Consider the following 57,671-nt stretch of genomic DNA (forward strand, 5'->3'; position numbering starts at 1 on the left):
CGGCATGGCACAGTGTCTGCCGGGCATGCTCGCGCTGCTGTACTGGCCCGGCGCCAACCGCAACGGCCTGGTCGCCGGGCTGTTGGCCGGCGTTGCCGTCTGGCTCTGGGGGCTGTGGCTACCGCTGTTCGTATCGCTGCCCGAGATGTGGCTGCCGCTGCCCGGCGAGCCGCTCTGGTATCAGGTCACGCTGTTGTCACTTTCCGCCAACATTCTCACGCTGATCGTCGTGTCGCTGTTTACCCGCACCTCGGAAGGCGAGCGCTCGGCCGCAGAGGCCTGCTCGGTGGACGCGGTCATCCGCTCCAAACGCCTGCCACTTGAAGCCGCCACGGTGGCCGACTTCAGCGCCCAGCTGGCCGAAGCGCTGGGCGACGAAGCCGCCGGCCGCGAGGTCAACCGTGCCCTGCAAGCCCTCAATCTGAACCGCGAGGAGCATCGCCCTTACGCGCTGCGCCGCCTGCGCGATCGCATTCAGGCCAACCTTTCCGGGCTGATGGGGCCGTCGGTCGCCCGCGACATTGTTGACCGCTACCTGCCCTACCGCAACGACGATGTGCCGGTCACCGACGACATCCACTTTGTCGAAAGCCGTCTGGAAGCCTACCGTTCGCGGCTCACAGGATTGGCACGGGAGCTCGACGGCCTGCGCCGCCACCACCGCCAGACGCTGGCCAACCTGCCGGTCGGGCTGTGCGTCTTCGGCAACGACGACGAGCTGGTGATGTGGAACCGGGCACTGGCCGAGCTTTCCGGCATCAGCGGTGAAAGCGTGGTTGGCGCCCACCGCGACAGCCTTCCCGAACCCTGGCCGACGCTGCTGCAAAGCGCGCTTTCAAGCGTAAGCGTCACGCTTTACAAACAGGCCGCTCACCTGCACAACCGCGATCACTTTTTGACGCTGCACACCGCGGATTTGAGCGGCGACGACAGCCGCGGCGGCCGCGTGGTCATGATTGAAGATCACACCGAGATGAAATGGCTCGAAGACGAACTCGTGCACGCCGCCCGGCTGGCGTCCATCGGCCAGCTGGCCGCCGGCGTGGCCCACGAGATCGGCAACCCGATTACCGGGATTTCGTCGCTGGCGCAAAACCTGCGCTACGACACCGACGATCCGGTGCTGCTGGAAACCGCCGACCAGATTCAAACGCTGACCGAACGGGTGACTCGCATCGTCAGCTCGCTGGTGGAGTTTACCCACGGCGGGCGAAACGCCGTGGCGCTGCCACGCTCACCGATAGGACTGGGCCGCATCAGCGAGGAAGCCCTGCATTTGTTACACTTGGCCCGCACCAGCGAGGCGGTCACGTTTCACAACATCTGCCCGTCAGACGTGGTGGTACGCGGCGATGCCCAGCGGCTTATTCAAGTCATGCTCAACCTGCTGGGCAACGCCCGCGACGCCTGCGCGCCCCACGGCACGGTCACGATCAGCGCCGGCATCCACGGCAAAGACGCCTGGTGGCGCGTGACCGACGACGGTCAGGGCATTGCCCCCGAAGTGCGCGACCGCCTGTTCGAGCCGTTCGCCACCACCAAACCGGCCGGCGAAGGCACCGGGCTCGGGCTGTCGCTGGCCTACCAGATTGTGAGCGAGCATCAGGGCAGCATCGCCGTCGCCTCGCCACCCCCCGGCCACTCCCGCGGCACCGCCATGACGCTATGGCTACCGCTCTATCACCCAGACAAGCAACAGGACGATCCGCCGCCCCATGCAGAAGATTCTGATTGTTGAAGATGAAGCGATTATCCGCAGCGCCCTCAAGCGGCTGCTGGAGCGCCACGACTACGCGGTGAGCGAAGCCGGAAGCGTCGAAGACGCCGCCGTGCTCGACCCCCAGCGTTTTGATCTGGTGATCAGCGACTTGCGTCTGCCCGGAGAAGCAGGCACGGCGCTGATCGAGCGTGCCGCGCCGGTGCCGGTACTGATCATGACCAGCTACGCCAGCATGCGTTCGGCCATCGAGTCGCTCAAACAGGGCGCGGTTGACTACATTGCCAAACCGTTTGACCACGCCGAGCTGGTGGAAACCGTGGCGCGCCTGCTGCACCAGCAATCCATGCGTCAGGGCGAGCCCCCCGACATCACCGACGCAGGCGGCAGCAGCCAGCCCATGATCGGCGACTGCGATGCCATGCAGCAGGTGTATACCCGCATCCGCAAAACCGCCCCGGCCGACGTTACCGTGCTGATCCAGGGCGAGTCCGGCACCGGCAAGGAGCTGGTCGCCCGTGCCCTGCACCAGCAGAGCAAACGCGCCGGTGCTCCGCTGATCTCGGTCAACTGCGCGGCGATCCCCGAAACACTGATCGAATCGGAGCTTTTCGGCCACGAAAAAGGCGCCTTTACCGGCGCCAGCGCCTCGCGCACGGGGCTGGTCGAAGCCGCCGACGGTGGCACGCTGTTTCTCGACGAAATCGGCGAGCTGCCGCTCGATGCCCAGGCGCGGCTGCTGCGCGTGCTGCAGGAAGGTGAAATTCGCAAAATCGGCTCGGTCGAAACCCGCCATGTCGATGTCCGCCTGATCGCCGCCACCCACCGCGATCTGGGTGCGCTGTCCAAAAGCGGCGAGTTCCGGCTGGACCTGTACTATCGCCTGAACGTCATGCAGATCGATCTGCCGGCCCTGCGCGAACGGGAAGACGACGTGCTGGCGATTGCCGACATTCTTCTCGACAAGGCCTGCAAACGCCATAAACGCGAAGGCCTGCGGCTGTCGCGCGCGGCGCGCCAGGATCTGCATGACTACCCCTGGCCGGGCAACGTGCGCGAGCTGGAAAACGCGCTGGAGCGCAGCGTGATTCTGGCCGAAGGCCACCTGATTCACCCGGATGATCTCGGCCTCGCCCCGGCAGCCACGCGCCCGCAGCCCGTGCCCGCCACCCCGGCACAGGCCCCCGATGATGCCCTCGCGGAAGACACTCATGCCGATGAAACGGCGGAAGGCGTGTCGCTGGAAGACTATTTCCAGCATTTTGTCCTTGAGCACCAGGACCACATGAGCGAAACCGAGCTGGCGCAAAAGCTCGGTATCAGCCGTAAAAACCTCTGGGAGCGCCGCCAGCGGCTGGGCATCCCGCGCAAGAAAAACGCCCGGCGCACGCCCTGAAAGCGCGAGCTCTGCTACGCCTCTCCGCCAAGCCTCATGCCCATGGCGCCGCCCCAGGCGCCTCTTAGACCAACGTCTAATGCCTTGTTTTTAAAGCGATTACGTCTTTCCTGCGCACGTGAAAAAACGTTACCCGGCACTGTTACCGTCCCACACAATCCCGGCGTTTTTCGTGGCAAAAAGCGGTAACACTCGGTCGGCCATCTTTTCTACACACTGCTTACACATTATGTAATTATCTGAAAATTAAAGGATTGCTAAAAACTGGCACGTCGAATGCAATGTATAGGGTAAGAAAAACAAACAACTTTAACCTACTGGGCCAGGCGGCGATCAATCCTGACGGAGCTCCAACAATAACAATCCAGACGCTGCCTTCGTTCTTGCCTTCAACAATAACAACACGGCAAGACAGCCAAAAATAAAGAGACGAGCCTGCACAATAACAACAACGGGCACTCTCTCGACTTGCACCATGGCTCCCCCAACAATAACAACCGGGGCCAGATGACAAGCCGCCCAGTAGACAACGCGATGCACGCAAAAACGGCCACGAACAACAATAACGGTCATCCGCGTGCCCCCGGCAACAATAATAATAGCCGGGAGGAGAAGCTCGCGATTGGATTATTGTTTTGAATACGAGGCGGTCGGAATCATCCGTGAACCTCACGACTACTACTGACTGCGGTGCGTATTCAGGGCGATGTGCCAACATGAAAAAAACAACAGCAAGGACGCTGACTTATCCGCTTGCAAGGGGAGCCCCATCGGGCTCCCCTTTCTATTTGCGCCCGTCTTTCACGTCCGCTGAGCGGACCTTATTGCGCTTCTGCCGACGCTTGTGCTTTGCAAGGCCAGGGGGGTCGGCTACACTCGATCATTTCTCACGTCATTTTTAACATCCGGCGAGGCAAAATTGCCGCATGTTCAAAGGACTTATCCGCTGTTTAAATCCCGGAGAGCATTTGAAATCCCTCCACCATGAAAACGGCCAGACCGGCCTGACCACACCCCGCATTATTCCCCGCGCCGAGCACCCCATCTCGCGCCAGCACATCAGCGACGCTGCGCTGAAAGTGCTGTACCGCCTTGATGGCGCAGGCTTTGGTGCGTTTCTCGTCGGCGGCTCCATTCGCGATGCGCTGCTGGGTAAAATGCCCAAGGACTTCGACGTGGCCACCAACGCCACGCCGGAGCAGGTGCGCGAGCTGTTTCGTAACTCGCGCCTGATCGGGCGGCGCTTTCGTATCGTTCACGTGCGCTTTGGCCGCGAAATCATCGAAGTCACTACCTTTCGCGGCAAGCCCCAGGATGAGCACGCCGACCACATTTCCCGTCAGTCCGATGCCGGGCTGCTGTTGCGCGATAACGTCTGGGGCAGCATCGAAGAGGATGCCCTGCGCCGTGATTTCACCATCAACGCGCTGTATTACAGCATTGCCGACTTCAGCCTGCACGATTTTGCCGATGGCATTCACGACATCGAAACGCGCACGCTACGCCTGATCGGCGACCCGGCAACCCGCTACCGCGAAGACCCGGTGCGGATGCTGCGCGCGGTGCGCTTTGCCTCCAAGCTGGACTTCACGCTTGACGAAGCCGCCGAAGCGCCCATTTACGAGATGGCGCCGCTGCTGCTGCAGATTCCGCCGGCGCGGCTGTTTGATGAAGTGCTCAAGCTGTTCATGGCCGGTTACGGGCTGATGACGTTTCGGATGCTCAGCCACTACGGGCTGTTCGGCATGCTCTTCCCCGAGGCCGAAGAAGCCATGGCCGATGACTCCCGGGCCGAAGATCTGGTGGAAGCCGCACTGACCAATACCGACCGCCGCATTGCCGACGGCCGCCCGGTCACGCCAGCCTTTTTGCTCGCCGCGTTCTTGTGGGCGCCGGTTGTGACCCGCAAGGCCGCACTGGAAAATAGCGGCATGCCCAGCGTCCCGGCGATGCAGAATGCCGCGCAGCAGGTTATCTCGCGCCAGCTGCACCACACCTCGATTCCCAAGCGCTTTGGCCTGCCCATGCGCGATATCTGGGAACTGCAGGAACGGCTGGCCAAACGCCAGGGCAAGCGCGCCTTTCAGACGCGGGAACATCCGCGCTTTCGCGCCGCCTACGATCTGCTGCTGCTGCGCGAACAGGCCGGTGAAATACCCCAGGGGCTGGGCGAATGGTGGACCGCCTTTCAAGCCGGCGACGAACACGAACAGCGCCGGTTACTCAACAAGGCGGGCAGCGACCCGGCAAGCCAGGGTAAGCGCCGTAAACGCCGCCAGCGCAAGCCGCGCAACGCGGAGTAGGCACGCGCCATGTTATCCACGCCCCCCCGTCAAACGTCGCTGGCCTACATCGGCCTGGGCAGCAATCTTGACCAGCCCCGCCAGCAGGTGGCCACGGCCCTTGGCGAGCTTGACGCGCTGCCGCTGAGCCGGGTGGCGAGCGCCTCACGGCTTTACGCCAGCCGCCCGGTGGGCCCCCAGGATCAGCCCGACTTCGTCAATGCTGTCGCCGCGCTGGAAACGTACCTTTCGCCGCTTGCCCTGCTCGACCAGCTGCAGGCGCTGGAACAGCGTCATCGGCGCCGGCGGGAGCGCCATTGGGGGCCGCGCACGCTGGATCTCGACGTGTTACTTTTCAACACCACGCCCATTGAACATCCCCGGCTTCAGGTACCGCACCCGCACATGCACGCGCGCGCGTTTGTGCTACGCCCGCTGTGTGAAATCGCATCGCACCTGCGCCTGCACGGCCGGCCGCTTGAACAATGGCTGGCAGGCCTCAGCGGCGACGTCACGCCGCTGGCCTGACACCTTGCGCCCTTTTCGCCTACGAACACGGCGTTTGCTACCGTTCGACACACCTCTCGACACCAGCGGCGTATTCGGGTAACAATTAGCGTCCGAATCAAGTAGGCGGCGTTTACCCCACTCGGCGTAGCGCTAACCATCCTCCTGCCAACAGCGAGAGCACGCCATGAAAACCGTCACCCTGAACACTCTGCGCGCGTTCAAACGCAGCGGGGAAACGTTCAGCTGCCTGACCGCTTACGACGCTTCTTTTGCCCAGGTCGCAAGCCAGGCCGGTATAGAAGTGCTGCTGGTCGGCGACTCGCTGGGGATGGTGCTGCAAGGGCATTCCAGCACGCTGCCGGTAACGCTTGACGATATGTGCTATCACACCCGCGCCGCCGCTGCGGGCAAAGGTACGAGCCTGCTGATGGCCGACCTGCCTTTCATGAGCAACGCCACCGTCGAGCGCACGCTCAACGACGCCGCCGCGCTGATGCGTGCTGGAGCCGAGATGATCAAGGTAGAAGGCGAAGCGTGGATGGCCGACGGCGTGCGCGAGCTGACGCGCCGCGGCGTGCCGGTGTGCGCGCATCTGGGGTTGACCCCACAAACCGTCTATCAGCTGGGCGGCTATAAGGTACAGGGGCGCGACGCGGCACACGCCGAGCAGATCATTGCCGATGCCCAAGCGCTGGTTGAAGCCGGCGCTTCAATTATTTTGCTTGAATGCGTGCCGGCAAGCCTTGGCCGCGCGGTCACCGAAGCGCTGGACGTACCGGTGATCGGCATTGGCGCAGGGCCGAATACTAACGGCCAGATACTGGTGATGCACGACGTGCTGGGCGTTAGCCCGGGGCGCGCACCGCGCTTTGTCAAAAACTACATGGCCGAGACGGCAAGCGTGCAGGACGCCTTTGCGCGCTACCACAGCGACGTCAAGCAGCGCGCCTTTCCGGCGTCCGAGCATTGTTTTTAAAACACGGAACACGGGTTTAGTGGTAAACACAATATGCATACCCTGAAAGCCATCCAGGCACTGCGCGACACCCTCGCCGAGCCCCGCCAGCGCGGGCAGCGCATTGCGCTGGTACCGACCATGGGCAATTTACATGCCGGGCATCTGGCGCTGGTAGCCCACGCGCGCAAGCGTGCCGACGTGGTCGTCGCCAGCCTGTTCGTCAATCCGCTGCAGTTCAGCCCCGATGAAGACCTCGACGCCTACCCGCGCACCTTTGCCGCCGATCAGGCCGCACTGGAAAACGCCGGCTGCGACGTGCTGTTTGCGCCCCAGGCTCACACGCTTTATCCCAATGGTCTGGGCACGTCCACCCAGGTTCACGTGCCGGACGTCAGCGAAGGGCTGTGCGGCGGTTCGCGCCCCGGCCACTTCGACGGCGTCGCCACGGTGGTCAGCATGCTGTTTCATCTGGTGGCGCCGCAGTTGGCCTGCTTTGGCGAAAAGGACTACCAGCAGCTGGCGGTGATTCGCAAAATGGTGGCCGACCTGCACCTGCCCATCGAGATTGACGGCGTGCCCATTGTGCGCGCCGACGACGGGCTGGCGCTGTCATCGCGCAACGGCTATTTAAGCGCTGAAGCGCGCACCACCGCGCCGGCGCTGTACCGCACGCTGCGTGCCATGCGCGAACAGCTCGCGCGCGGTGATAACCACGCGGCCGTGCTCGAACAGGGGCACCAGGCGCTGCAAGGCGCGGGCTTTACGCCGGACTATCTGGCCCTGCGTGATACCCGGCTCGATCCGGTCACGGCGCACACCCGCGAGGCTGTGCTGCTGGCTGCGGCCTATCTGGGTTCTACTCGCCTGATTGACAACCTGACGCTCGACCTTCCAGCCTCTTAAGGCACGGGCAGACGGCTTTGCCGCTAGCCCCTACGCTTCTCACGCTTCTCACGCTTCAAAGGATTTTTTCATGCATACCGTCATGCTCAAAGCCAAACTCCACATGGCTCGCGTTACCCACGCCGTGCTCCACTATGAAGGCTCCTGCGCCATCGACGGCGAGCTGCTGGACATGGCCGGCATTCGCGAAAACGAACAGATTCAGATCTACAACGTGGCCAACGGCGCGCGCTTTACCACCTACGCCATTCGCGGCGAGGAAGGCTCAAAGATCATTTCCATCAACGGCGCCGCCGCGCATCACGGCAGCCCCGGCCACCGCATCATCATTTGCAGCTACGCGCATTACGCTGAAAGCGAGCTGGACGCGCACCAGCCGTCGCTGGTGTATCTCAAGGAAGGCAACGACGTCAGCCACACCAGCAACGCCATTCCGGTGCAGCTGGCTTAAGCGCTTTTAACGGGTCACGTGGGGCGTAGCAGAACTCAATTCGGGAGGTTTGCATGCAAGATGTTGTGATAGTGGCTGCCAAGCGCAGCGCCATTGGCACCTTTGGCGGCTCACTGGCCGACGTGCCGGCCAGCGAGCTGGGCGCTCAGGTCATTCAGGACCTGATGCAATCCACCGGCGTGGACCCCGGCCAGATCGACGAAGTGCTGCTCGGCCAGGTGCTGACCGCGGGCACCGGGCAGAACCCCGCACGGCAGGCGGCGATTGGCGGCGGCCTGCCCCACGCCGTGCCGGCGATGACCATCAACAAGGTCTGCGGCTCGGGCCTAAAGGCGCTGCATCTGGCCACCCAGGCCATTCGCTGCGGCGATGCCGAGATCGTGCTGGCCGGCGGCCAGGAGAACATGTCCGCCGCGCCGCACCTGCTGCCCCACTCACGCCACGGCCAGCGTATGGGCAACTGGACAGCGGTGGACTCGATGGTCCAGGACGGCCTGTGGGACGCCTTTAACGACTATCACATGGGCATTACCGCGGAAAATATCGCCGAGCAGTACGCCATCAGCCGCGAAGCCATGGACGCCTTCGCCGCGGCGTCCCAGCACAAGGCCCATGAGGCGATCGAAAACGGCCGCTTTGACAGTCAGATCACGCCGATTGCCGTGCCCGGGCGCAAAGGCCACGTCACGCAGTTTGAGTCCGATGAAGGCCCCCGCCAGCTGACCGCCGAGAAGCTCGCCGGCCTGCGTCCGGCCTTCAGGAAGGATGGACGCGTCACCGCCGGCAACGCCTCGGGCATTAACGACGGCGCGGCAGTGGTCATGCTGTGTTCGGCGGCCAAAGCCAGGGCGCTGGGGCTTGAGCCGCTGGCGCGTATTGCCGGCTACGCCAACGCCGGCGTTGACCCGGCGATCATGGGAATGGGCCCGGCGCCCGCGACGCGGCGTTGCCTGGCCAAGGCCGGCTGGAGCGTTGATGAGCTCGACCTGATCGAAGCCAACGAAGCGTTCGCCGCCCAGGCGATTGCGGTCAACCAGGAGCTCGGCTGGGACACCTCGCGCATCAACGTCAACGGCGGCGCCATTGCCCTTGGCCACCCGATTGGCGCGTCGGGCTGCCGCATACTCGTCACGCTGGTGCATGAAATGCTGGCCCGCGATGCCCACAAAGGCCTGGCCACGCTGTGCATCGGCGGCGGCCAGGGGGTGGCGCTGGCGATAGAACGGCCATAGAACACACCTTAGCGAGCGTGGGTGACCAGCCGCGACGGCGTGCTCAACACCAGCAGTGCGCCGCCCAGAAACAGCGCTGAGGACGCCCACAGGGCGCCGGAAAGTCCGGCGCCATCCACCAGCCGGCCGCCCAGCATCGAGCCAATCCCAATCGACAGGTTGAATACGAACGCCATCAGCGCGGTGGCCGCCTCGGTATTGGGAGCGGTACGCAGTATCCACGTCTGAATGCTGACCGAAACGCTGCCGAACACCCCGCCCCACAGCATCAACAGCACCACGCCGCTGACCGGTGCCACGCCGAGCAGCGGAAAGCTGCCCACCACCGCCAGCAGCACACACGGGATCACCAGCACCGCGGTGTACGGGTGGCGTCCGGCAAACAGGCCCGCCGCCACGTTACCGATAATGCCCGCCGCGCCGTAAAGCAACAGCAGGCTGCCGATGTGGCTGAGCGACACCCCGCTGATGTTTTGCAGCACCGGGCTGATAAAGGTATAGGCGGCAAAGTGGCCAACTACCACCAGCCCGGTGGTGATGACGGCAACCCGCACGCCACGGTTGGTCAGTTGCTGGCCCAGTACGGCAAGGCGCACCGGCTCGCGCGGGGTCAGACGCGGCAGCCAGCGCCACAGCGCGGCAGCCGTCAGCAGGCTCAACCCGCCCAGCGCGACAAACGCTACCCGCCAGTGGCTGAACTCGCCCAGCAGCGTACCCAGCGGCACCCCCAGTACCGAGGCCGCCGCCACGCCGCCAAAGATGATCGTCATGGCGCGGGGCACCTGCTCTGACGCCACCAGCCGTGGCGCAATGCCGCCGGCAATCGCCCAGAAGCCGCCGATACTGACGCCCACCACCGCGCGGGCGGCCAGCAGCAGCCCAAAGCTTTCGGCAAAGGCCGACAGCACGCTGGCAGCCACCATCAGCAGCATTAACAGCGTCAGCATCACCCGCCGGTCGAGCCGGCCAACCGCCACGGGCAGCAGCGGCGCGGAAAACGCCGCCACCACGCCGGGAACGGTAACCATCAGCCCGGCCATACCGGGCGTTACCTCAAGCGAACCCGCCACCTGGGACAGCAGCCCGATGGGCAGCTGCTCGGCGGTTACCAGCAAAAATATCCCGAACATGACGGCCACCACGGCCCACCAGGCATCGGGTGGCGTATCACTGCCGGTCGTTGGTTGTTGTTTCATCACGGCGCTTCCATTACGGGGCTTTCATTACGGGACTTTCATCGCGCGTCTTTTTTCAGGCCCTCTACATTGTTCAGGCCAAACAAAATGCCCCCGCCGCCAGGGGCGACGGGGGCAGGGGCAACACGGCTTCAGCGGTTAGCTGGCGGTTTCAGCTTCGGCTTCGGCTGCGCTTTCTGCCTCGGCTTCAGCGGCGGCAAACGCGGCCTTGTCTTCTTCGGTGATTTCCTTGATCGACAGCTTGACTCGGTTACGGTTGTCAATATCGAGCACTTTCACCACCACCTCGTCGTCTTCATTGAGGTAATCGCGCACGTTTTCGACCCGCTCGGGGACGATTTGTGAAATATGCACCAGTCCGTCGGTCCCCGGCATGATGTTCACAAAAGCGCCAAAGTCGGCAATGCGTGCCACCTTGCCGCGATACAGCTTGCCTATTTCTGCCTCGGCGGTAATCTCGAGCACGGTGTCCACGGCCGCTTTGGCAGCTTTCTTGTCCTCGGCGTAAATGCGCACGGTGCCGTCGTCGTCCAGATCGATGGAGGCGCCGGTGTCGTCGCAGATCTTGCGGATCATTGAACCGCCCTTGCCGATCACGTCACGAATCTTGCCCGAGTCAATCTTGAGGGTAACCATGGACGGCGCGTTATCAGACACCTCGGTGCGGCCGGTACCAATCACCGCGTTCATCTGCTCGAGGATCTCAAGGCGCGCCTTGTGCGCCTGCTGCAGCGCCGTTTCCATGATTTCTTCGTTGATGCCCTCGATCTTGATATCCATCTGCAGGGCGGTCACACCGTCTGCGGAGCCGGCGACCTTGAAGTCCATGTCGCCGAGGTGATCTTCATCACCCAGAATATCGGTAAGCACGGCGAAGCTATCGGCATCCTTGACCAGCCCCATGGCGATACCTGCCACCGGTGCCTTGAGCGGTACGCCGGCATCCATCAGCGCGAGCGACGAGCCGCATACCGAGGCCATGGAGCTTGAGCCGTTGGACTCGGTGATTTCCGAGACCACGCGAATGGTGTAGGGAAACGCCTCTGCCGACGGCAGCATGGCTTCAACGCCGCGGCGCGCCAGACGGCCGTGGCCGATTTCACGGCGTTTGGGGCCGCCCATGAAGCCCGCTTCGCCCACGCAGTATGGCGGGAAGTTGTAGTGCAGCATAAAGCGGTCTTTGCGATCGCCTTCCAGCGACTCGATCAGCTGGGAGTCGCGCAGGGTGCCAAGAGTGGCCACCGCAATCGCCTGGGTCTCGCCGCGGGTAAAGACCGCCGAGCCGTGGGTTTTGGGCAGCGCGCCGACGTCGATATCCAGCGGGCGCACGGTCTGGTTGTCGCGCCCGTCGATGCGTGGCTCACCGCCGATGATCCGCGAACGTACGACGCGCTTTTCCAATGCCGCAAAAGCGATCTTGACGTCGGCCTCGGGGAAACGACTGCCAGCCGGCGCGCCGTCAATCTCGCCCAGCGCCTCCTGAGCCTGGCGCTTCAGCGCAGACAGCGCATCCTGACGCGCCATCTTGTCGGTAATGCGGTAGGCCTCACCGATTTTTGGCTCAAACGCTTCGGCAACGGCGGCGGCCAGCGTCGGGTTGGCGGCCACGGGTTGCCACTCCCAGCGCGGCTTGCCGGCCTCAGCTACCAGCTCGCTGATCGCGCTGATGGCCACCTGCATTTCCTGATGACCGTAAAGCACCGCGCCGAGCATCTCGTCTTCCAGCAGCTCCCGGGCTTCGGACTCAACCATCAGCACGGCGTTTTGGGTGCCGGCGACGACCATGTTCAGCTCGGAGGTGGCGAGTTCTTCAACGGTGGGGTTGAGGAAATAGCCCTGCTCTTCATTAAAGGCCACGCGCGCCGCGCCGATGGGACCGCTGAACGGCACGCCCGAGAGACTCAGCGCCGCCGAAGTGCCGAGCAGTGCGGCGATATCCGGGTCGTGGTTGCGGTCGGTGGACAGCACCGTACACACCACCTGAACTTCGTTCATGAAGCCCTTGGGAAACAGCGGACGAATGGGCCGGTCGATCAGCCGTGAGGTCAGAGTTTCTTTCTCGGTAGGACGCCCCTCACGCTTGAAAAAACCGCCGGGAATCTTGCCCACGGCGTAGGTCTTTTCCTGGTAGTGAACCGACAGCGGGAAAAACGGCTGGCCGGGTTTGGCGTCTTTTTTGGCGACTACGGTACACAGCACGACGGTGTCGTCCATGGTAACCATAACGGCGCCGGACGCCTGGCGGGCAATACGCCCGGTTTCGAGCGTGACGGTGCTACGACCGTACTGGAACGTCTTTTTAACCGGATTCACGGCAACTTCCTTTCGCGTTGAGAGCAACTTGTCTATACGTTTTCGTCGTTTTATAACTCACGGCCATTCTAGGCGCTGCACCGCGCTGCGACCAGCCGTTACCCGGCATAGAGCGCATGGTCGACAAATTAAACGCCAGACACACAAAAACGGGCAGCCCGAAGGCCACCCGTTTGCGCTACGATTTTCGCTACTACGCCCACCACCCACAGGAACTCAGGATAAAGCCCTCGAGGGTACCCGACGCAAAGTACCGGCAGGTACCCGGTTTAGCGACGCAGGCTCAGACGCTGGATGATCGTCTGGTAGCGGCCGTAATCCTTGCGCTTCAGGTAATCCAGCAGCTTGCGGCGCTGGTTTACCATGCGGATCAGACCACGACGCGAGTGGTGGTCCTGCTTGTTGGTCTTGAAGTGATCCTGCAGACCGTTGATGTTGGCGCTCAGCAGTGCTACCTGAACCTCGGGGGATCCAGTATCGCCATCACCACGTGCGTATTCGGTAACAATCTCGGCTTTCTGTTCAGCTGTTAGTGCCATCTTTCTCTCCAGTAAGCAATATGCCTGAAAAATGAATGAGGATGAGACCACGCATACTTGCAGTCTCGGGTAACGTCCGCAGAGCGAGCCGGTAACGGATCGCCCTACGCGTCAGCGGCGCTACTTAACAGCCGCTTCGGCGCCACCGTGGTAACGCCGTCTGCCTTGCCCGCGATGCGCCCCAGACCCACAAAGGCGGTATCGCGGTAAAGCCTGACCGTCGCCTCGTCGGCAAGCTCGCTTGCCGACAAAGCGTTGTCCAGGAAGGCCTTTTGGCCATGAATCAGCCGCTGATAAGCCTCATCATCCAGCGCCAGTGCCGGCAGGTGATCTACCAGCACGTCGGGCGCCATCAATTCGGCTTCTCTTGCGGTTTGATCTGCCAATGCTTCAAGGGCCTCAAGCGTCCATATGCCAGAGGCGTCGAACGGCCCGGTTTCAAGCCGCCTGAGCGCTGAAATATGGGCACCGCAACCAAGGGCGAGGCCGATATCTTCTGCCAACGTACGAATGTAGGTGCCCTTGCTGCAGCGAACCTCAAGTTCGAAGGCGCTGTTCTTCAAAACATCGTTGTCAATAACGGCATCAAACGCCGTGAGGCGCGCATCATACACCGTTATGCGCCGAGCTGCACGCTCAACGTGCTGCCCCTCGCGCGCCAGTTCATAAAGCTTGCGCCCCTGATGCTTGAGCGCCGAGTACATTGGAGGGATCTGCTCGATCTCACCGTGAAAACGCGCTATCGCTTCTGTGACGGTGGCTTCGTCAAGGGCCGGCACCTCGCGACGCTCGATGACGGCGCCCTCGGCATCGCCGGTATCGGTCATCACGCCAAGCTCCACCCGAGTGCGGTAGACCTTGTCGGCCTCCAGCAGGTGGGCGGAGAACTTGGTCGCCTCGCCCAGACAAATCGGCAGCAGGCCGGTTGCCATCGGATCAAGGGTGCCGGTATGCCCCGCTTTTTGCGCCTGAAACAAGCGCCGTACGCGTTGCAGCGCGTGGTTGCTGGAAAGCCCCTGGGGCTTGTCCAGCAACAGCACGCCGTTCACCGGCAACCCGCGACGACGGCGCGCCATCAGCTGCGCTCCTCGCCGTCGCCACCGCCGCTTTCGCCCTCGTTATCGCCGTCAGGATTACGTGCGCGGTCGCTTGCCACGGCGTCTTCAATCAGCGACGACAGCACCTGACCGCGGACCACGCTTTCATCAAAGTGAAAGCGCAGCTCGGGCACGTGGCGCAGCTTCACCCGGCGGGCAATCTGGCTGCGCAGAAAACCGCCGGCGCGCTTGAGCACCTGCAGATTTTCCTTCACCCGTTCGGGCGCCTGCTCGCCCAGCAGCGTGACGTAGACATCCGCATAGCCAAGGTCACGGCTCACGGTCACGCCGCTTACCGTTACCATGCCCAGACGCGGGTCCTTGACTTCCCGCTGGATCAGTACCGCCAGCTCTTTTTGCAGCTGATCGGCAACCCGGTCAGTACGCTTGAATTCCCGCATGTTGACTCCTGGCGACCTTAAAGGGTGCGCTCGACCTTCACCTGGTCAAAGACTTCGATCTTGTCGCCGACCTGAACATCGTCGTAGTTCTTCACGCCGATGCCGCACTCAGTGCCGTTACGGACTTCCTGAACGTCATCCTTGAAGCGACGCAGCGACTCAAGCTCACGTTCGTAAATCACCACGTTGTCACGCAGCACGCGGATCTTCTTGTGACGGTGTACGGTACCTTCGACCACCATACAGCCGGCCACAGCGCCGATCTTCGGCGCACGGAACACGTCGCGCACTTCGGCCACGCCGACGATTTCTTCTTTCCAATCCGGTGCAAGCATACCGCTCATGGCCTGCTTGACTTCGTCGATCAGCTGGTAAATAACGCTGTAGTAGCGCAGGTCCAGCCCTTCGCGTTCGATAATCTCACGCGCGGCGACGTCGGCACGCACGTTAAAGCCGACCACAATCGCTTCACTGGCCAGCGCCAGGTTGGCATCGGTGCCGGTAATACCGCCGACGCCCGAGGACACGACCGCGACCTCCACTTCATCGGTGGAGAGCTCTTCCAGAGCGCCACGGATGGCCTCCAGCGAGCCTTGCACGTCAGCCTTGAGAACCACGTTGACCTTGGCGGTCTCGTTTTTCTCCATCTGGCTGAACATGTTCTCAAGCTTGGATTTCTGCTGGCGGGCCAGGCGAACTTCACGGTATTTGCCCTGACGGAAGTTGGCCACTTCGCGGGCCTTCTTGTCGTCAGCCACGACCATGAAATCATCACCGGCATTCGGCGTGCCGCCAAGCCCCTGGATTTCCACGGGCATGGCCGGGCCAACTTCGTTGACCTGCTTGCCCAGCTCGTTGGTCAGGGCGCGCACGCGGCCGTAATGCAGACCGGCGAGAACGATGTCGCCTTTCTTCAGCGTGCCGTTTTGTACCAGCACGGTGGCCACCGGGCCGCGGCCCTTGTCCAGCCGCGACTCCACGACCACGCCTTTACCCGGCGCTTCGGGAACCGCTGTCAGCTCGAGCACTTCGGACGCCAGCTGGATGGCTTCGATCAGCGCGTCGATGCCTTCGCCGTTTTTTGCCGAGACGTGGACGAACTGGGTGTCGCCGCCCCACTCTTCGGAGATGACGCCGTACTGGGAGAGTTCGTTCTTCACCCGGTCCGGATCCGCGCCGGGCTTATCGATCTTGTTGACCGCGACCACCATCGGTACTTCGGCGGCTTTGGAGTGCTCAATCGCCTCGATGGTCTGCGGCATCACGCCGTCATCGGCAGCCACCACCAGGATAACCACGTCAGTGGCCTTGGCACCGCGAGCACGCATGGCGGTAAACGCCGCGTGGCCGGGGGTATCCAGGAAGGTGGCACCGCCGTTATTACCTTCAACGTGATAGGCGCCGATGTGCTGAGTAATGCCGCCGGCTTCGCCGGTCGCCACTTTCGCCTTACGGATGTAGTCGAGCAGCGAGGTTTTACCGTGGTCGACGTGACCCATGACGGTCACGACCGGCGCACGGGTGATTTCTTCGCCTTCGTAGGACACGCTGTCGAGAATTTCCATCTCCAGCGCGTCGTCCTTGACCAGCTTGGGCTTGTGACCCATTTCCTCGACCACAATCACCGCCGTTTCCTGGTCGATGGTCTGGTTGATGGTGACCGCCGCGCCCATGTTGAACATGGACTTGATCACTTCGTTGGCCTTGATCGACATCTTGTCGGCCAGCTCAGCGACGCTGATCGACTCAGGGATAGAGACTTCGCGCACGATCGGCTGCGTCGGTTTCTGGAAACCGTGCTTGCCGCCGCCTTGGCTGCCACCGCGACGGCTACCGCCACGACGCTCGGCGCGCTTGGCCTTCTTGCCGCCGCGGCGACGCTCTTCGCGATCGTTGCGCGAATCGCTCTCGTCGCGACGGCCTTTTTTCTTGGCCGCGGTCTTTTTCGGCGGCGCGCTGCGGCGATCGGTACGGCCTTCCTTGGGCGGTGCCGGCGGCATGTCGTCGCCTGAGGCGCTGCTGTTGTCAAAGTCGGGCACCGGCACCTGAAGCTCGGTGGGAATATCCGCGCCCTTGGCCTTTTCCGCGGCGAGCGTGCGCTCGGCTTCATCGGCGGCGCGCTGGGCGGCAGCGGCTTTCTGCTCTTCGGCGTCGCGCACTTTGCGTTCGGCTTCGGCGACGGCCATGTCGCCTACCAGCTGGCGCGGACCGCTGTGCTTGGGCTCCGGCGCCTTGGGCTTGTCCTCTTCGGCACCCTTGACGTAGGTCTTTTTCTTGCGCACCTGAACGTCAATGGTTTTGCCGCGCTCGCCGGTCTTGATGCGGCTGCGGGTCCTGCGCGTCAGCGTGATGCGACCTTTATTGGCCTCATCGCCGCCGTGGCTTTTCTTCAGCGAGTTAAGCAGGGTTTGCTTGTCGTCTTCCGACACCGCATCGCTTTCCGCCGTATGCTTGAGACCGGCTTCGTTCATCTGTTCGAGTAGACGGGACGCATCGCGGCCCACCTTCGCTGCAAAATCTTTTACTGTCATGTCTGACATTCTTGACCCTCCTCAGCCCGTGACCTGTTTACTGTGTGTTCGAATCGGATTCGGTTTCGTCTTCGAACCAGGGCGCACGGGCAGTCATGATCAATGCCGCTGCGCGCGCTTCGTCCAACTCTTCGATATCGACCAGATCGTCGACAGACTGCTCGGCCAGGTCTTCCATGGTAACAATGCCGCGGCTGGCCAACGTAAAGGCCAGGTGGCGTTCCATGCCATCCATCGTGAGCAAGTCTTCGGCAGGCTGGGCGCCGTCCAGCGCTTCTTCCGAGGCAATCGCCATCGTCAGCAGCTCGTCTTTTGCTCGTGCGCGTAGCGCGTCGATGAGTTCTTCGTCGAACTCTTCAATTTCCAGCATCTCTTCAAGCGGCACGTAGGCCACTTCTTCCAGCGTGGTAAAGCCCTCATCGACCAGCAGACGAGCAACGTCGTCGTCGATATCAAGGTGCTGGATAAAGGAATCAACCAGGCTATCGACTTCCTCTTCCTGCTTGGAGTCGGCCTCGTCTTCGGTCATCACGTTGATGTGCCAGCCGGTCAGCTCTGATGCCAGACGCACGTTCTGCCCGCTGCGGCCAATGGCCTGGGCGAGGTTGTCTTCGGCGACGGCCACGTCCATGGCTACCGCGTCTTCGTCCACCAGAATGGAGGCGACGTCGGCCGGTGCCATGGCGTTGATGACCAGCTGCGCGGGATTGTCGTCCCACAGCACGATGTCCACGCGCTCGTTTTCAAGCTCGCTGGACACCGCCTGCACGCGCGAGCCGCGCATGCCGACACAGGCGCCGACCGGATCAATGCGCCGATCGTTGGTTTTCACCGCGATCTTCGCCCGCGAACCGGGGTCGCGCGCGGCACCCTTGATTTCGATCAGCTGCTCGGCGATTTCCGGCACTTCGATCTTGAACAGCTCAATGATCAGTTCCGGGCAGGTCCGTGACAGCTGCAGCTGGGCGCCCCGGGCTTCCGGGTCGACCTTGACCAGCAGCGCACGCACCCGCTCGTTCATGCGGTAGCGCTCGCCGTGGATCATTTCACTGCGCGGCAAAAACGCCTCGGCGTTGTCGCCCAGATCAATGATCAGCCCTTCACGGGTGGTGCGTTTGACGATACCCGCAACCAGCTCGCCTTCGCGGTCGGCATACTGACGCACGACTTCGGCACGCTCGGCTTCGCGCACTTTCTGCACGATGACCTGCTTGGCCGTTTGCGCGGCAATGCGACCAAACTCGGCGTTTTCAATCTGGTGTTCAACGATATCACCCAGCGCCAGCGGCGGATCACGCTGCTCGGCGATGGTTTCCTTGATTTCGTAATCGGGGGTTTCAAACTCGTCGTCTTCAACAACCGTCCAGAAGCGGAAGGTGTCGTATTCCCCGCTGCTGCGGTCGATGTGCACCCGCACGCTTGCCTCTTCACGATCAAAGCGCTTGCGCGAGGCGCTGGCCAGCGCCGCTTCGACCGCCTCGAAGATTACATCGCGGGGGACGCCTTTTTCATTTGCGATCGCGTCAACGACCATTAGAATTTCTTTACTCATGCGTTTGCCTCGCCAAAACCTGTCCTTGTGTGCTCAAGCCGGCCAAGCGCCGGTTGCGTCCGCCCGGTCAGTTATCGAACTGCGGCACGATGTTCGCCTGATCAATGCTTTCGATGGGAAAGCAGTATTCTTCACCGTCAAGCTGCAGCAACACTTCGTCGCCGTCGACACCGGCGAGCAGGCCGCTGAACTTGCGTCGTCCGTCGAACGGCGTACGCAGCTTGAGCGCGACCTGATGGCCTTGAAAACGGCTGAAGTGATCGAGGGTATAAAGAGGGCGCGCCATGCCCGGCGAGGAAACCTCCAGACGATACGCCTCGGCAATCGGGTCTTCCACATCCAGAACGGCGCTGACCTGACGGCTGATGTCGGCGCAATCACCCACGCTGACGCCACTGTCACGCTCAATATAAATGATCAGACGTGAATGCTTACCGTGGGAAAGATAGTCAATACCCCATAGCTCAAAGCCCATGGCGGCAGCAACAGGTTCAATCAATGCGTGAAGTGCGGCGTGTTTCGTGGCCACAGACAAAGCTCCTATAGCCGTTGCATCAGGCACCTGGCCAGGAGTTCATGAGAAAAAGCCAGGGGGCTGATTGGCGTTAACCGGAAATGTGCCTCCGGCAACCCGGGAGACATCCGCTAGTGAGATCGTTCTTTTACTGGCCTTGCCCACATGGACGGGTGATACACGCAGCGACAGCGTGGTGTATTACGTTCGCTGGCACAGCGGGCAACCAGGCAGCCAGTGCAACAAAGCCGCTAATAAAAAGGCTGCTAACAAAAAGCCCCTTCACAGGAAGGGGCTTTTTGCGAGAAACCTGTAATACCATTGCCTTGGCTTGTCTATCAAAGCGCCTTGATGGCCTGCTCTGTAGAACTTGCCTGAAGCATCCTGCGCAAATACTTTTCTGACGAATCGTCTGAAAAACTGTACTTGGTTGATGTCTTCAACAAATGGTAGCGGGGACCGGATTTGAACCGATGACCTTCGGGTTATGAGCCCGACGAGCTACCAGACTGCTCCACCCCGCATCAATCTAGGTGGACTATACTAGTCGCTTGCTAATGATTCGTCAAGCTGACTTTTCGCCTCACCTCATTTTATCTACTACTGATCTTACCGTACTGCTGATCTTGCGATGGTGCCGAAGGCGGGACTTGAACCCGCACGACCGTAAGGTCACTACCCCCTCAAGGTAGCGTGTCTACCAATTCCACCACTTCGGCAACAAATCAGGCTATAAAAAAGCCGGCAAACTACTCGCCGCCCTCCTCTAGCACTGGCGCCGTATTATCCACATCCTTCTGGGTACCGTCAAGCGATTTCGCGCCATCAGCCGGCGTATTTTGCTGCTCGACCAACCTGGAGTCGGGAATACCGGCTTCGGGTGCCTGGCCGGCTTGGCTGGCAAAGTAAGCCAGCGCCAGCGAGGTGACAAAAAAGCAGGCCGCGAGCAAGCCGGTAAAGCGCGAGAGGAAATTGCCACTTCCTTTCGAACCAAACACCGTTTGCGAGGCACCGCCGCCAAATGAGGCACCGGCATCAGCGCCCTTGCCCTGCTGGAGCAGGATCAGCGCGACCAAGGCGATCGCCACCACCACGTGAATCATGAGAATTGCAACTTGCATGGAATTATCCTGCTGACTGACAAATAGCGAAAAAATCATCGATCTGGAGCGAAGCACCGCCGACCAGACCACCGTCGATATCCGGCTGAGCCAAAAGCTCCGCCGCGTTACTGGCTTTCATGCTGCCGCCGTAAAGGAGCCTTAGCGTCTCGGCCAGGGCGTTATCCAGTGTCACCAGATAAGCGCGTATCTCGCCCATCGTCGCCTGCGCTTCTTCAGGCGTTGCGGTAAGCCCCGTGCCTATTGCCCACACTGGTTCGTAGGCGATAACCAACCGCTCGCGCTGGTCGGCATTCAACCGCTGCATTACCGCTGCCACCTGCCCCAGCACGACGTCCCGCGTGGCACCGGCGTTGCGCTCAGCGAGCGTTTCGCCAACGCACAGCACCGGCACCAGGCCGGCATCCAGCGCGGCACGTACACGCTGGTAGGCATCCTCGTTGGTTTCGCCATAGCACTGGCGGCGCTCGGAGTGGCCCACCAGCACATAGGTAACGCCAAACTCGGCCAGCATAGCAGCGTTAACTTCGCCGGTATGCGCACCTGCCGGCTGCGGGTTAAGCGTTTGCGCCCCCAGCGTTAACGGCGTGCCTGAAAACGCGTGGCGCGCCGCCTCCAGATAAGGAAACGGGGGGATTACGGCAATATCCAGCGCGGCGGCAAATTCCGCCTTGGCGAAGGCCTCGCCAAACGCGCGAATCCGCTCGACAGAGCCGTTCATCTTCCAGTTACCAGCGATTAGTGGCGTACGCATCAAGGCTCCTTCTCAAGGTTGCGCAAAATGGTATAGGAGCGGCCATGGCAAGACAACCGCTGCAGCCGCAGGTGCTAGCCCAAAAGCGCCTGGACTTGCCCGGCAAGCGTGTTGGCCAGCCCGTCAACGTCCAAATGCGCGCGACCTTCAACCATCACGCGAATTAACGGCTCGGTGCCGGAGGGACGCAGCAATACGCGCCCTTCTTCACCCAGCCGGGCCTCAATCTTAGCCACCTCTCGGGCAAGCTCGGGCGATGCCATCACGGCCTGCGCCGACGTACCGGGCGGCAGGCGTACGTTCACCAGCGCCTGGGGGACTTTTTCCAGCTCGTCAAGCAGCGCCGGAAGCGTCGCGCCTTTGCGTATCATAATGGCCACCACCTGCAGCGCCGAGACGATGCCATCGCCGGTGGTTTGCGTATGCGCGCAAATGACGTGGCCGGAAGGCTCGCCGCCGAGCTCCCAGCCGTTAACGGCCATGCGCTCCATGACAAAACGGTCGCCCACTTTAGCGCGCTCAAACGGAATATCGAGTTGTTCCAGCGCCATGGCCAGCCCGAAATTGGTCATCAGCGTGCCGACCACGCCGCCGTTCAGCACGCCGCGGCTCTGACGGTCCCGGGCGATCAGGTAAAGAATATCGTCGCCGTCGACTTCATGGCCGTCCGAGTCAACGAGCAACACCCGATCGCCGTCGCCGTCAAAGGCAATACCCAGATCAGCGCCGCGATGGATCACCGCCGCGCGCAGCGATGCCGGATGCGTTGAGCCGACGTCACGATTGATATTCACACCGTCGGGCTCGGCACCGATCACACTCACCTCGGCGCCAAGCTCGCGAAACACGTTGGGCGCGATGTGATACGTCGCCCCGTTCGCGCAGTCGAGCACGATATGCAATCCGTGCAGGCTCAGCCGCTCGGGCAGCGTGGATTTGCAAAACTCGATGTAGCGCCCCGGCGCATCGTGAATGCGCATCGCCTTGCCCAGATCGGCGGCATCCGCCGTGGTCAGCGGCTGCTCGAGCATGCTTTCAATACGCTCTTCAACGGCGTCGGGCAACTTGGTACCCTCGGCCGAAAAGAACTTGATGCCGTTATCGTCAAAGGGGTTGTGCGAGGCGGAAATGACCACCCCCGCTTCAGCGCGAAAGGTACGGGTCAGGTAGGCAATACCCGGCGTGGGCATCGGCCCGAGCAGGGCGACATCCACGCCGGCGGCGGAAAACCCGGCTTCCAGCGCAGATTCGAACATATAGCCGGAAATGCGCGTGTCCTTGCCGATCAGCACCCGGGTGCGCCCCGTTTCGCGACGCAACACCTGTCCGGCCGCCCAGCCCAGCTTAAGCATGAAGTCGGCCGTGATGGGCGCGCGCCCTACCCTGCCGCGAATGCCGTCAGTACCAAAATAGCGCCGCGTCATTGGCTAACCTCCGTGGTTATATCGCAATAGTCCTCATTAAGTACCGCCCACGTCATATTGACCGCATCCACCGTCGCGGCCACGTCGTGAACGCGGAGAACCTTCGCGCCGCGCTCCACGGCCAGTGCTGACAGCGCCAGCCCACCGGCCAGCCGCTCCTCTACCGGCCGCCCGAGCACCTTGCCAATCATGCTCTTGCGCGACATGCCCACCAGCAGCGGCAAACCCAGCTCGCCCAAGGCCTCAAGCCGATTCAGCAAGCGCAGATTATGCTCGACGGTTTTGCCAAAGCCGAACCCCGGATCCAGCAGCAGACGCTCGCGGCCCAGTCCGGCACCTTCACAGGCGGCAACTCGCTGCATCAGGAACTCGACAACAGCGTCTTCGATCGGCTGATCGTAATCCGGCGCCTGCTGCATGGTCTGCGGCTCGCCCTGGCGATGCATCAGACACACCGGCAGGCCGCTTTGCGCCGCGGCCGCAAGCGCGCCTTCCCGCTCAAGCGCGCGCACATCGTTGAGCATGCCTGCGCCGAGACCGCTTGCTTCGCGCATGACTTCTGCATTGCTGGTATCCACCGATACCAGCGCATCCAGCTCGCGGGTCAGCGCTTCCACTACCGGTGCTACGCGGTCAAGCTCCTGCTGCGCCGGGACGACCTCGGCGCCGGGACGAGTGGATTCGCCGCCGACGTCGATGATCGCCGCGCCCTCGGCCAGCATGCGCTCGGCATGGCGCAGCGCGTCGTCCAGCACGTTGTGCCGGCCGCCGTCAGAGAAGGAATCAGGCGTGACGTTGAGCACGCCCATCACGCGGGGCACGGAAAGGTCCAGCCGGTGATGCCCGCAACATAGCGGCGGCACATCGCCGGACAAGGCGGCAAAGGGTGGTTGCATGCAAAGGCTCGGTTAACAGTGAAAAGGGATTGACCATAAGGTCCCGATGACAGGGCAATGACCGGCAGAATAGCAAAAAAAGGCGCCTCAAGTGAGGCGCCTTCGTCGGAAAACCGCAGTCCGTTACGAGCCGGCCGGACCGCCCAGCGGGTCAGACGGACGACGCCGGGGCGTTTCGTCGTCTTCATCACCGTCGTCGCCCGACGCATCATCAACAGAGGAAGACGGGCCAGAGGTACCCTTGTCGAGGGACGGACCGCCGCCGGAAGAATCACCGTCGTCCCAGCCCTCGGGCGGACGCGGATCACGGCCGTTCATGATGTCCTTGAGCTGGCTGGCATCGATGGTTTCGTACTTCATCAACGCCTCGGTCATGGCATCCAGCTTGTCGCGGTTGTCTTCGAGAATCTTGTAGGCCTGCTCATAGCAGCTGTCGATGATTTTACGCACTTCCTTATCGAGGCGCGTCGTGGTGTCACCGGACTTCAGCATGCCGCCGCTCTGCCCGCCGCCCATGAACTGGTGGGACTCGTCCTCGTCGTACATGATCGGCCCCATTTCTTCGGACAGGCCCCACTTGGCTACCATGTTGTGGGCAAGCTCGGTGGCACGCTTGATGTCATTGGACGCGCCGGTGGTCACACCGTTGGGGCCCAGCGTCATTTCTTCGGCAATGCGGCCGCCAAACAGCGAGCAAATCTGGCTGATGATCTGCTGACGCGAGAGGCTGTAACGGTCTTCCTCGGGCAGGAACATGGTCACGCCCAGCGCACGGCCGCGCGGAATAATCGTCACCTTATACACCGGGTCGTGCTCGGGCATGATCAGGCCGATGACCGCATGGCCGGATTCGTGGTAGGCCGTGTTGAGCTTCTCTTTATCGGACATGACCATGGACTTGCGCTCGGAGCCCATCAGGATCTTGTCTTTGGCCTCCTCAAGCTCGTCCATGCCCACTAGGCGCTTGTTGCCCCGCGCGGCGAACAGCGCCGCCTCGTTGACCAGGTTAGCTAGATCGGCGCCGGAAAAGCCCGGCGTACCGCGGGCAATCAGCCGCGGCTTGACGTCATCACCCAGCGGCACTTTGCGCAGGTGCACGCCCAGAATATGTTCGCGTCCGCGAATATCCGGTAGCCCTACTGTGACCTGGCGGTCAAAACGGCCGGGGCGCAGCAGCGCCGGGTCAAGCACGTCGGGGCGGTTGGTCGCGGCAATCACGATAACGCCTTCGTTGGCCTCGAAGCCGTCCATTTCGACCAGCAACTGGTTGAGCGTTTGCTCGCGCTCGTCGTTGCCACCGCCCATACCACCACCGCGCGAGCGGCCTACGGCGTCGATCTCATCGATGAAGATGATGCACGGCGCCTGTTTTTTGGCCTGCTCGAACATGTCGCGTACACGGGAGGCACCCACGCCCACGAACATCTCGACAAAGTCAGAGCCAGAGATGGAGAAGAACGGCACTTTGGCCTCGCCGGCAATCGACTTGGCCAGCAGGGTTTTACCCGTACCGGGCGGCCCCGTCATCAGCACGCCGCGCGGGATAGTGCCGCCCAGACGCTCAAACTTGCCCGGTTCGCTCAAAAATTCGACCAGCTCCCCGACCTCTTCCTTGGCTTCGTCACAGCCGGCCACATCGGCAAAGGTGGTCTTGACCTGGTCGTCGGACAACAGCTTGGCCTTGGACTTGCCAAAGCTCATTGGGCCGCCTTTGCCGCTGCCACCGCCGCCGCCCTGCATCTGGCGCATGAAAAACATGAAAATGCCCAGAATCAGCAGGATCGGGAAGCTCGCGATCAGCAGTCGTGTCCAGATGCTTTGCTGTTCGGGCGCCTTGCCGACCACGGTTACGTTGTTAGCCAGCAGGTCGTCCATCAGCTTGGGATCCTGCGCGGCAGGCCGCACGGTCTTAAACTGAGTGCCGTCCGAGCGCTCACCATTGATGGTGTAGCCATCGATGGTGACGCTGCGTACCTGTTGATTTTGCACCTGCTCCACAAACTGCGAATAGTTCATGGCTTGAGGCGAGCTTTCCGTACTGAAGTTGTTGAACACGGTCAGCAGAACGGCCGCGATGACCAACCACAGAACCAGGTTCTTTGCCATATCGTTCAAGGGGCTACCCTCATTACAAGAATCCGTCAGTTAACGCTGATACCAAAACGATCATATCTGGGACATCGTATTCGCATCATGCGTTCATTCGTTTACCAAAACGTGCGGGCGTCAACAACGCGCCTGCCTTGACAAAAACGCGCTACCTTAAGCCATACGCTGCCAGGCCGTACATCTGTCACGCCATTCCTCCGACCATACACAGAGGCGGACAAGGCATTTGGCGCCTACTGTGGCACACCTTGCCCCCGCCTGTCCGGCAATAGCGATGATAAATCGTCACTATTCCTCTGCCTGCTCCCGTCGATCTAGCCGCGGAACCCGCTGGCCAGAAGGTACACCTCCCGGGAACGGGCGCGAGACGCATCGGGCTTGCGCGTCACGACCCTGGTGAAGTTGTCGCGCAGCAGTTTCAGATAGGCGTCAAAGCCTTCACCCTGAAACACCTTGGCGACAAAACGCCCGCCAGGGGCCAGCGTTTGCTGCGCCAGATCCAGCGCCAGCTCGACCAGATACATCGCCTGGGGCTGATCAATGGCGGCCATACCACTCATATTGGGGGCCATATCCGACATCACAAGGTCCACCGGCCGACCGTTTATCCGTTCGAGCAGCGCATTGAGTACCGATTCCTCGGTAAAATCGCCCTGCACGAAGTCAACGTCGGCCAGCGCATCCATGGCGAGAATATCCGAGGCGATGACCGCGCCGTCAGAGCCGACTTTTTCCGCGGCCACCTGGCTCCAGCCGCCGGGCGCGGCGCCCAGATCAATCACGGTCATCCCTGAGCGGAACAGCTGATCTTTTTCGTCCAGCGCCAGCAGCTTGTAGCTCGCCCGGCTGCGATAGCCGTCCTGCCAGCTTTGCTGGACGTAACGGTCATCGAAATGCTCTTTCATCCAGCTACCGCTGGTTTTACTGGCCTGTCGTTTACGGCCTGTAGGCTTTTGCTGCATGGGATTGTCTATGGGGTTGTTTATGGGATCGTCTGATGCTGGAAAAGGAAGGATGGGCGCTTTCACCCAACGGCGTTTCGCCGTAAGATGGAGCGTTAAGCGCAAACTTGGGATACCGCAAGATACCATGAGCTTGTCACAGGCACAAAAGAAAGCACTGCGTAGCATTGGCCACCACCTGAACCCGGTGGTCACCGTTGCGGAAAACGGCATCTCGGACAACCTGCTCGCAGAGCTGGACCGAGCGCTACGCGACCACGAACTGGTCAAGGTAAAGCTTGCCCTGCCCGACCGCGACGACCGCGCTCTGATGCTTGAAACGCTGACGCAGGATGGCAATGCCGAGCTAGTACAGACCATCGGCAAGGTGGCGCTGCTGTATCGCAAAAATCCGCAGCCCAACCCCAAGCTTTCCAATATCGTACGCTTCGAGCATCACCACGGCCGACGTTAACCTTCAATCTGGCCGCTAGCGCTACTCCGCTCGCAGCACACTGATAGCAAAAACGCCCCCGAAGGGGCGTTTTTTTTGATTACAAATGCTCGACGCTTTCAATTTCATACTCCACATTACCGCCGGGAGTTCTGACCAGGGCCACGTCACCTTCTTCCCTGCCAATCAGCGCCCGTGCGATAGGCGACGTCACGGAGATGCGCCCTGCTTTGATGTCGGCCTCGTCTTCACCGACGATGCGATACGTCACCTGCTCATCGTTTTCCAGGTGCAAAAGCTCAACGGTGACGCCAAAGATAACCTTGCCCGTCTTGGGCAGCTTGGTCACATCAATCACCTGGGCGCCTGAAAGCTTGCCTTCGATTTCCTGAATGCGCCCCTCAATAAAGCCTTGCTCCTCACGCGCGGCGTGATACTCGGCGTTTTCCTTCAAATCGCCGTGCTCACGCGCTTCGGCGATGGCCGCGATCACCCGGGGCCGCGCCGTGCCCTTTAACTGCTCCAGCTCTTCGCGGAGGCTCTTCTCACCCGCAACCGTCATCGGGACCTTGTTCATTGATTGGCTCCTGCATGCAATTCCTGAAGGCGCCGCACCGTAATCTCCTGACCATACGCAAGCGCCATACAGACGGCATTGGCGCCCGCCAAGGTGGTGGCATAGGGCACCTTGCGCGCGAGAGCGGTACGGCGGATAACCGAGGAGTCGAGAATGGCCTGACGTCCTTCGGTGGTATTCACGATGTAGGCGATAGCGTCGTTCTTGAGCAGATCGACGATATGCGGGCGTCCTTCGTAGACTTTATTGACGCGCTCGACTTCAAGCCCGGCGGCTTCCAGTGCCGCCGCCGTGCCTCGCGTGGCGCATAGCGTAAAGCCTAATGTTAGCAGAGAACGCCCCACCTCGATAATCCCCTGCTTATCGGGTTCGCGCACGGACAAAAACGCCTTGCGCTCGCCGGACAGCGCCGGGATGGCCTCGCCGGCCCCCAGCTGAGCCTTGTAAAACGCCTCGGCGAAGGTATCGCCCGAGCCCATGACTTCGCCGGTCGACTTCATTTCCGGCGACAGGATCGGGTCAACGCCGGGGAATTTGTTGAACGGGAAGACGGCTTCTTTGACGCTGAAGAAGTGCGGCACGATTTCGCGCTCAAAGCCCTGCGCTTCAAGCGTCACGCCGGCCATGCAGCGCGCGGCAATTTGCGCCAGCGAGGTACCGGTGCACTTGGAAACGAACGGCACGGTGCGCGACGCGCGAGGGTTCACCTCGATGATATAGATTTCCCCGTCCTGCCAGGCCAGCTGCACGTTCATCAGCCCTTTGACACCCAGCTCCACGGCCATGCGCTTGACCTGCGAGCGCATCTCGTCCTGCACATCGGCGGGCAGCGAGTACGGCGGCAGCGAACACGCCGAGTCGCCGGAGTGAACGCCGGCCTGCTCGATATGCTGCATGATGCCGCCAATCACCACCTGATGGCCGTCCGAAACGGCGTCGATGTCGATCTCGACCGCCGCGTTCAGGAAGTGATCCAGCAGCACCGGCGAGTCGTTGGACACCTTGACCGCGTGGGTCATGTAGCTCTCAAGCTCGGATGCGTCATAGACGATCTCCATGGCGCGCCCGCCCAGCACGTAGCTGGGGCGCACGACCAGCGGGTAACCGATGGTCTCGGCCTTGGCAAACGCTTCCTCAAAGCTTCTCGCCGTTGCGTTGGGCGGCTGCTTGAGCCCCAGCTTGTCGATCATCTGCTGAAAACGCTCGCGGTCTTCGGCGCGGTCGATGGCGTCGGGCGTGGTGCCGATAATCGGCACGCCGGCGGCTTCCAGCTCGCGCGCCAGCTTCAGCGGCGTCTGCCCACCAAACTGCACAATGACGCCTTCGGGCTTTTCCTTGTCGGCAATTTCCAGCACGTCTTCAAGCGTCACCGGCTCGAAGTACAGGCGATCCGAAGTGTCGTAGTCGGTGGACACGGTCTCCGGATTGCAGTTGACCATGATGGTTTCATAGCCGTCGGCGTGCATCGCAAAGGCGGCGTGAACACAGCAGTAGTCAAATTCAATACCCTGACCAATACGGTTGGGCCCGCCGCCCAGCACCATGATCTTGGGCTTGTCAGAGACCTCGGCTTCGCACTCTTCTTCGTAGGTGGAATACATGTAGGCAGTATCCGAGGCAAATTCGGCAGCGCAGGTATCCACACGCTTATAGACTGGCCGAATGCCCGCTTTCTGGCGGGTTTTACGAAACTCTTTTTCCGATACGCCCAGCAATTTGGCCAGCCGCGCATCGGCAAAGCCTTTGCGCTTGAGCCGATAAAAATCACCGGCGGCAAGCTCAGTCAGCGAGCGCTTGGCCAGTGCCGCCTCGGTGGTCACCAAGTCTTCAAGCTGCACCAGGTACCAGGGGTCAATCTTGGTTAGCGCAAACAGCTCTTCCACGCTCATACCTGCGCGTATGGCGTCGGCCACGTAGAAGATACGGTCAGCACCGGCCGCCTGCAGCTCACCCTTGATACGCGCCATGGCCTCATCGGTAAAGTGGGTCACAATCGGATCAAGGCCGTCAACGCCGGTTTCCAGACCGCGCAGCGCTTTTTGCAGCGACTCCTGGAAGGTGCGGCCAATGGCCATGACCTCGCCCACCGACTTCATCTGAGTCGTCAGGCGGTCGTTGGCTTGAGGGAATTTCTCGAAGGTGAAGCGCGGAATCTTGGTGACCACGTAGTCGATGGACGGCTCGAAAGACGCCGGCGTACGCCCGCCGGTAATATCATTTTGCAACTCGTCCAGCGTATAGCCCACGGCCAGCTTGGCGGCGATCTTGGCAATCGGGAAGCCGGTCGCTTTGGAGGCCAACGCCGATGAGCGCGATACCCGCGGGTTCATTTCAATGACCACCATGCGGCCGGTGGCAGGGTCCACGCCGAACTGCACGTTAGAGCCGCCGGTTTCCACGCCAATCTCGCGCAGCACCGCAAGACTGGCGTTGCGCATAAACTGATACTCTTTATCAGTCAGCGTCTGCGCCGGCGCCACGGTGATGGAATCACCGGTATGCACGCCCATCGGGTCGAAGTTTTCAATCGAGCAAACGATGATGCAATTATCGTTTTTATCGCGCACCACCTCCATCTCGTACTCTTTCCACCCCAGCAGCGACTCATCGATCAACAGCTCGTGGTTGTTCGACAGATCGAAACCGCGGGTGCAGATTTCTTCGAACTCTTCCTTGTTGTACGCCACCCCACCGCCGGAGCCGCCCATGGTGTAAGAGGGGCGAATAATGCTTGGGAACCCCAGCTCGGCCTGAATCTCCCAGGCCCTTTCCATGCTGTGTGCGACCTTGGCTTTGGGGCACGCCAGGCCGATATTTTTCATCGCCTTGTCGAACAGGTCGCGGTCTTCGGCCTTGTTGATCGCCTCGGCGTTAGCGCCGATCATCTCTACGCCGTATTTTTCCAGCACCCCGTGCTTGTCCAGATCCAGCGCACAGTTGAGCGAGGTCTGGCCGCCCATGGTGGGCAGAATCGCGTCGGGGCGTTCGGCTTCGATGATTTTTTCTACCGTCTGCCAAGTGATCGGCTCGATATAGGTGGCGTCGGCCATGGCCGGGTCGGTCATGATGGTGGCCGGGTTAGAGTTGACCAGCACCACGCGGTAGCCTTCCTCGCGCAGTGCCTTGCACGCCTGGGTGCCGGAGTAGTCGAATTCGCAGGCCTGGCCAATCACAATCGGGCCAGCGCCAATGATCAGGATACTATTGATGTCGGTACGCTTAGGCATAACGGTTCCCGCAGAAAAATGACGATTAACAACAAAATAACGGCGTAAACAGGACCGGTTCAGTCACCGGCGCCGGCGCACTCAGCGGCGCGCTTGCAGCATGGCGATGAAGCGGTCAAACAGCGGCGTCACGTCGCACGGGCCGGGGCTTGCTTCGGGGTGCCCCTGAAAGCTGAAGGCCGGGCAGTCGGTGCGCTCAATACCCTGTAGCGTGCCGTCAAACAGCGAGCGGTGGGTAGCGCGAAGCGTTGCCGGCAGCGTGGTTTCATCCGACGCGAAGCCGTGGTTCTGGCTGGTAATCATCACTCTGCCGGTGGCCAGGTCCTGCACCGGATGATTAGCGCCGTGGTGGCCATGATTCATTTTGACCGACCGCGCGCCGGACGCCAGCGCCAAAAGCTGATGCCCAAGGCAGATACCAAACAACGGAATCCGCGTTTCAAGCAGCTCCTGGATCGCCTTGATGGCGTAATCGCACGGCTCCGGATCGCCCGGGCCGTTGGACAGGAAAAAGCCGTCCGGCTTTAGCGCCAGCACCTCAGACGCCGGCGTTTGCGCCGGCACCACCGTTAAACGGCAGCCGCGAGAAACCAGCATGCGCAAAATGTTGCGCTTGACCCCAAAGTCGTAGGCCACCACGTGGAAAGGCCGTTCGATATCACTGCCCGGCTGATACCCTGTGCCCAACTCCCACTCGCCTTCATTCCATTCATACGGCGTTTGGCAGCTGGCCACTTTGGCCAGATCCATACCCGCAAGCCCGGGAAAAGCACGGGCTGCGGCCAGCGCGCGCTCTACTGCGCCTTCGCCTTGTGCCTCGCCGCCGGCAAGAATAGCCCCGCTCTGAGCACCCTTGTCGCGCAACAGGCGCGTCAGACGGCGGGTGTCGATCTCGGCAATACCCAGCACGTTCTCACTTTTCAGGTAATCGTCAAGGTTTTGCTCAGAGCGAAAGCTGCTGGCGGCAAGCGGCAAATCACGAATAACCAGACCGGCGGCGGCAATCCCGCCGGACTCGACATCTTCGGCGTTCACGCCGGTATTGCCAATGTGGGGGTATGTCAGCGTCACGATCTGGCGGGTATAGGAGGGATCGGTAAGAATTTCCTGATAGCCGGTCATGGCCGTATTGAATACCACCTCGCCGCTGGTTTGCCCTTCGGCGCCAATGGCGATGCCGTGGAACACGCTCCCGTCTTCAAGCGCCAGAATAGCGGGTTTGTTCAATGCGGGGTTATTCAAGACAAGTTCTCCCATGCTGGTGAAAACACCCCTGTCACGACAGCGGCATCCGTCATAGCGGCGTTTGCGTTACAAACGTCGGGTCGTAAAAAAGCGGGACAAAGCCGATAGAGAAAAACCGGTTTCATCCCGCTTGCTGTTCTTTGCCAAAACGGCCTTAGCCTTGACGCACGGCGTTTCAGACATGCCGTCAGGCTGGCCTACGCAACAAGCGCTGCATCAAGACCGACGCTAAGGCCAGCATTTGTGCTGCTGACGCCTCGCGCATCGGTCTCTCAGGCGTGAACCACTCGACCAAAATCTAGCGGATGTTACAGGATTTCGGCGGAAGGCGCTAGAGCCATGGCCTGCGACGATACAGAAGTGAGTATTGACGAAAAGCGCCTACACTGAATATAAACCCAGTTACTTACTGGTGCAGCATCATTTCTTGGAATACAATTGCATCCATACATCACAGTTTTAACCCAGAGGCACCGCCATGTCACCGCTTACAGGGCCCGCCACACATGATTCTCTCAATATGCAGGCTTACACCTCCGACTATGATCTACTGAGTGACAGCGAATTGCTGGAGCGCGTGCTGCAAATCTACGACCAGGGCACGGTTGCTGCCGCCATGCGCGAGGTCGATGACCGCTGGTGTCGTGAAACCCTGAACCGGATGATCAAGGGCAAGACTAGGCCCAAAGTCACGCGCGACGAAGCACGGCGCCTGATCGCCATGCTGCCGAATGCGCCGTCTCACCAAGGGCGCGCCAACTTTACCTTTATCGATCTTTTCGCCGGTATTGGCGGAATACGCCGCGGCTTCGAATCCATTGGTGGCGAGTGCGTATTCACCTCGGAATGGGACAGGTTTGCCGTTCGCACCTACAAGGCCAACCACTACTGCGACCCGACAACGCACCGCTTCAACCGTGACATTCGCGATGTCACTTTGTCTGCATCGCCCGAGATTGAAGAGGATGCCGCCTACGCCCATATCAACGAGGAAATTCCGGACCACGACGTGCTGCTTGCCGGCTTCCCCTGCCAGCCTTTTTCTCTGGCCGGCGTATCCAAGAAAAATTCGCTGGGCCTCAAACACGGGTTCGAGTGCGATGCCCAAGGGACCTTGTTTTTCGACGTGGCGCGCATCATTGCTGCCAAACGTCCGGCAGCTTTCATGCTCGAGAACGTCAAGAACCTCAAAAGCCACGACAAGGGTAAGACTTTCCGCATTATCTGCGAAGCATTGGATGAACTGGGTTACGACGTGGCCGATGCTGAGGCGCCGAAAGGGCGCGACCCCAAGGTTATTGATGCACGCCACTTTGTGCCCCAGCACCGTGAGCGCATTGTGCTGGCGGGCTTCCGCCGCGACCTGAACGTACACCAGGGCTTTACCCTGCGCGATCTGGAGAAAGTCTATCCACAGCATCGCCCTGCCTTTGGTGACCTGCTGGACGACTCGGTAGATGAAAAATATATCCTGACACCCAAGCTCTGGGATTATCTCTACCGCTACGCCAAAAAACATCGCGAAAAAGGCAACGGTTTCGGCTTTGGCTTAACCGGCCCGCGTGATGTTGCGCGTACACTATCGGCCCGCTATCACAAGGACGGCTCCGAGATCCTGGTGGATCGCGGCTTTGACGACCAGAAGCCGTTTGATTCACCCGAGAACCTGCGCAACCGCCCCCGCCGCCTAACGCCACATGAATGCGCCCGCCTGATGGGCTTTGACGCGCCAAACGAAAGCCGCTTTGTTATTCCCGTATCGGATACCCAGGCCTATCGTCAGTTTGGCAACTCCGTCGTCGTGCCGGTCTTTGAAGCGGTGGCCGAACTGATGAAGCCACGTATTATCGAGGCTCGCCGGAAACGCCAGGAACAGGGGCAGAAGGCTCCGCACCAGACCGAGCTGGAGCTTGCCATTTAGAGTCACGATAAAGCACCATGACGTAATACTATCCATTATTTCGGGGCGCCACGGCGCCCCGAAATACTTTATATAAAGGAGCGTAGCGTCATGAGTGCCCGCCATCCTGCATTGGAAGCAATGGAAGCCGTGATGCTCCAAATGGGAGCCGAGCGAGTCATCTTCAAATGCCTTTCCAACAATGATAACTCAAAACAACAGGTTTACCTGGGCAGCGACTTTGACGTTCTACGTCTTATTCAACATGGAGCTCTTGTTGCAGGTGACAAGATCGATTCCCAAAAAGGAGTAATGTACAAGGCAAGTCTTGATTTTCACTGGATCTCGTTCGGCAAAGATAGTCAACGAGCCCCCGGGGCGCAGCTGATTCTCTATCCCAAATATCCCGAGGTCAGAATGTCAGGCTTTGTCAGGGACTGTGCAATAGCTCCCTCGCATTTGCTACAGCCACCCACAAAAGAGGAGCGACTTACCCGGATAAATACTCCCCGTTGCCTAATGCTTGGGCTATGCCGGGATGGTCGCATCCTTGCCTACTTGGACCACTGGACGGGCCCCGTTTCGAGCGAGGCTAAAAAACTGATCGATTCAGGCGAAGCATCGAGCATTGCCAATGTCTTTCATGAGCGAAAGCACACAGAACGCGACAGCAAAACAGCGCTGCTGGACAGATTGCGATCAATTTATCTGATGGGCGCAGTTCGCTCCTGCCGTTTGGATGCAAAGGGCAACCGAATAGAATATCGCGCACAGAACGGAGCGGGCTACACACTGGAGAGCCTTTTCAACATAACACCCAACGGCCGATCGGAACCGGATCACCTTGGCTGGGAGCTGAAGTCACACTCATCGGGTCCGGTTACCCTGATGACGCCCGAACCTGACACCGGCTCCTATCTTGAAGACCTAGGCACCTTTCTTCAGGCGTATGGCCGCGACACCAACGAGAGACGAGATTTCACCGGTCGGCACAACGCATGGCAAAGAAACGCCCGAACCGGCTTGACCCTGAGAATGGAAGGCTATGACCAAGAAAGCGGAGAGATTGTCGATACTTCAGGCGGGCTGCTGATGAGAGACGACGCAGGCAACATTGCTGCCGGCTGGTCTTTCGATAAACTTCTGACCCACTGGAGTCGCAAACACGCTCGGACAGCCTACGTTCCCTACCGAAAGGAGAACCACGATATTCCGTACTACACCTATGGGCCCAACGTTCATATCTGCGAAGGAGCAGAACTGAAACGGTTTCTTAAGGCTCTGAACAATAGTGTTATCTACCATGACCCCGGCATTAATATGAAGTGGAATAACGGCAGATGGACATCCAAAAAACGTAACCAGTTTCGGATAGCCTGGAACAACGTCAGTCGCATCTATGAAAGCATGACCGAAGAAACACTCATCTAGAGCCTGACATATGACTGATATTGTCAACTCGCAGACCCGCTCACGCATGATGTCCCATATCAGGGGCGGGAATACTCGTCCCGAACTTGCCGTGCGCCGCTACCTTCATGCGCGCGGGTTTCGCTATCGTCTGCATCACCGTGACCTTCCCGGAAAGCCGGACCTTGTTCTCCCCAAGCACCGGCTCACAATATTTGTTCATGGCTGCTTCTGGCATCGCCATGAGGGCTGCTTTTATGCTACCTCCCCTGCTACGCGCAAGGCTTTCTGGCGAGAAAAACTGGACGGCAATGCCGTCCGAGACAAACGGCAGCAAGGTGAGCTAATCAGCCGGGGCTGGCGGGTGCTAATTATCTGGGAGTGTGGCCTGAAGCACAGACTCGACGATATTCAGGCGATCGAAGATAAAATTACCGCTCCGGATGTTCTCGATGAATGGCCGGAACGGCCGCCCAGAGTACGCCACGCCAATCCATCACCCGCATAAAAACCCTCCCAACAACAAAACGCCCCGACGCTTGGCGCCGAGGCGTTTCTGTGCTGTGGGCATTTCAGTGACCGACGGCGTTACGCGTCCAAATCAAGCACGTCCTGCATGCCGTAGCGGCCGTTGTCTTTCTCCGCGACCCAGCGGGCGGCGCGGGTGGCGCCTTTGGCGAAGGTCATGCGGCTTGAGGCCTTGTGGGTAATTTCGATGCGCTCGCCTTCGGTGGCAAACATCACCGTGTGCTCACCGACGATGTCGCCGGCGCGCACGGTGGCAAAGCCGATTTCCTTGTCGCTGCGCGGCCCGCACTGGCCCACGCGCTCGAACACGCCATGTTCCTTGAGGTTGCGCCCTAGCGCGTCGGCCATGACGTCGCCCATTTTCAACGCGGTGCCCGAGGGTGCGTCGACTTTATGCCGGTGGTGCGACTCGATCACTTCGATGTCGTAGCCTTCGTCGCCCAGCGCGCGGGCGGCGGTTTCTAAAAGCTTGAGCGTGAGATTGACGCCGACGCTCATGTTGGGTGCAAAGACGAGCGGCACGCTGTCGCGGTAGTCGTCCAGCGTGGCGATTTCAGCATCGCTCATGCCGGTGGTGCCAATCACGATGCGCTTGCCGTGCTCGGCGCAGAAGGCCAGGTTGGCCAGGGTCACTTGGGGCGTGGTGAAGTCGATCAGCACGTCGAAGTCGGCCGCGCAGGCGGCCAGGCTATCTACCGCCGCGATGCCTTTTTTGCCCACGCCGGCCAGTTCGCCGATATCCGCACCGGCGAGCGAGCTTCCCGGGGCGACAATGCCGGCCGCCAGAGTGGCGCCGGCGTCCTGTTCCACGGCGTTGACCAGGGTGCGGCCCATGCGGCCAGCGACGCCTACAATGGCAATTCGAGTCATGCGAGCTCCTGCGAGTCGTTGAGTAAAAAAACGCGATAAATTTGACGACAAGTATACCAAAGCCCGGCACCCACCGGTCTAGCGGGTTGCTCGCCCGTTGATCAGCAGCAGTACAATGGCGGTGATCACCAGCGCGCTGCCGGGCAGCCACACCCAGCTTATCTGTCCGGGCTCGCGGGCAAACAGCACCAGCATCGAGACAAACGGCACCAGATAGCCGTAGGCGGTGACCGCGCCGGGGGTCAGCGTGGCGGTGGCATGCTGCATCAGCCAGAAGGTCAGCGCGCTTGAGCACAGCCCCAGATACACCAGCAGCAGCGCATCCCGCGCCGTCATCGTGGCAAAGTCGCTTAGCGGTTCAACCGCGAGCCCCAGCGCGCCGATCAAAATGCCGCCAAGTGCCAGGCTCCAGAACGTGCGCACCGCGGCGGAGTCGGCCAGCCGGCCGCTGGCAAGCCCCCACTTGCTGATCACCGGGTACAGCGCCGAGGCGATGCAGCCAAGAAAAAACACCGCTTCGCCGCGGCCAAACTGCAGCGCGCCGCCCTGTAAAAACGCTTCGGCCAGCGCCAGCAGCAATGCCCCGCAGGCACCCAGCAGCAAAATGGCCGGCAGGCGCCACGCGAGACGTTCCACCCGAAGCAAAAGCCCCAGCCCGAAGGCGAGCAGCGGCACGGTGACGTACAGCGTGGCCATGGAAAGCGCCGTGGTGTGGTGTGCCGCCCAGAACATGGCGCTGAAAAAGCCCGCCAGGCATAGTCCCATCAGCGCGTAGAGCGGCAGCGCCCGCCACGCCGGCCAGAACTCTGCCGAGCGCTGGGCCAGCCACCAGAGTCCCGCGCAGGCAATGGCAAAGCGTAGCGCGGTCAGCAACAGCGGCGGCAGCTCGCCCAGCCAGCCGACCACGGGAAACGACAGCCCCACCAGCAGCGCCCATACCAGCATGCCGGCGTGCTCACTCATGCCACCGGTGAGGGTGTTGACGTCAGGCTGTTTCGCGCTCATTGCACGCTCCCGTATGGCAATCAACAAAAAAATGCCGGCACCCTGAGGTACCGGCATTGGTTCTCGCGCTGCGGCTCACTTGGCCTTTCAGGGCTTCATGTCCTCAAAGAACTTTTTCACACTGTCGAAAAAGCCGGTCTGCTTCGGCGAGTGGCTGTGGCTGTTGCTGCTGTTAAAGCTTTCCTGCAGCTTGCCCAGCAGGTCTTTCTGCTCGTCGTTCAGGTTCACCGGCGTTTCCAGCACAACCCTGCACAGCAGGTCGCCCGGCGCGCCGCCGCGTACCGGCTTCACGCCTTTGCCGCGCATGCGGAACAGCTTGCCGGTCTGAGTCTCGGCCGGAATCTTGAGCTTCACGCGGCCGTTGAGCGTCGGCACTTCAAGCTCTCCGCCCAGCGCGGCGTCAACAAAGTTGATCGGCACTTCACATTGCAGGTGCCGGCCTTCGCGCTCAAAGATCCGGTGCGGCTTGATCGCTACCTGAACGTACAGGTCGCCGGGCGGGCCACCGTTGATGCCGGCTTCGCCCTCGGCGTTGAGCCGGATACGGTCGCCCACGTCCACGCCGGCGGGAATCTTCACCGACAGCGTACGGGTCTCGCGCACGCGGCCATCGCCGTTACACTTGTGGCACGGCACCTTGATGTGCTCGCCGCCGCCGTGGCAGGTCGGGCAGGTTTGCTGCACGGCAAAAAAGCCCTGCTGCATGCGCACCTGGCCCATGCCCTGACAGGTCGGGCAGGTTTCCTTGGTCGAGCCGGGCTCGGCGCCGTCGCCGTCGCAGCGGTCACAGTTGATGTGACGCGGCACGCGGATATCCACGCTGGTGCCAGCCACGGCCTGCTCAAGATCGAGCTCAAGGTTGTAGCGCAGGTCGGAGCCGCGCGCCGGCGCATTGGGGCCGCGTCGCCGGCCGCCACCGCCGCCGAAGATATCGCCGAATACGTCTCCGAAAATATCGCTGAAGTCGCCGCCACCGGCGCCAAAACCACCACCGGCGCCGCCCTGGCCGTCTACGCCGGCGTGGCCGAACTGATCATAGGCGCCGCGTTTCTCGCCGTCGCCCAGAATTTCGTAGGCTTCGGATACCTCACGGAATTTCTCCGCCGAGGTGTCGTCGTCTGGGTTTCGATCGGGGTGATACTTTTGCGCCAGGCGGCGATAGGCCTTCTTGATCTCTTTCTGATCGGCCCCTTTATCGACCCCCAGGACTTCATAATAATCGCGCTTGGACATGGGTCCCACGCCTCCTGGTTAGCTCAAGCACTGGTTGGCTTGAAAGTGCGGCCTACGCAAACAGCAACGCGGGAGTTGCCTCCCGCGTCGCTGCTTGCCTTGGCAGAAAGAACGTTACGACTTTTTCTGGTCGTCGTTGACTTCTTCGTATTCGGCGTCAACCACGTCGTCTTCCTGCTTGGCGTTGGCGTCTTCAGCGCCTTCACCGTCGGCCTGCTGGCCTTCCTGCTGCTCAGCGTACATCTTCTGGGCCAGCTCACCGGAGGCTTCGGTCAGCGCGTCGAGCTTTTTCTGGATATCGTCCTGATCGTCACCTTTAACCGCTTCTTCAAGCTCGGTGATCGCGGTTTCGATCTTCTGCTTCTCGTCGTCGGTAGCCTTGTCGCCGGCTTCCTCGAGGGTCTTTTTGGTGGCGTGAATCATGCCGTCGGCCTGATTGCGCAGCGTGACCATTTCTTCGAACTTCTTGTCTTCGTCGGCGTTCGCCTCGGCGTCCTGCACCATCTGTTCGATTTCTTCATCGCTCAGACCGCTGGAGGCCTTGATCACGATCGACTGTTCCTTGCCGGTCGCCTTGTCTTTGGCCGAAACGTTGAGGATACCGTTGGCATCCAGATCAAATGCGACTTCGATCTGCGGCACGCCGCGCGGCGCCGGCGGAATGTCGGCCAGGTCAAAGCGACCCAGTGACTTGTTCTGCGACACTTGCTTGCGCTCACCCTGGATCGCGTGAATGGTCACGGCGGTCTGGTTGTCATCCGCGGTGGAGAAGGTTTGCGTCTTCTTCGTCGGGATGGTGGTGTTCTTGTCGATCAGCGGCGTCATCACGCCACCCATGGTCTCGATGCCCAGCGTCAGCGGGGTTACGTCGAGCAGCAGCACGTCCTTGACGTCGCCGCCGAGCACGCCGCCCTGAATCGCGGCGCCTACGGCCACGGCTTCATCGGGGTTGACGTCTTTGCGCGAGTCCTTGCCGAAGAAGTCAGCCACTTTGGACTGTACCTGCGGCATGCGCGTCTGACCGCCGACCAGAATCACGTCGTCGACCTCTGACGCCGACAGACCGGCATCCTTGAGCGCCATTTTGCACGGCGCGAGCGAGCGCTGAACCAGCTCTTCTACCAGCGCCTCAAGCTTGGCGCGCGTCACCTTGACGTTCAGGTGCTTGGGGCCGGTGTTGTCGGCGGTGATGTAGGGCAGGTTGACGTCGGTCTGCTGCGCGCTTGAAAGCTCGATCTTGGCTTTTTCAGCGGCTTCCTTGAGGCGCTGCATGGCGAGGTTGTCGCCGGCCAGATCGATGCCGCTGTCGGACTTGAACTGCTCGACCAGATAGTTGATCAGCGCCAGGTCGAAGTCTTCACCGCCAAGGAAGGTGTCGCCGTTGGTGGCCAGCACTTCAAACTGAGTTTCGCCGTCTACGTCAGCGACTTCGATAATCGAGATATCGAAGGTGCCGCCGCCGAGGTCATAAACCGCAATCGTGCGGTCACCGCGGGATTTGTCCATGCCGTAAGCCAGTGCGGCAGCGGTCGGCTCGTTGATGATGCGCTTAACTTCAAGACCGGCAATGCGGCCGGCGTCTTTGGTCGCCTGACGCTGGCTGTCGTTGAAGTAGGCCGGCACGGTAATAACCGCTTCAGTAACGGTTTCACCGAGGTAGTCTTCGGCGGTCTTCTTCATCTTCTTGAGAATTTCCGCGCTGACCTGCGGCGGCGCCATCTTTTCGCCCTTCACTTCAACCCAAGCGTCGCCGTTGTCGGCTGCGGCAATGGTGTAGGGCACCATCTTGATGTCTTTTTGTACCACGTCGTCCTTGAAACGACGGCCAATCAGGCGCTTGATGGCGTAAATGGTATTTTCCGGGTTGGTCACGGCTTGGCGCTTGGCCGCCTGACCCACAAGGATCTCACCGTCGTCGGTGTAGGCGACGATGGACGGCGTGGTGCGGCCGCCTTCGGCGTTTTCGATAACCTTGGGGCTGTCGCCGTCCAGTACAGACACGCAGGAGTTAGTGGTGCCCAGGTCAATCCCAATAATGCGTCCCATAGCAAAACCTCAAAATCGTTGGTGATAAATAATTGATGATAAAACGGTGCTGTGTAAGCGAGCGGTAAATACCGCCGGGATGCCCATATATCTGGGGGTCGCCGGCAGCATTTCAAGGGCTTTTTTTACCCCGTCAGTCGGCTTTTTTGCTGACCACGACCATCGCCGGGCGTGCCAGGCGGCCGTTAAGCACATAGCCCTTCTGGATCACGTCCATCACCGTGTTGGGCTCCATGTCGGGATTGGGCACCATGGTCATGGCCTCGTGCACCTGGGGGTCAAAGGGCTCGCCGTGAGGGTCCACCTGCTCAACGCCAAATTTTTCCAGCACGCCCAGCTGCATTTTCAGCGTCATGGAAACGCCTTCGCGGTGCACTTCAGTGGCGTCTTCGCCCATTGACTCGAGCGCTTTTTCCAGGCTATCGACAACCGGCAGCAGCTCCTTGACGAACTTTTCCAACGCGAACTTGCGCGCTTTCTCGCTTTCCTGCTCGGCACGGCGGCGCACGTTTTGCGCCTCGGCAGCGGTACGCAGCGCCTGATCCTTGGCATCCGCCAGGCTCTGCTCCAGCTCTTCCACCTTGGCAGCCAGCATTTCCGCTTCGGGATTATCGCTTGCGTCGTCGGTGTTGACGGTATCGCCTTCGTCGTCGATCAGGCTTTCCAGCTCGCCTTCAACCAGACGCTCTTCTGCCTGCTGCGCTTCTGCGGCATTTTCACCTTCAGGCGTCTGGACGTCGTCAAGCGGGGTCTGCGGTTCTTTAGCCATCGGTTGCTCCTAACAAGCCAGTGTGCGGTCGACAAAATACGTTTGTGGATATATGGGGGTCATGGACGCCATCTCAAGAGGAGTTTTCCACGAGTATTGAAGCGGCCTCCCGACTACTGTATAAAAAACAAGCATTGGATACCTATCCAGCCAACCCCCCAACGCTCGTTGCTCCGGCCACGCCCAGGAGGCTCTATGCTGACCCAGCTCGCGATCCAGGATTTCGCCATCGTCGACCGCCTGGAACTTGATATCAAAGGCGGCATGACCGCGATTACCGGGGAAACCGGTGCGGGTAAATCCATCCTGCTGGGGGCCCTGGGACTGTGCCTTGGCCAACGCGCCGACGCCGGCAGCGTGCGCCACGGCCGAGAGCGCGCTGATCTTTCCGCCCGCTTTGACATCACCCACCTGCCCGCTGCGCAAGCGTGGCTGGCCGAGCGCGACCTGCCCGTGGATGAGTGCCTGCTGCGCCGCGTGGTCAGCGCCGGCGGGCGTTCCAAGGCATGGATCAACGGCCAGCCGGCCGCGATCAGCGACTTGAAAGCGCTGGGCGAGCGGCTCATCCAGATTCACGGCCAGCACGCGCATCAGGCGCTGCTGCGCGAGGAAACCCACCTTGCGCTGCTGGACGACTACGCCGGCCTGAATACCGACGTTGATGGCGTCGCGGCAATATTCCGCGACTGGCAGAGCACGCGCCGGCAACTGCAAAAAATACGCGATCAGGGTGACGAGGCCGAGGCCAAACGCCAGCTGTTACATTATCAGGTGGAAGAGCTGGACCAGCTCGCGCTGGGCGACGACGAGCTACCCAGCCTTGAAGACGAACAGCAAACGCTGGCTCACGCCGACGACATTCTGCGCGACACCCAATTTGCCGCTGACTGCTGTGAAGGCGATAACGGTGGTGCCCTGGGGCTGTTGCACCAGGCGCACGGCCGGCTCAGCGAACTACCCGGCAGCGACAAGGGCGCGCTGGCCAACACCTTGACGATACTCGCCGACGCGCGCATTCAGCTGGAAGAAGCCGCCAGCGAGCTCAATCATCTGGCCGCCAACACCGAACTTGATCCCGAGCGGCTGGCCTTTGTTGAAACACGCCTGGGCGACGCCCACCGCATTGCGCGCAAGCATCACATCTCGCCCGATGAGCTGCCCGCGCTACATGCACGCCTGAGCGCCGAGCTTGATCAGCTCAACGCCAGCGGCGGCGACCTTGATACCCTGAGCGCCGACGTCGCGGCCCTGCGCGAACGCTACCGCCACGCGGCCAAAGCGCTGGGCGAAGCACGGTGCAAAGCCGCCGTGGGGCTGGGCGAAGAAGTGCAGCAGCAGCTGGCGTTTCTGGCCATGGACAAGGCGCGCTTCGAGGTCGTGCTTGAGCCGCGCGCCACGCCCGCCGCCGAAGGCCTTGAGCGCGTGCAATTTTTCATCAGCGCCAACCCCGGCCAGCCCGCACGGCCGCTGGCCAAAGTGGCCTCGGGCGGCGAGCTGTCACGGATCAGCCTCGCCATTCAGGTGGTCGCGGCCAACCACTCCACCATTCCCAGCCTGATATTCGACGAAGTGGACGTGGGCGTGTCCGGCGCCACGGCGGAAATTGTCGGCCAGCTGCTGCGCCGGCTGGGGGCAAACGGCCAGGTGATGACCGTGACCCATCTGCCTCAGGTGGCGGCGCAGGCGCACGCGCACCTGCATATCGAAAAGAGTGCCCGGCGCAACACCACGCGCACACAGATGGCGCTGCTCGACGAAGGCGGACGCATCAGCGAGCTGGCGCGCATGCTCGGCGGGGTCAACCTCTCCGACCAGACGCTGGCCCACGCCCGGGAAATGCTCAAGGCCAGCCAGCACCCGCCGCATTGAAGCAAACCAGTGAGCCAGCTCGGTGGGGATGCCGTCGCGCGGCGGAGCCGCCCTCCTACAACCAAACATAGCAATATCCAGGTTTTGTAGGAGGCCGGTTCACCGGGCGATGCAGGCCAAAGGCCTGCCGGGTTTGGTGGGGATGCGGTCGCGCGGCATAGCCGCCCTCCTACGGACCGAAGCGCCACACGGAATTGCGTAAGAGGCCGGTTCACCGGGCGATGCAGGCCAAAGGCCTGCCGGGTTTGGTGGGGATGCGGTCGCGCGGCATAGCCGCCCTCCTACGGACAGAGGAGCCACACGGAATTGCGTAAGAGGCCGGTTCACCGGGCGATCCGTCGCGCAGCGGCGGTGCAGGAGAGCAATCGCGCGGCATAGCCGCCTTTATGCGCGTTTTTTGGGTACTCCTACCAATACGCTACAACAAAAAAGGCCGCTTAAAAGCGGCCTTTTGGGTGTTGCGCGGTGCGTACGTTACAGCGTCAGCACCTTGTCGCCCCGGGCAATGCCCGAGACGCCGGTGCGGGCGACTTCGAGAATGCCCACCGGTGCCATGGCCTGCAAAAAGGCGTCCAGCTTGGTGGCATCGCCGGTGATCTGCACGGTGTACAGGCTCGGTGTGACATCAACCACCTGCGCGCGGAAGATGTCGGCGGTGCGCTTGACCTCGTCGCGCGCAGCACCCTGCGCCCGCACCTTGACCAGCATCAGCTCGCGCTCAATGTGGTTGCCCTCGGTCAGGTCAACCAGCTTGACCACGTCGATGAGCTTGTTCAGGTGCTTGGTGATCTGCTCGACCACGCGGTCATCGCCCACGGTGGTAACCGTGAGCCGCGACAGCGATTCGTCCTCGGTGGGCGCGACGTTCAGCGTTTCAATGTTGAAGTTGCGCTGCGAAAACAGACCGACCACACGCGACAGGGCACCCGGTTCGTTCTCCATCAGAATCGAGATGATATGACGCATTAGGTACGCTCCGTTTTAGACAGCAGCATGTCGCGCATGGAGCCTAACGGCACCTGCATCGGGTAGACGTGTTCAAAGGGATCAACTTTCACATCCAGAAACACCAGCTCGTTCTTGTCGGCAAATACGCGTTCAAGCGCCGGCGCCAGCTCCGCCAGGGTGTTTACCGTAATCGCGGTAAAGCCGTAGGCCTGGGTCAGCAGGTGAAAGTCGGGCATCGACTCCACATACGACTGCGCGTGGCGCGATTTGTAGTTCAAATCCTGCCACTGGCGCACCATGCCCAGCGAGGCATTGTTGAGGTTGATGATCTTGACCCCGATGCCAAACTGCTTACAGGTGGAAAACTCCTGCATCATCATCTGGAAGCTGCCTTCCCCGGTCACGCATATCACGTCGTCATCCGGGTAGTTCAGCTTGATGCCCATGGCCGCCGGAAAGCCGAAGCCCATGGTGCCAAGCCCGCCGGAAGTAACGAAGCGGTTGGGCTTGTCGAACTTGTAATACTGGGCGGCAAACATCTGGTGCTGGCCGACGTCGGTGGTTACGTAGGCCTCACCGCGGGTCGCTTCGCACAGCGCTTCGATGACTTCCTGAGGCTTTAACACCTCGCCCGGCTGAGAGGGCTCGTACAGCTTGCCGCCACGCGCGGCGCGCCAGCCTTCGACCTGCTGCCACCAGTCGGCAAGGGCATCCGGATTGGCGCTTTCCTTACCTTGCACCAGGCTGATCATCTCGTTGATGACGCTTGAAGCCGGCCCGACAATCGGCACGTCGGCGCGTATGGTCTTGGACACCGAGCTGGGGTCAATGTCGACGTGAATGATCTTGGCCGTGGGACAGAACTTCGAGACGTTGTTGGTCACGCGGTCGTCAAAGCGCGCGCCGATGGCAATGATCAAATCAGCGTGGTGCATCGCCATGTTCGACTCATAGGAACCGTGCATGCCCAGCCAGCCCAGGCACTGCTTATCGCTCTGCGGATAAGACCCAATGCCCATCAGCGTGGTAGTGATCGGGTAGCCGAGCGTTTGCACCAGATCCGTCAGCCCGTCGCTGGCTTTATCCAGCACCACGCCGCCGCCGGTATAAAACACCGGCCGCTTGGCCTTGAGCATCAATTCCACGGCTTTTTTGATCTGACCGGTGTGGCCACGCGTGACCGGGTTGTACGAGCGCATCTTGACCTTTTTGGGGTAGACGTACTCGTAGCGCTCGGTGGGCGCGGTCATATCCTTGGGGATATCCACAACCACCGGCCCCGGACGCCCTGTGGACGCCAGATAGTAGGCCTTTTTCAGCACGCCCGGAATCTCGGACGGATGCCGGATCGCAAAGCTGTGCTTGACGATCGGGCGGGTCACGCCAACGATGTCGGTTTCCTGAAAGGCATCTTCGCCAATCAGGTGGCTGGCTACCTGACCGCACAGCACCACCATGGGGATCGAGTCCATGTAGGCGGTAGCGATGCCGGTCACGGCGTTGGTTGCGCCGGGGCCCGAGGTCACCAGCACCGTGCCGGGCTTGCCCGAGGCGCGCGCGTAGCCGTCGGCCGCGTGGGTAGCCGCCTGTTCGTGCCGCACCAGAATGTGCTTGACCTTGTCCTGACGGAACAGCGCGTCATAAATATGCAGCGCCGCCCCGCCGGGGTAACCATAAATGTATTCAACGCCCTCATCTTGCAAGAAGCGGGCAATCATGTCTGCGCCGGAAAGCAATTCCACAGTGTTTCTCCCCTGGAGGTCTCGAGTGCTGTTGGCAGGCCGTATGCCTGTCATATCGAGTGCGGCGGTGTGCCGCTGCCGGATACGCCGGCACCTGATGCCAAACCCTGGCATTAGACCCGGTTGGGGTCTGCACTCTCTCACGGCGGGTCGCCGCGTCGGGGCGTTGGCCAGACCGGGCGGTTAGCCCAGATCCGGAAGTCCTTCGGCGGGTAAAGGCATCTTGACGCCTACCCTTCGCGCGGGAATAGGGGGTTGCCCGTGGGTTCCGCGCCCGCAAATCAGGAACCTTCAAGACTCCATTAGCCTCCCTGGCTTGTCAACCGCTGGGCCCGCAACGAACGAAAAACGGGCACAAAAAACCCTGCCGGCGCTGCCGGCAGGGTTTTCCCCGGGATCATCTCAACCCGTTTTTCACGACGAGGTAAACGTCAGCTGACCCTCATTGGCAGCGACGCGAATAGTGCTGCCGGGAACAAATTTGCCGGCCAGCAGGTCTTGGGCCAGCGGGTTTTCAATCCGGCTCTGGATCGCCCGCTTCAGCGGCCGGGCGCCAAACACCGGATCAAAGCCAACCACCGCCAGCTGGGCCATGGCCTCCTCGCTGACCTCAAGCCCCAGATCGTGCTCGGCCAGACGCGCCCTCAGGTGTTCCAGCTGAATACCGGCAATCGACTGAATCTGCGCCTGACCCAGCGCATGAAAGACCACCACTTCGTCGATGCGGTTGATCAGCTCGGGGCGGAAGTGGCTGCCCACCACCTCCATCACCGCGCTGCGCATGGCGTCGTACTCGGTTTCCTCGCCGCCCATGCGCTGGATGATGTCCGAGCCGAGGTTCGAGGTCATCACGATCACGGTGTTGCGAAAGTCCACCGTGCGCCCCTGGCCGTCGGTCAAACGGCCGTCTTCGAGCACCTGCAGCAGGATGTTGAACACGTCGGGGTGGGCTTTTTCGACTTCGTCGAGCAGCAGTACCGAATACGGTTTGCGGCGCACGGCTTCGGTCAGGTAGCCGCCCTCTTCATAGCCCACGTACCCCGGTGGCGCGCCGATCAGCCGCGCCACGGAGTGTTTCTCCATGAACTCCGACATATCCACGCGCACCATGGCCTCCTGGGTGTCGAAGAGGAAATGCGCCAGCGACTTGCACAGCTCGGTCTTGCCGACCCCGGTGGGGCCGAGGAATAGAAATGACCCGTTGGGGCGGTGCGGGTCGGCAAGCCCCGCGCGGGAGCGGCGCACGGCGTTGGACACCGCGTGCACGGCCTCTTCCTGGCCAATCACGCGCTCATGCAGCGCCTCTTCCATGCGCAGCAGCTTATCGCGCTCGCCTTCGAGCATTTTGGCGACCGGGATGCCCGTCCAGCGCGACACCACCTCGGCGATTTCTTCCTCGGTGACATTCGAGCGCAACAGCTGGTGGGTCGAGGTGTCGGCCTCTTCGCTTTCGTTGCTTTCGGCTATCTTTTTCTCCAGCGCGGGAAGGGTGCCGTACTGGATTTCCGACATCCGCGCCAGGTCGCCCTGACGCCGCGCCTGCTCCATATCCAGCCGCGCTTGCTCGAGCTCGGCCTTGAACTGCGCCGCGCCTTGAATGCTGGCTTTTTCTGCCTTCCAGATTTCATCCAGATCGGCATATTCGCGCTCAAGCGCATAGATTTCATCGACCAGCGCTTCCAACCGCTTTTGCGAGGCGGCATCGGTTTCCTTTTTCAGCGCTTCGCGTTCCATCTTGAGCTGAATCAGGCGGCGGTCGAGCTTATCCATTTCCTCGGGCTTGGAGTCGAGCTCCATGCGAATGCGCGACGCGGCTTCGTCGATCAGGTCGATGGCCTTGTCGGGCAGCTTGCGGTCGGTGATGTAGCGGGTAGAAAGCTTGGCCGCGGCGATAATCGCCGAGTCGGTAATATCCACGCCGTGGTGGACTTCGTAGCGCTCTTTGAGCCCGCGCAGAATGGCCACGGTGTCTTCTTCGCTGGGCTCGTCGACCAGCACTTTCTGGAAGCGGCGCTCAAGCGCGGCGTCCTTTTCAATGTACTTGCGGTATTCGTCGAGCGTCGTGGCGCCCACGCAGTGCAGCTCGCCGCGCGCCAGCGCCGGTTTGAGCATGTTGCCGGCATCCATCGAGCCTTCGGCCTTGCCGGCGCCGACCATGGTGTGCAGCTCGTCGACGAACAGGATCACCCGCCCTTCTTCTTCGCCCAGCTCCTTGAGTACGGCCTTCAGGCGTTCTTCAAACTCGCCGCGAAACTTGGCCCCGGCAAGCAGCGCGCCAAGGTCCAGCGACAGCACGCGCTTGTTTTTCAGCCCTTCGGGCACTTCGCCGTTGACGATGCGGCTGGCGAGCCCTTCGACGATGGCGGTCTTGCCCACGCCGGGGTCGCCGATCAGCACCGGGTTGTTCTTGGTGCGCCGTTGCAGCACCTGAATCGTGCGGCGGATTTCATCATCGCGGCCGATCACCGGGTCGAGCTTGCCGTCCAGCGCCCGCTGGGTGAGATCCAGGGTGTATTTGTCCAGCGCTTCGCGGGATTCTTCGGCGTTGGGGTCATCCACGCTGGCGCCGCCGCGCACGCCGTCAATCGCGGTATCCAGCGCTCGGCGTTCAAGACCCGCCTGCTTTAACGCCCGGCCGGTATCGCCGCCGGCTTCAAGGGCGGCCACCAGCACCAGCTCGCTGGCGACGAACTGGTCACCGCGCTTCTGGGCTTCGCGGTCGGTCAGATTGAACAGTTTGATCAGCTCGCGGGAGGGCTGCACGTCGCCGTCAAACTGGCTGACTTTGGGCAGGTCATCGAGCTGCTGGGATAACATATCGCGCAGCTTGGTCGCGCTGCCGCCGGCTTTTTCCACCAGCGCTTTCAGCCCGGTATCGGCGCTGTCTAAAAGCGTCAGCAGCAGGTGAACGGGGGCTATCTGGTTGTGGCCCTGCCCTACGGCCAGCGACTGCGCGTCGGCAATGGCGTTTTGCAGCTTGGCAGTGAACTTATCGAATCGCATCGTATTCCTCCCGGCTACCGTTAATCGGCTTGACAGATTAAGTGGCGCCGGAGACGACGAGTTTCAAGGGAGCTGTGTCGCAAAGAGGGAGGTACGGCAAAGAAAGGCGTCGGCCGAATGATCAGCCCAGCCAGATAACGCTGGCCATACGGCCGGTCTGGCCGTTGTCGCGACGATAGGAATAAAAGCGCGATTCGCCGGCGGTGCAGAAATGGCCGCCGCTGACCTCGTCAATGCCCAGCAGCGAAAGCCGCAGCCGCGCCAGCCGGTATAAATCGGCCATGTGGTGGCCCAGCCGGTAGGGGCTGTGGTCAAAGGCTTCTTCGGCCTGAGGATGCACGGCGACAAAGGCATCGAAGACTTCGGGGCCGACCTCAAACTGGGCGTTGGAAATGGCCGGCCCCAGCCACACGATAATGTCATCCGCCGGGGTGTTGAGCGCGGCCACCGTGGCTTCGAGCACGCCGCCGGCAAGCCCGCGCCAGCCGGCGTGGGCCACGCCGACGCGGGTGCCGGCACGGTTGCAGAAAAACACCGGCAGGCAGTCGGCGGTCAGTACCACGCAGGCGTAATCGGTGCTGTCGGCCACGGCGGCGTCAGCCTCGGGGATTTCGCTTTGCAGCGCGGTGCGGCGCGGGTAATGCTGCTGCACCCGCGCCCCGTGGGTCTGGTTGAGCCACAGAAACGGCCGTTCATCGCCCAATTCCTTGCCCAGCAGGCGCCGGCAGAGATCCATGTGGTCGGCGTTATCGCCCACGTGGGTGGCGGCGTTAAACGCCGCAAACGCCCCCTGGCTGGGGCCGGTTTCACGGGTGGTGACAAACGCATTGACGTTTGCCGGTGCCGGCCAGTCGGGGGCAATCAGCGTCGGATGGAGGTCCAGCGCATCGCTCATCTCGTCCTCTCCCGGCTCATCGCATTGTCTCGTGGTCTTCGCGCAGGTAGTCGAGCAACATTATCAAATCATCCGGCAGCGGCGCACGAAACATCATTTGCTGCCCGCTGTGCGGATGAATAAATCCCAGCCGGCGCGCGTGCAGCGCTTGGCGCGGAAACTCGCGGAGAATTTCCTTGAGCGTATCGGCCGCGCCGGGGGGCAGCTTGGGCCGCCCACCGTACAGCTGATCACCAATCAACGGATAGCGGGCGTGGGCCATATGCACGCGAATCTGGTGGGTACGCCCGGTTTCCAGCTTGCAGCGCACGTGGGTGTGAGTGCGAAAACGCTCGACCACGCGATAATGCGTCACCGCCGGCTTGCCGCCGGCCGTCACCGCCTGGCGCTTGCGATCCTTGGGATGGCGGCCGATGGGCGCGTCCACGGTGGCACCGGCGACCGGCGTGCCGATCACCACGGCATCGTACTGGCGCGATACCGTACGCGCCTGCAGCTGTTCAACCAGCGCGGCCTGCGTGGGCAGCGTTTTGGCCACCATCAACAGCCCCGAGGTGTCTTTATCCAGCCGGTGAACAATGCCCGCGCGGGGGATTTCGGCCAGCGCCGGATGGTGATGCAACAGCGCATTCAGCAGCGTGCCGTCAGGGTTACCCGGGGCGGGGTGCACCACCATACCGGCGGGCTTGTTGACGATGAGCAGGTGCTCGTCCTCAAATACCACCGTCAGCGGAATGTCCTGCGGCGTAAAGCGTTGCTCGTCTTCCAGCGTAGCGCACAGCGTCAGCGTTTCTTCACCGACCAGCTTGGCCTTGGGTTTGGCCCGCTCGCCGTCCACGGTCAGCTCGCCCTGGTTGATCCAGGTTTTCAGGCGCTCGCGCGAATAGTCGCTGAAAAGCTCGGCGGCAGCCTGGTCCAGGCGCGTGCCGGCAAGCGTTGCCGGCACGCGCATTGTGGCTTCAACGGTCCGAGTCATAGTAGGGAGTCCTTAAACGATCAGGCAACACCCGACGGTGCCTGCGTTTTGCGTCGAGGTGTTTTATAGTGTGCCAACTGCGTCCATTCTACCACGGCCATCGCCGCTTTTCGGTGATCAAGGCTTGATTGTCACGAGGAACTTCATGCGCGTTTTTTCCGCAGCGACCCGTTTTGGCGCCGTCGCGCTCAGCCTTACGCTACTTGCCGGCTGCGCCAGTAACGACTCCGCGCCGTCATTTGATGACGGCAAGTACGCCAACACCGGCGAACGCGAACTCTACGAGCTCGCCCGCGACGCGCTCGACCGCAATCTGTACAACACCGCGATTGAACGGCTGGAAGCGCTGGATACGCGCTATCCTTTCGGCAACCACGCCGAACAGGCGCAGCTGGAGCTGGTTTACGCCTATTACGAAAACAACAAGTGGGAAGAAGCCCGCGCTGCCGCCAGCCGCTTTATTCGCCTGCACCCCGATCACCCCCAGGCCGACTATGCCCACTACCTGCGCGGCCTGGCGGCCTGGCAGGCCGGGCGTTTCAGCCTTGAGCGCCTGCGCGTGATCGATATTTCCAAGCGTGACCTGGGGGCTACTCAGGATGCCTACAACGACTTCCGCGACCTGCTGACGCGCTATCCGCAAAGTGACTACGCGCCGGATGCTCGCCAGCGCATCGTTTACCTGCGCGAGCTGCTGGCCCGCCACGAGCTGCACGCTGCCGACTACTACCTGCGCCGCGGCGCTTACGTGGCAGCGGTGAAGCGCGGCCGCTGGGTGCTTGAGCACTACCCGGAATCCAACGCCACTGCCGATGCCATGGCCACCATGGTGGAAGGGTATCAGGGGCTGGGCATGGATGACCGCGCCCGCGAAGTGCTCAAGGTGCTGAAAGACAACGCGCCTGACCACAAACAGCTCAAAAACGGCGCCTTCAAGCCGAAGCACCTATAGTCACTAACTGTCCGCCACTAACTATAGTCACTAACAACAAGCACCCGGTACGCCAGCCTGCCGGGTATGCAACGGCGCCGCACGCTCAACTTCGTGCGGCGCCGTTTTGCCGTTACTCGCCCGGCTGCCAACCGTTCACCAGCGGATAGCGCCGGTCGCGGCCAAACCCCTTGGGCGTCACGCGCACGCCTACCGGTGCCTGGCGGCGCTTGTATTCGCAGCGGTCCACCAGCTTGACAACCTGATAGACGTCGTCGCGCTCAAAGCCCGCGGCAATGATCGCCTCGGCGCTCATGTCGCCTTCAATGTAGCGCTGTAAAATGGCGTCCAGCACGTCATAGCCGGGCAGCGAATCGCTATCCTGCTGATCAGGCGCAAGCTCTGCCGAAGGCGGCCGTTCGATCACGCGTTCGGGCACCGCAGGTGACTGGGTGTTGCGCCAGCGTGCCAGACGATAAATCCACGTCTTGTAGACGTCCTTGATGGCGTTATAACCGCCGACCATATCGCCGTAGAGCGTGGTATAGCCCACCGCGATTTCGCTTTTATTGCCGCTGGACAGCACCATCAGCCCTTTCTTGTTGGAAATCGCCATCAGCAGCACGCCGCGGCAGCGCGCCTGCAGGTTTTCCTCGGTGGTGTCGCGCTCGGTGCCTGCAAACACGCCGGCCAGCGTACCCATGAACGCGTCCACCATCGGCTCGATGGGCAGCACCTCGTAATGCACGCCGAGCATTCCGGCCTGCTGAGCGGCATCCTCGCGGGAGATATCCGCGGTGTAGTGATACGGCATCATCACCGCCTGAACCCGCTGCGGTCCCAGCGCATCCACGGCGATGGCCAGCGACAGCGCCGAATCGATACCCCCGGAAAGCCCCAGCACCACGCCGTCAAAGCGGTTTTTGTTGACGTAGTCGCGCAGTCCGGTCACCAGCGCGCAATACAGGCTTTCCTCGGGCTCGACGTCGGGCTCGATCTCGCCGGGCTCCACCGCCCAGGCGCTGGCGCTTTGCTGGCGCAGCGCCACCGGCATCAGCCCCGGCTGCCAATACGGCGCCAGCACGCTGAGCGTACCTTCGCCGTCAACGCAGCAGGAGCCGCCGTCAAACACCAGTTCGTCCTGGCCACCAATGGCATTAACGTAAACCACCGGGCACTGCGCCTGCAGCGCACGGGTTTCCAGCAGACGCAGCCGCTCGGCAGGTTTGTCCTGATGATACGGTGAGGCATTCAGGGTCACGATGACCTCGGCACCGGCGGCGCGCGCCGCATCAATCGGCGCTTCATGCCACAGGTCTTCGCAAATCAGCAGCCCGAGCTTGGCGCCCTTGTGCTCGTACACCAGCGTTTGTGTGCCAGGCGCGAAATAGCGCTGCTCGTCGAACACCTGATGATTGGGCAGCACCTGCTTGGCGTACTCGGCTTCCCACTGGCCGTTGTACAGCACGCCGGCCAGGTTATAGCGCTGGCCTTCGCGCACGCCGGGATAGCCGATAATCACCAGCACGTCGCGGGCGATTTTTTCCGCCATGGTGGCGCGGGCTTCGCGCAGGCGCGCCTCAAGGGACGGGCGCAGCAGCAAATCTTCCGGCGGGTAGCCGGATAAAAACAGCTCGGGGAAGACCACGATATCCGCCCCATGCTCAATGCGCGCCTCGCGCACGGCCTCGATGGCCCGCGCGGCGTTACCCGGGATATCCCCGACCAGGGGGTCAAATTGCGCCATAACCAGCGTTAAGTCTTGCATGGGCGTTGAAATCTCTTGAAAATCTGAAGTCGAAAAAGCCGAGCGGCCTATCGCGTGCAGCGCCGGACACAGGCGCCGGCTTGCGCTTTCACCGCTGTCCCTGGACAGCGTCTTATGTCATTGTCCCGCAAGGACTGCCGCCTGGCAAAGGCCACGCTGGCACAACACCGGGAGACCTTAAGGATGAACCTCTTGATCATTCGGCTGATTATTTTTGGCGTGCTGTTTTTTGCCGGCCTGAAGCTTTACCGCATGTACCGCGAGTGGCAGATGGACCGTGAAGCGCGCTTGACCCGCGAGCGCCGCCACGAAGTCGGGCAGATGGTGCGCTGCCGCTGGTGCGACGTCCACGTACCCGAAAACGAAGCGCTGCGCGACCACGCCGAATGGTTTTGCTGTACCGCGCACCGCGACCGCTTTCTCGCCGAGCAGGACGACGCCTCCAGCTAACCCGCCTCCACCATGCGCCCTTCCAGCCGGTAGGGCAGCGGATCAATCAGCGGCGTGCGCCCCAACAGCTCATCCACCAGCAAATGCGTGGAGGCCGGCGCCAGTACCAGGCCGTTGCGATAGTGCCCGGCGTTGACGTACAGGTTCTGCCACCCCGGCAGCGCGCCGATAAACGGCGTGCCGTCGGGCGAGCCCGGGCGCAATCCCGCCCAGTGGTGCACCACCGGATAGTCGGCCAGCGCCGGCACGATGCTTTCCGCGCTGGCTTCAAGCGATGCCCGCGCCTGGGCATCGGTGGCTTTATCAAAGCCCGCTTCTTCAAGGGTTGAGCCCACCAGCAGCAGCCCGTCAGCCCGGGGAATCACATAGCGCCCATCCTTGAGAATCACGCGTTCCACCAGCCCCGGCGGCGTCTGGTAGGCAATCATCTGCCCTTTTACCGGCCGCACCGCCAGCGCTTCCCCAAGCGTTGCCAGCAGCGCGGCCGCCCAGGCACCGCCGCAGACCACCACGCGCCCGGCGGTATAGTTGCCGGCGCTGGTGGCCACGCCAGTCACGGCGTTGCCGGTGCGTATAAACCCGCTAACGGCCGTGTTTTCCGCCAGCGTAACGCCCGGCATCGCGCCCAGCCGGGCGCGCAGCGCCTGCCCCAGCCGCGGGTTACGAATGCTGCCCAGCGTCGGCATCCACAGCGCGTTCTGGCTGGCCGCCGCGTGGGGTTCTCTGGCGGCTACCGCCTGGGCGTCGATACGCTCCAGCGGTTTGCCCATGCTCCGCGCCCAGCCAAGCGCACGTGCTTCATCATCCACGTTGAGGTAAATCAGGCCTTTCTGGCGATACTCCGGGTCGATACCGGTTTCTTCGTGCAGGCGCAGCGCAAGGGTGGGATAGGCGCCCTCCGACCAGCGCGACAGCTGCGAAATCGGCACGGGATAGCGCCAGGGGTAAAGCGGCGAGACGATACCACCGCCCGCCCAGGAAGCTTCGTGGCCACAGCGCCCACGTTCGACCAGCGTCACTCGTTGGCCGGCATCGGCCAGCTGGAGCGCGGTCATCATGCCGATCACGCCACCGCCAATAATTAAGCAATCACTCACAGGCTTTGTCCGTTTTGTCTGACACCAAAACGGCTGACCGCGCCTAACGTGATACATCAGCCTGATACATCATGCAGGGAGCGCCAGCCGGGCTGGCAGCATAGCGGCGCGGTGCACCGGGTCAAGCGTGGCAGTCAACGCTACGCGCACGGCCTTTTGCGCAACGCCAGGGAGGCAGGCGATGAAACCGTCCACACAGCAAGGCGTTACGCTGATTGAGCTGCTGGTCGTCGTGGCGCTGGTGGCCATACTCGCCAGTGTCGGCTACCCCAGCCTGCGCGCCTTTGGCGAACGCAACGCCCACCGGGTAGCCGTCAGCCAGCTGCAAAGCGCGCTGGCACTGGCTCGCCATTCGGCCATCACGCGTAATACCGACGTGTTCCTGTGCCCGCAGGCGACAGAGGAAAACGAAGAAAACGCCTGCGGCACGGACTGGAGCCAGACGCTGCTGGTGGTCGCACACAGCACACAACCACTTGAGCCGGCCAATATTCTACGCGTGCTGCCCGGCGGTGACGCCCGCATTACCTACAGCCGTGGCTGGCGGCGTGTAAAGTTCAACTCGCTTGGCCACAGCAGCGGGCACAACGGCACTTTTACCGTCTGCGCTCCCGCTACAGCGCGAGGCACTGACGTGATTCTCAGCCAGCTAGGCCGCAGCCGTGTAGAGAACGCGCCCGACGCCTGTCAGCCGTTAGGATAGCTGATTGAGGCTCAGGCCAGCCCGTCCAGATAGCGTTCGGCGTCCAGCGCGGCCATGCAGCCGCTGCCCGCCGAAGTGATCGCCTGACGGTAGATGTGGTCCATGACGTCGCCGGAGGCGAACACGCCGGGCACGCTGGTCGCGGTGGCATTGCCGGTAATGCCCGAGGTCACTTCGATATAGCCGCCGTTCATCGTCAGCTGGCCCTCGAACATACCGGTGTTGGGGCTGTGGCCGATGGCGATAAATACCCCCGGCGCGTCAAGCTCCTTGGTGCTGCCGTCTTCTGTGGACGTGAGCCGAACGCCGGTCACGCCGGTATTGTCGCCCAGCACTTCCTCCAGGGTGTGGTTCCACTCCAGCACCACCTTGCCCTCGGCGGCTTTCTCGAACAGCTTGTCCTGAAGGATCTTTTCGGCACGCAGCGAATCACGGCGATGCACCAGCGTCACCTTCGAGGCGATATTGGACAGATACAGCGCTTCTTCAACGGCCGTGTTGCCGCCGCCCACTACCACGACTTCCTGCTTGCGGTAGAAAAAGCCGTCGCAGGTGGCACAGGCCGACACGCCCTGGCCCATGAACTGCTGCTCGGAGGGCAGGCCGATATAGCGCGCGCTGGCGCCGGTGGCAATAATCAGCGCATCGCAGGTGTAAACGCCGTAATCGCCTGTCAGGGTGAACGGGCGCTCGCCCAGGCTCACCTCGTTGATGTGATCAAACAGCACCTCGGTATCAAAGCGCTCGGCGTGAGCTTTCATCCGCTCCATCAGCGCCGGGCCCTGGACACCCTCTACGTCGCCCGGCCAGTTATCCACATCGGTCGTGGTGGTCAGCTGGCCGCCGGCCTGCATGCCGGTAATCAACAGCGGCTTGAGATTGGCACGCGCTGCGTAAACCGCCGCCGTGTAGCCGGCCGGGCCGGAGCCGAGAATAATCAAACGTTCGTGCCGCGCTTCCATGAAACCACCTTTCATCGTCAACAATATTTTGTGTTCAAGCGTATTTTAAAACGCAGGGTGTGCCTGACCCGGCGCCAACGCAAGGCCATTACCGGTGCCGGCCTTAGCCATTGGGCGAAGATCCTTGAAACCGTCCTCGCCAGCACCCACTTAATATGGCTAGGATGGGCCATACTAAAGGAAACCTGCTAAAGAAAAACAACGGTCGCCGCTGCGGGCAGCATTG

The 57,671-nt window shown here is 61.6% G+C and carries 47 protein-coding genes and 2 tRNA genes (1 of these 49 cut by a window edge); 16 read left to right on the plus strand and 33 right to left on the minus strand.

The annotated features are described in order from the left end of the window. Nucleotides 1–1,738, plus strand: partial view of an ATP-binding protein gene (locus B5495_RS07175; RefSeq protein ID WP_079552522.1) — the 3' portion only. 1,211 nt of this gene lie to the left of the window's left edge; only the last 1,738 of its 2,949 coding nucleotides appear in the window; its start codon lies beyond the left edge, outside the window; it ends in the stop codon at nucleotides 1,736–1,738. Beyond that, a complete protein-coding gene (locus tag B5495_RS07180) occupies nucleotides 1,716–3,113 on the plus strand; it encodes a sigma-54-dependent transcriptional regulator (RefSeq protein WP_079554959.1) in 1,398 nt (465 codons plus the stop codon). Before B5495_RS07175 ends, B5495_RS07180 begins: the two co-directional genes overlap by 23 nt. 333 nt (nucleotides 3,114–3,446) lie before the next feature. Here B5495_RS07180 and B5495_RS14620 read toward each other — a convergent pair whose 3' ends face one another. Then, nucleotides 3,447–3,686 (minus strand): hypothetical protein, encoded by a 240-nt coding sequence (locus B5495_RS14620; protein WP_154045238.1) that lies wholly within the window; start codon nucleotides 3,684–3,686, stop codon nucleotides 3,447–3,449. Between the two features lie 353 nt (nucleotides 3,687–4,039). Here B5495_RS14620 and pcnB point away from each other — a divergent pair, with 353 nt between their 5' ends. From pcnB to B5495_RS07210, 6 genes are all read left to right on the plus strand, one after another. Next, the gene (pcnB, locus tag B5495_RS07185; RefSeq protein WP_079552524.1) at nucleotides 4,040–5,416 is read left to right on the plus strand and encodes a polynucleotide adenylyltransferase PcnB; all 1,377 of its coding nucleotides are present in this window, start codon (nucleotides 4,040–4,042) and stop codon (nucleotides 5,414–5,416) included. A 9-nt stretch (nucleotides 5,417–5,425) separates the two neighbouring features. After that, entirely contained in the window at nucleotides 5,426–5,923 is a 498-nt protein-coding gene (gene folK / locus B5495_RS07190) for a 2-amino-4-hydroxy-6-hydroxymethyldihydropteridine diphosphokinase (protein WP_079552525.1), read from the plus strand. Nucleotides 5,924–6,089: 166 nt separating this feature from the next. Continuing rightward, entirely contained in the window at nucleotides 6,090–6,881 is a 792-nt protein-coding gene (panB, locus tag B5495_RS07195; protein WP_079552527.1) for a 3-methyl-2-oxobutanoate hydroxymethyltransferase, read from the plus strand. A 33-nt stretch (nucleotides 6,882–6,914) separates the two neighbouring features. After that, on the plus strand, nucleotides 6,915–7,766 hold the full coding sequence (panC, locus tag B5495_RS07200; protein ID WP_079552529.1) for a pantoate--beta-alanine ligase: 852 nt from the start codon (nucleotides 6,915–6,917) through the stop codon (nucleotides 7,764–7,766). Nucleotides 7,767–7,836: 70 nt separating this feature from the next. Continuing rightward, nucleotides 7,837–8,217 (plus strand): aspartate 1-decarboxylase, encoded by a 381-nt coding sequence (gene panD, locus B5495_RS07205; RefSeq protein ID WP_079552531.1) that lies wholly within the window; start codon nucleotides 7,837–7,839, stop codon nucleotides 8,215–8,217. A 53-nt stretch (nucleotides 8,218–8,270) separates the two neighbouring features. Further along, nucleotides 8,271–9,449: an acetyl-CoA C-acetyltransferase gene (locus B5495_RS07210; RefSeq protein WP_079552533.1), complete on the plus strand. Its 1,179-nt coding sequence runs from the start codon at nucleotides 8,271–8,273 to the stop codon at nucleotides 9,447–9,449. An 8-nt stretch (nucleotides 9,450–9,457) separates the two neighbouring features. Here B5495_RS07210 and B5495_RS07215 read toward each other — a convergent pair whose 3' ends face one another. The 16 genes from B5495_RS07215 to rlmE all read right to left on the minus strand — a co-directional run bounded on the left by B5495_RS07215 (nucleotide 9,458) and on the right by rlmE (nucleotide 26,858). Then, nucleotides 9,458–10,645, minus strand: coding sequence for an MFS transporter (locus tag B5495_RS07215; RefSeq protein ID WP_079552535.1), 1,188 nt, complete (start codon nucleotides 10,643–10,645; stop codon nucleotides 9,458–9,460). A 138-nt stretch (nucleotides 10,646–10,783) separates the two neighbouring features. Continuing rightward, a complete protein-coding gene (gene pnp, locus B5495_RS07220; protein ID WP_079552537.1) occupies nucleotides 10,784–12,958 on the minus strand; it encodes a polyribonucleotide nucleotidyltransferase in 2,175 nt (724 codons plus the stop codon). Nucleotides 12,959–13,227: 269 nt separating this feature from the next. Beyond that, entirely contained in the window at nucleotides 13,228–13,497 is a 270-nt protein-coding gene (rpsO, locus tag B5495_RS07225; protein WP_079552539.1) for a 30S ribosomal protein S15, read from the minus strand. 104 nt (nucleotides 13,498–13,601) lie between these two features. After that, entirely contained in the window at nucleotides 13,602–14,573 is a 972-nt protein-coding gene (gene truB, locus B5495_RS07230) for a tRNA pseudouridine(55) synthase TruB (protein WP_079552540.1), read from the minus strand. Beyond that, nucleotides 14,573–14,995 (minus strand): 30S ribosome-binding factor RbfA, encoded by a 423-nt coding sequence (gene rbfA / locus B5495_RS07235; RefSeq protein ID WP_079552542.1) that lies wholly within the window; start codon nucleotides 14,993–14,995, stop codon nucleotides 14,573–14,575. Before rbfA ends, truB begins: the two co-directional genes overlap by 1 nt. Nucleotides 14,996–15,012: 17 nt before the next feature. After that, nucleotides 15,013–17,535, minus strand: coding sequence for a translation initiation factor IF-2 (infB, locus tag B5495_RS07240; protein ID WP_079552543.1), 2,523 nt, complete (start codon nucleotides 17,533–17,535; stop codon nucleotides 15,013–15,015). 28 nt (nucleotides 17,536–17,563) lie between these two features. Then, entirely contained in the window at nucleotides 17,564–19,078 is a 1,515-nt protein-coding gene (nusA, locus tag B5495_RS07245) for a transcription termination factor NusA (protein WP_079552545.1), read from the minus strand. 67 nt (nucleotides 19,079–19,145) lie between these two features. Further along, entirely contained in the window at nucleotides 19,146–19,607 is a 462-nt protein-coding gene (gene rimP, locus B5495_RS07250; protein WP_079552547.1) for a ribosome maturation factor RimP, read from the minus strand. A gap of 432 nt (nucleotides 19,608–20,039) precedes the next feature. Continuing rightward, a tRNA-Met gene (locus B5495_RS07255) sits at nucleotides 20,040–20,116 on the minus strand. 108 nt (nucleotides 20,117–20,224) lie between these two features. After that, a tRNA-Leu gene (locus B5495_RS07260) sits at nucleotides 20,225–20,311 on the minus strand. Between the two features lie 30 nt (nucleotides 20,312–20,341). Further along, nucleotides 20,342–20,713: a preprotein translocase subunit SecG gene (gene secG, locus B5495_RS07265; RefSeq protein WP_079552549.1), complete on the minus strand. Its 372-nt coding sequence runs from the start codon at nucleotides 20,711–20,713 to the stop codon at nucleotides 20,342–20,344. 4 nt (nucleotides 20,714–20,717) lie between these two features. Beyond that, nucleotides 20,718–21,467, minus strand: a complete 750-nt coding sequence (gene tpiA, locus B5495_RS07270) for a triose-phosphate isomerase (protein ID WP_079552551.1) — start codon at nucleotides 21,465–21,467, stop codon at nucleotides 20,718–20,720. Between the two features lie 74 nt (nucleotides 21,468–21,541). Continuing rightward, nucleotides 21,542–22,891: a phosphoglucosamine mutase gene (gene glmM, locus B5495_RS07275; RefSeq protein WP_079552553.1), complete on the minus strand. Its 1,350-nt coding sequence runs from the start codon at nucleotides 22,889–22,891 to the stop codon at nucleotides 21,542–21,544. After that, nucleotides 22,888–23,787 (minus strand): dihydropteroate synthase, encoded by a 900-nt coding sequence (gene folP / locus B5495_RS07280; RefSeq protein WP_079552555.1) that lies wholly within the window; start codon nucleotides 23,785–23,787, stop codon nucleotides 22,888–22,890. The genes glmM and folP overlap by 4 nt, the downstream gene beginning before the upstream one ends. Nucleotides 23,788–23,910: 123 nt before the next feature. Continuing rightward, a complete protein-coding gene (ftsH, locus tag B5495_RS07285; RefSeq protein ID WP_079552557.1) occupies nucleotides 23,911–25,902 on the minus strand; it encodes an ATP-dependent zinc metalloprotease FtsH in 1,992 nt (663 codons plus the stop codon). Between the two features lie 308 nt (nucleotides 25,903–26,210). Continuing rightward, on the minus strand, nucleotides 26,211–26,858 hold the full coding sequence (gene rlmE, locus B5495_RS07290; protein WP_079552559.1) for a 23S rRNA (uridine(2552)-2'-O)-methyltransferase RlmE: 648 nt from the start codon (nucleotides 26,856–26,858) through the stop codon (nucleotides 26,211–26,213). A 127-nt stretch (nucleotides 26,859–26,985) separates the two neighbouring features. Here rlmE and yhbY point away from each other — a divergent pair, with 127 nt between their 5' ends. Further along, entirely contained in the window at nucleotides 26,986–27,312 is a 327-nt protein-coding gene (yhbY, locus tag B5495_RS07295) for a ribosome assembly RNA-binding protein YhbY (protein WP_079552560.1), read from the plus strand. Nucleotides 27,313–27,391: 79 nt separating this feature from the next. On the opposite strand, the gene greA is transcribed toward yhbY, so the two are convergent. From greA to carA, 3 genes are all read right to left on the minus strand, one after another. Continuing rightward, complete coding sequence (greA, locus tag B5495_RS07300; RefSeq protein WP_079552562.1) at nucleotides 27,392–27,868, minus strand: transcription elongation factor GreA; 477 nt, start codon at nucleotides 27,866–27,868, stop codon at nucleotides 27,392–27,394. Continuing rightward, a complete protein-coding gene (gene carB / locus B5495_RS07305; protein WP_079552564.1) occupies nucleotides 27,865–31,095 on the minus strand; it encodes a carbamoyl-phosphate synthase large subunit in 3,231 nt (1,076 codons plus the stop codon). Before carB ends, greA begins: the two co-directional genes overlap by 4 nt. Before the next feature lie 81 nt (nucleotides 31,096–31,176). Continuing rightward, entirely contained in the window at nucleotides 31,177–32,322 is a 1,146-nt protein-coding gene (carA, locus tag B5495_RS07310) for a glutamine-hydrolyzing carbamoyl-phosphate synthase small subunit (protein ID WP_197685650.1), read from the minus strand. 538 nt (nucleotides 32,323–32,860) lie between these two features. On the opposite strand from carA, the gene dcm reads away from it, so the two are divergent. From dcm to B5495_RS07325, 3 genes are all read left to right on the plus strand, one after another. Continuing rightward, a complete protein-coding gene (dcm, locus tag B5495_RS07315; protein WP_172824538.1) occupies nucleotides 32,861–34,261 on the plus strand; it encodes a DNA (cytosine-5-)-methyltransferase in 1,401 nt (466 codons plus the stop codon). Between the two features lie 90 nt (nucleotides 34,262–34,351). Beyond that, nucleotides 34,352–35,671 (plus strand): MvaI/BcnI family restriction endonuclease, encoded by a 1,320-nt coding sequence (locus B5495_RS07320; RefSeq protein ID WP_079552568.1) that lies wholly within the window; start codon nucleotides 34,352–34,354, stop codon nucleotides 35,669–35,671. Nucleotides 35,672–35,681: 10 nt separating this feature from the next. Then, on the plus strand, nucleotides 35,682–36,158 hold the full coding sequence (locus B5495_RS07325) for a very short patch repair endonuclease (RefSeq protein WP_079552569.1): 477 nt from the start codon (nucleotides 35,682–35,684) through the stop codon (nucleotides 36,156–36,158). 80 nt (nucleotides 36,159–36,238) lie between these two features. On the opposite strand, the gene dapB is transcribed toward B5495_RS07325, so the two are convergent. The 5 genes from dapB to grpE form a co-directional block, all read right to left on the minus strand. Then, nucleotides 36,239–37,048 carry a 4-hydroxy-tetrahydrodipicolinate reductase gene (dapB, locus tag B5495_RS07330; protein WP_079552571.1) on the minus strand — a complete coding sequence of 270 codons (810 nt, stop codon included), beginning with the start codon at nucleotides 37,046–37,048 and terminating at the stop codon, nucleotides 36,239–36,241. 78 nt (nucleotides 37,049–37,126) lie between these two features. After that, nucleotides 37,127–38,053 (minus strand): DMT family transporter, encoded by a 927-nt coding sequence (locus B5495_RS07335; protein ID WP_231897125.1) that lies wholly within the window; start codon nucleotides 38,051–38,053, stop codon nucleotides 37,127–37,129. Between the two features lie 87 nt (nucleotides 38,054–38,140). Continuing rightward, nucleotides 38,141–39,286: a molecular chaperone DnaJ gene (gene dnaJ, locus B5495_RS07340; protein ID WP_079552573.1), complete on the minus strand. Its 1,146-nt coding sequence runs from the start codon at nucleotides 39,284–39,286 to the stop codon at nucleotides 38,141–38,143. A gap of 114 nt (nucleotides 39,287–39,400) precedes the next feature. Further along, on the minus strand, nucleotides 39,401–41,332 hold the full coding sequence (gene dnaK / locus B5495_RS07345; protein ID WP_079552575.1) for a molecular chaperone DnaK: 1,932 nt from the start codon (nucleotides 41,330–41,332) through the stop codon (nucleotides 39,401–39,403). Between the two features lie 133 nt (nucleotides 41,333–41,465). Next, on the minus strand, nucleotides 41,466–42,101 hold the full coding sequence (gene grpE / locus B5495_RS07350) for a nucleotide exchange factor GrpE (protein ID WP_079552577.1): 636 nt from the start codon (nucleotides 42,099–42,101) through the stop codon (nucleotides 41,466–41,468). Nucleotides 42,102–42,296: 195 nt separating this feature from the next. Between grpE and recN the strand changes: the two genes are divergently transcribed. Beyond that, nucleotides 42,297–43,970: a DNA repair protein RecN gene (gene recN / locus B5495_RS07355; protein ID WP_079552579.1), complete on the plus strand. Its 1,674-nt coding sequence runs from the start codon at nucleotides 42,297–42,299 to the stop codon at nucleotides 43,968–43,970. Nucleotides 43,971–44,444: 474 nt separating this feature from the next. Here recN and ilvN read toward each other — a convergent pair whose 3' ends face one another. The 5 genes from ilvN to rluD form a co-directional block, all read right to left on the minus strand. After that, nucleotides 44,445–44,936 (minus strand): acetolactate synthase small subunit, encoded by a 492-nt coding sequence (ilvN, locus tag B5495_RS07360; protein WP_079552581.1) that lies wholly within the window; start codon nucleotides 44,934–44,936, stop codon nucleotides 44,445–44,447. Continuing rightward, nucleotides 44,936–46,660 (minus strand): acetolactate synthase 3 large subunit, encoded by a 1,725-nt coding sequence (locus tag B5495_RS07365; RefSeq protein ID WP_079552583.1) that lies wholly within the window; start codon nucleotides 46,658–46,660, stop codon nucleotides 44,936–44,938. Before B5495_RS07365 ends, ilvN begins: the two co-directional genes overlap by 1 nt. 414 nt (nucleotides 46,661–47,074) lie before the next feature. Continuing rightward, a complete protein-coding gene (gene clpB / locus B5495_RS07370; protein ID WP_079552585.1) occupies nucleotides 47,075–49,663 on the minus strand; it encodes an ATP-dependent chaperone ClpB in 2,589 nt (862 codons plus the stop codon). A gap of 121 nt (nucleotides 49,664–49,784) precedes the next feature. Next, nucleotides 49,785–50,558: a peptidoglycan editing factor PgeF gene (gene pgeF, locus B5495_RS07375; RefSeq protein WP_079552587.1), complete on the minus strand. Its 774-nt coding sequence runs from the start codon at nucleotides 50,556–50,558 to the stop codon at nucleotides 49,785–49,787. 16 nt (nucleotides 50,559–50,574) lie between these two features. Next, complete coding sequence (gene rluD, locus B5495_RS07380) at nucleotides 50,575–51,534, minus strand: 23S rRNA pseudouridine(1911/1915/1917) synthase RluD (protein WP_079552588.1); 960 nt, start codon at nucleotides 51,532–51,534, stop codon at nucleotides 50,575–50,577. A gap of 145 nt (nucleotides 51,535–51,679) precedes the next feature. Here rluD and B5495_RS07385 point away from each other — a divergent pair, with 145 nt between their 5' ends. Beyond that, a complete protein-coding gene (locus B5495_RS07385) occupies nucleotides 51,680–52,486 on the plus strand; it encodes an outer membrane protein assembly factor BamD (protein ID WP_079552590.1) in 807 nt (268 codons plus the stop codon). A gap of 112 nt (nucleotides 52,487–52,598) precedes the next feature. Here the strand turns inward: B5495_RS07385 and B5495_RS07390 are convergent, their stop codons facing one another. Further along, nucleotides 52,599–54,233: an NAD+ synthase gene (locus B5495_RS07390; RefSeq protein ID WP_079552592.1), complete on the minus strand. Its 1,635-nt coding sequence runs from the start codon at nucleotides 54,231–54,233 to the stop codon at nucleotides 52,599–52,601. Between the two features lie 183 nt (nucleotides 54,234–54,416). Between B5495_RS07390 and B5495_RS07395 the strand changes: the two genes are divergently transcribed. After that, nucleotides 54,417–54,683, plus strand: a complete 267-nt coding sequence (locus B5495_RS07395; RefSeq protein ID WP_079552593.1) for a PP0621 family protein — start codon at nucleotides 54,417–54,419, stop codon at nucleotides 54,681–54,683. Here the strand turns inward: B5495_RS07395 and thiO are convergent. Beyond that, complete coding sequence (thiO, locus tag B5495_RS07400; RefSeq protein WP_079552595.1) at nucleotides 54,680–55,780, minus strand: glycine oxidase ThiO; 1,101 nt, start codon at nucleotides 55,778–55,780, stop codon at nucleotides 54,680–54,682. The two genes, B5495_RS07395 and thiO, sit on opposite strands and share 4 nt — an antisense overlap. Before the next feature lie 181 nt (nucleotides 55,781–55,961). Here thiO and B5495_RS07405 point away from each other — a divergent pair, with 181 nt between their 5' ends. Continuing rightward, nucleotides 55,962–56,483 (plus strand): GspH/FimT family pseudopilin, encoded by a 522-nt coding sequence (locus tag B5495_RS07405; RefSeq protein WP_079554964.1) that lies wholly within the window; start codon nucleotides 55,962–55,964, stop codon nucleotides 56,481–56,483. 11 nt (nucleotides 56,484–56,494) lie between these two features. On the opposite strand, the gene trxB is transcribed toward B5495_RS07405, so the two are convergent. Beyond that, on the minus strand, nucleotides 56,495–57,445 hold the full coding sequence (gene trxB / locus B5495_RS07410) for a thioredoxin-disulfide reductase (RefSeq protein ID WP_079552597.1): 951 nt from the start codon (nucleotides 57,443–57,445) through the stop codon (nucleotides 56,495–56,497). Between the last annotated feature and the right edge of the window lie 226 nt (nucleotides 57,446–57,671).

This window comes from Vreelandella subglaciescola (assembly GCF_900142895.1).
Taxonomy (GTDB): Bacteria; Pseudomonadota; Gammaproteobacteria; order Pseudomonadales; family Halomonadaceae; genus Vreelandella; species Vreelandella subglaciescola.

What these genes read in the sequence shown, in the direction of transcription:
- B5495_RS07215 (WP_079552535.1), bottom strand. Translation starts at nt 10,645, where the DNA reads ATGAAACAACAACCAACGACCGGCAGTGATACGCCACCCGATGCCTGG.
- rpsO (WP_079552539.1), bottom strand. Translation starts at nt 13,497, where the DNA reads ATGGCACTAACAGCTGAACAGAAAGCCGAGATTGTTACCGAATACGCA.
- B5495_RS07395 (WP_079552593.1), top strand. Translation starts at nt 54,417, where the DNA reads ATGAACCTCTTGATCATTCGGCTGATTATTTTTGGCGTGCTGTTTTTT.
- B5495_RS07385 (WP_079552590.1), top strand. Translation starts at nt 51,680, where the DNA reads ATGCGCGTTTTTTCCGCAGCGACCCGTTTTGGCGCCGTCGCGCTCAGC.
- folK (WP_079552525.1), top strand. Translation starts at nt 5,426, where the DNA reads ATGTTATCCACGCCCCCCCGTCAAACGTCGCTGGCCTACATCGGCCTG.
- dnaK (WP_079552575.1), bottom strand. Translation starts at nt 41,332, where the DNA reads ATGGGACGCATTATTGGGATTGACCTGGGCACCACTAACTCCTGCGTG.
- dapB (WP_079552571.1), bottom strand. Translation starts at nt 37,048, where the DNA reads ATGACTCGAATTGCCATTGTAGGCGTCGCTGGCCGCATGGGCCGCACC.
- truB (WP_079552540.1), bottom strand. Translation starts at nt 14,573, where the DNA reads ATGGCGCGCCGTCGTCGCGGGTTGCCGGTGAACGGCGTGCTGTTGCTG.
- dcm (WP_172824538.1), top strand. Translation starts at nt 32,861, where the DNA reads ATGCAGGCTTACACCTCCGACTATGATCTACTGAGTGACAGCGAATTG.
- glmM (WP_079552553.1), bottom strand. Translation starts at nt 22,891, where the DNA reads ATGACGCGGCGCTATTTTGGTACTGACGGCATTCGCGGCAGGGTAGGG.
- B5495_RS07320 (WP_079552568.1), top strand. Translation starts at nt 34,352, where the DNA reads ATGAGTGCCCGCCATCCTGCATTGGAAGCAATGGAAGCCGTGATGCTC.
- pcnB (WP_079552524.1), top strand. Translation starts at nt 4,040, where the DNA reads ATGTTCAAAGGACTTATCCGCTGTTTAAATCCCGGAGAGCATTTGAAA.
- recN (WP_079552579.1), top strand. Translation starts at nt 42,297, where the DNA reads ATGCTGACCCAGCTCGCGATCCAGGATTTCGCCATCGTCGACCGCCTG.
- rluD (WP_079552588.1), bottom strand. Translation starts at nt 51,534, where the DNA reads ATGACTCGGACCGTTGAAGCCACAATGCGCGTGCCGGCAACGCTTGCC.
- B5495_RS07405 (WP_079554964.1), top strand. Translation starts at nt 55,962, where the DNA reads ATGAAACCGTCCACACAGCAAGGCGTTACGCTGATTGAGCTGCTGGTC.
- secG (WP_079552549.1), bottom strand. Translation starts at nt 20,713, where the DNA reads ATGCAAGTTGCAATTCTCATGATTCACGTGGTGGTGGCGATCGCCTTG.
- trxB (WP_079552597.1), bottom strand. Translation starts at nt 57,445, where the DNA reads ATGGAAGCGCGGCACGAACGTTTGATTATTCTCGGCTCCGGCCCGGCC.
- ilvN (WP_079552581.1), bottom strand. Translation starts at nt 44,936, where the DNA reads ATGCGTCATATCATCTCGATTCTGATGGAGAACGAACCGGGTGCCCTG.
- B5495_RS07390 (WP_079552592.1), bottom strand. Translation starts at nt 54,233, where the DNA reads ATGCAAGACTTAACGCTGGTTATGGCGCAATTTGACCCCCTGGTCGGG.
- panB (WP_079552527.1), top strand. Translation starts at nt 6,090, where the DNA reads ATGAAAACCGTCACCCTGAACACTCTGCGCGCGTTCAAACGCAGCGGG.
- folP (WP_079552555.1), bottom strand. Translation starts at nt 23,787, where the DNA reads ATGCAACCACCCTTTGCCGCCTTGTCCGGCGATGTGCCGCCGCTATGT.
- yhbY (WP_079552560.1), top strand. Translation starts at nt 26,986, where the DNA reads ATGAGCTTGTCACAGGCACAAAAGAAAGCACTGCGTAGCATTGGCCAC.
- greA (WP_079552562.1), bottom strand. Translation starts at nt 27,868, where the DNA reads ATGAACAAGGTCCCGATGACGGTTGCGGGTGAGAAGAGCCTCCGCGAA.
- carB (WP_079552564.1), bottom strand. Translation starts at nt 31,095, where the DNA reads ATGCCTAAGCGTACCGACATCAATAGTATCCTGATCATTGGCGCTGGC.
- rbfA (WP_079552542.1), bottom strand. Translation starts at nt 14,995, where the DNA reads ATGCGGGAATTCAAGCGTACTGACCGGGTTGCCGATCAGCTGCAAAAA.
- tpiA (WP_079552551.1), bottom strand. Translation starts at nt 21,467, where the DNA reads ATGCGTACGCCACTAATCGCTGGTAACTGGAAGATGAACGGCTCTGTC.
- infB (WP_079552543.1), bottom strand. Translation starts at nt 17,535, where the DNA reads ATGTCAGACATGACAGTAAAAGATTTTGCAGCGAAGGTGGGCCGCGAT.
- B5495_RS07180 (WP_079554959.1), top strand. Translation starts at nt 1,716, where the DNA reads ATGCAGAAGATTCTGATTGTTGAAGATGAAGCGATTATCCGCAGCGCC.
- grpE (WP_079552577.1), bottom strand. Translation starts at nt 42,101, where the DNA reads ATGGCTAAAGAACCGCAGACCCCGCTTGACGACGTCCAGACGCCTGAA.
- B5495_RS07210 (WP_079552533.1), top strand. Translation starts at nt 8,271, where the DNA reads ATGCAAGATGTTGTGATAGTGGCTGCCAAGCGCAGCGCCATTGGCACC.
- clpB (WP_079552585.1), bottom strand. Translation starts at nt 49,663, where the DNA reads ATGCGATTCGATAAGTTCACTGCCAAGCTGCAAAACGCCATTGCCGAC.
- dnaJ (WP_079552573.1), bottom strand. Translation starts at nt 39,286, where the DNA reads ATGTCCAAGCGCGATTATTATGAAGTCCTGGGGGTCGATAAAGGGGCC.
- B5495_RS14620 (WP_154045238.1), bottom strand. Translation starts at nt 3,686, where the DNA reads ATGACCGTTATTGTTGTTCGTGGCCGTTTTTGCGTGCATCGCGTTGTC.
- rlmE (WP_079552559.1), bottom strand. Translation starts at nt 26,858, where the DNA reads ATGCAGCAAAAGCCTACAGGCCGTAAACGACAGGCCAGTAAAACCAGC.
- nusA (WP_079552545.1), bottom strand. Translation starts at nt 19,078, where the DNA reads ATGAGTAAAGAAATTCTAATGGTCGTTGACGCGATCGCAAATGAAAAA.
- panC (WP_079552529.1), top strand. Translation starts at nt 6,915, where the DNA reads ATGCATACCCTGAAAGCCATCCAGGCACTGCGCGACACCCTCGCCGAG.
- B5495_RS07335 (WP_231897125.1), bottom strand. Translation starts at nt 38,053, where the DNA reads ATGAGCGCGAAACAGCCTGACGTCAACACCCTCACCGGTGGCATGAGT.
- pgeF (WP_079552587.1), bottom strand. Translation starts at nt 50,558, where the DNA reads ATGAGCGATGCGCTGGACCTCCATCCGACGCTGATTGCCCCCGACTGG.
- B5495_RS07325 (WP_079552569.1), top strand. Translation starts at nt 35,682, where the DNA reads ATGACTGATATTGTCAACTCGCAGACCCGCTCACGCATGATGTCCCAT.
- panD (WP_079552531.1), top strand. Translation starts at nt 7,837, where the DNA reads ATGCATACCGTCATGCTCAAAGCCAAACTCCACATGGCTCGCGTTACC.